The following is a 41,186-nucleotide window of genomic DNA, read 5'->3' as shown; positions in this document are numbered from 1 at the left end:
AGATGAGGCGCTTGCGCAGTTCGATCAAATGTTCGATCAGCGACATGCGGCCGTCGTCGAGCTCGTCGCTCATGGTGCGGGCGGAGTCCTATGCAAATCGGGCGGCACGTCCTTGTCCGGCCCGGGAATGTCGGCAAGGGCCGGTGACGCCGGTGGTTTGATCGCGGGATCGAGGATCGAATGCTCGCTTTCGGTCGGCAAGGCACCGATCGCCGATCCCTCGACGGTCGGCGGCGGCGGCGCGGCCTCCTGGGCCAGCGTGCCGCCGAGCGGTTCGGCCATGGCCGTGCGGATTTCGCCGCCGGCATCGACCGCCTCCCGCATGGCCTGCTTCAGATCGTCGACGCCGGCGGCCTTGGCCGCCTGCTCGCGGATCTCGTTCAGCTCGGAATCGCGGATCATGTCGTCGACGCTGTTCTGGAACTCCCGCGCCATCAGACGGGCGCGGCGAACCATGAAGCCGGCGGTCTTGAGCGCCTTCGGCAGGTCCTTGGGGCCGATCACGACCAGCGCGATGACGCCGATGACGGCGATCTCTGACCAGGCGAAATCAAACATGAGCGTGCAGCACTCGCTTCAATGGAGCGGGGAAAGGGTCGGCTCGATCGCCCCGGTGTCAGCGATCGTCATGAGGCCGCTGTCGGCGGACGCGGACCAGGCCATAGACCGCCACCGCCACGATCGCCACCGTCAGAACGACTTGCCAGATTCCGATGCCGATCACGCGTCGCTCCAACCACCCTTATCGAACGGCGCGGATGATGGCAGAAAGGCATGGCCCAGGCAACGCGGCGGGGCGCGCATCTGCCGTTCTTGCGATCACAGCGGGTCGTCGTCTTCACCGGCATAGCCGCCTTGATCAGCCCCAGGCTCGTCGGGTGCCGCCTCGCCCAGGGTCGAGGCCGGCCGGGCATCGAGCAGGCCGGCGGCACGCAGCTCGTCGACATTCGGCAGGTCGCGTAGCGAATCGAGGCCGAAATGCAGCAGGAAGCCGTCGGTCGTGACCCAGGTCGCCGGCCGGCCCGGCGTCTCGCGGCGCCCCTTCGGCTGTACCCAGCCGGCCTCCATCAGCAGATCCAGCGTGCCCTTGGCCAGCGTGACGCCGCGGATCTCCTCGACCTCGGCCCGCGTCACCGGCTGGTGATAGGCGATGATCGCCAATGTCTCGATCTGGGCGCGGGTCAGCTTGCGCGCCTGGACCGTTTCATGCGCCAGCAACCCGGCCAGGTCGGGCGCGGTACGGAACGTCCAGCCGCCGGCCGCGCGCACCAGGTTGATGCCACGGAAGCGGTAGTGCGCCCGCAGCGTCTCCAGCAGCTCTTCCAGCGCCAGCGCATCCGGCAGGCGCGCCACCAGTTCCGCGTCGCCCATCGGCCGGTCGGAAGCGAACAGCAACGCCTCGATCAGCCGCAGCGCGCGCTCGCGCTCGGCCTCCCGATCGGTCGGCTCGTGCGGCTCCGTCGCCTCGTCCCGGTCTTCGGCATCGATCATGGCGAGGGCCGCGCGCCGCGCACGAAGATCGGGCCGTAGATCTCTTCCTGGCGCAGCTCGATCTCGCCGGTCTTGGCCAGTTCCAGGCTGGCGACGAAGGTGGCGGCCAGCGCCGACCGGCCGAGCACGCCGGTGCGCAGCTGCGGCGGCAGGAAGGCGCCGAGCAGCCGCCACTCGACCGTATGCCCGATCATCTGCGACAGGCGGCGGATCGCGTCGTCGACCGAATAATATTCGGGCGCCCGGATATGCAGCACGGTCGTCTCGCCGCGCGAGCGATGGTCGCCATAGGATTTCAACAGTTCGTAGAGGCTGACCGCGTAGACCGGCCGGGTGATCGTCTTCAGGCCTTCGGGCGCGCCATGGGCGAAAATGTCGCGGCCGAGCAGCGGCCGGTCGACCAGCGCCTTGCCGGCCTGCTGCATCGCTTCGAGCCGCAGCAGGCGGAAATGCAGCGCCTCGGCCAGCTCCGCTACGGTCGGCTCGTCGTCCGGCGGCGGGTCGGGCAGCAGCATGCGCGATTTCAGGTAGGCGAGCCAGGCGGCCATCACCAGATAGTCGGCCGCCAGTTCCAGCCGCAGGCGGTGCGCTTCGGCGATGAAAGTCAGGTATTGCTCGGCCAGCGCCAGGATCGAGATCCGGGTCAGGTCGACCTTCTGCTCGCGCGCCAGCATCAGCAGCATGCCGATCGGCCCCTCGAAACCGTCGAGATCGACGACCAGTTCGGCATTCGATGCGGCGTCTTCCGAGGTCACGGCGGCGTTCACCCGAAGAGGTTGACCAAGATGGAACCGAGCCACTCGTACGGATATTCGATGACGGGCATCAGAAAATTGAAATCCATATGCAGGCGGTCGCCCAGCATAGGAATAAAGACGAGCAGCGCCAACAGGATCAGCAAGCCGACCTGCTCCAGCTTGGCATATTCACGCGCGAGCCTCGGCGGCAGCAGGCCGGTGACGATACGGCCACCGTCGAGCGGCGGAATGGGCAGCAGGTTGAAGATCGCGAGGGTCAGGTTGATCTGCGCCGAATTATGGAGGTTCTTCGCCACGAACAGCTGCGCCCATTGCGGCATCGTCGGGGTCAGGTGCGAGAACAGAAAGATCGAGATCGCGGCCAGCACGATGTTGGTCAGCGGGCCGGCGAAGGCCACGAAGATCATGTCGAGCCGCGGCCGCTTCAGCGCCCGGAAATTGACCGGGACCGGCTTCGCGTAGCCGAACAGGAAGCCGCCGCCGAAATAGGCGATGGCCGGCAGGATGATTGTACCGAACGGATCGATATGGCGTAGTGGATTGATCGACAGCCGGCCCGCGCGCTGTGCCGTGGTGTCGCCGCACAGCAGCGCCGCATATCCATGGGCCGCCTCGTGCAGGGTGATGGCGAACAGCACGGGCAGGACCCAGACGGTCAGGCCCTGCAGCGTCTGCATCAATTGGTTCAAAGGCATCAGTCCTTCAACAGCCCGTCCAGCGCCGCCAGGGCGGCGGCCCGATCGATCGGCTGCGGTTCCAGCCGGCGGCCGAGCGCGCCGGCGAGGCGCGCGGCAGCGGCCTCAGATATGGGGCCCGCGGCGGCGGCGACATCCCTCATCTCGGTCAGGTCGCCATTGCAATGCAGGGCCAGATCGCAGCCGGCGGCGATCGCGCGGCCCGCCCGGTCGCCCAGCGCGCCGTCGAGCGCCTGCATGCTGAGGTCGTCGCTCAACAGACAGCCCGTGAAGCCGACGGCGTCCCGGATCACACGGCCAATGACGTCCGGCGACCATGTCGCCACTCGATCGGCATCCCATGCCCGATAGACGACGTGAGCGGTCATCGCGAATGGCGCATCGGCCAGTGTCGCAAACGGCGGCAGGTCGCGGGCGCGCAATTCCGCGTCGCTGGCCTCCACGATCGGCAGATGCTTGTGGCTGTCGACCTGCGCCCGGCCATGACCGGGCAGATGCTTGATGACGGGCAGCACGCCGCCGGCCAGCAGGCCGTCCATGACGGCCCGGCCGAGCGCGGCGATGGTCGCGACATCGCCGCCCAGCGCGCGGTCGCCGATCACGTCATGGGCGCCCGGCGCGGGGTTGTCGAGCACCGGCGCGCAATCGACGTCGATGCCCAGATCGTGCAGTTCGGCCGCGATCAGCCGCGCATTCAGCCAGGCGGCCCGTAGCCCCGCGGCCGGATCGCGGCGATAGAGCTCGGCGAAGCGCCTGGCCGGTGGTGCGGTCCGCCAATGCGGCGGACGAAGCCGTTGCACCCGCCCGCCCTCCTGGTCGATCAGCACCGGGGCCGTCGGCCGTCCGACCGACGTCCGCAGATCGGCAACCAGGGCACGGACCTGGTCGGGATGCTCGCAATTCCGCTTGAACAGGATGAACCCGGCGGGATCGGTCTCGCGAAAGAATGCGCGCTCCTCCGCGGTCAGCGACAGGCCGGCGCAGCCGAAAATCGCGGCGGTGCGTCCCAAATGTGCTGCGGGGGCCGAGGCCGTCCGCTCAATGGACAACGATGCACCCGATCCCGAGCGGCTTCAGCTGGCCACACAGTTTGTCGGCCTGCGCCTTGTCGGCGATGGGTCCGGCCTGGATGCGATAGAACGTACCCTTGTCGCCCAGGTCGGCCTTGACCACGGTCGCCGACAGATTGCCCAACAGGTCGCCATGGGCCTTCTGCAGCCGGGCGAATTCGGCGCGTGCCGAAGCTTCGTCCTTGGTGGCCGCGATCTGCACGCGCAGCGGACCGGTGGCTGCCGCCGCTGTCGGCGGCGGGACCGGCCGGGCGGCCGCCTGGGGCGTGAGCGCCATCGGCTTGCCGGGTGCCGTCTGGGCCTGCGGCGGAGGTGCCGGCGGGATCTCGACGCCGGGTGCGGCCTTGGCGCCGGGCGGGGAGCTCATCATGCCGGTCGCGTTGGCCTGCTGCGAGGCCGCATTGGTCGCGACACCCGCGGCGGCGGTCGGCGGCGCCGCCTGCGGTGCTGCGACCGGCGCGATGTTCTGCACGGGCAACGGCTCGGGCGCGCTCGGCAGCGGCTTCGGCAATGGCTGCTCCGGCGGCGGCAGCAGGCGCTCGACCTTCGCGCCGTTAGGATCGTTCGGGTTATAGACCAGCTTGTCCTGGTCCGGTGTCGAGCCGCCGGCGTCGTCCGGCTTCTTCTTGGTCGGATCCTGGTCGGCGCGGATCAGCGGCACGGCGCCGCCTGTCTCGTTGCCGCCGGCCTGCTTGCCCTTGCTATAGGCGAAATAGATGGCGCCGGCGCAGGCGACCATCACGCACACCACCAGGATGTTGCGGAGCATGCCGCCGCGGCGCGGTTCGTCCTCGCCCGCGTAATAGGGACGCTCGGTCGGGTCGATCGACAGACCCTCGTCCTGGCGGCGCTGCTCGGGTTCGTCGGGAAACAGCCGTGGCGGCATCAGCGCAACTCCATCACGGGCGTGACGCCGAACACGTCGAGCCCCGAAGCGATCACGAAACCGACCGCCTGCACCAGGGCCAGACGCGCCAGCGTCGTCTTGGCATCGTCGGCCAGCACGAAGCGCAGGCCGGCATCGTCCTTGCCCTTGTTCCACAGGCTGTGGAACTGGGCGGCGATCTCATAGAGGGCGAACGCCAGGCGATGGGGCTCGTGCGCCTCGGCGGCGCTCTCGATCAGCCGCGGCCAGCCGGCCAGCAGGCGGATCAGTGCCACCTCGGAAGGATCGACCAGCGGCGCCAGGTCCGCCACGGCCAGAGCCGTGGTCGACAGGTCGGAGACCGTATCCTCGGATCTGGCGCGGCGCAGCACCGATTGGGCGCGGGCATGGGCGTACTGGACGTACCAGACCATGTTGTCGCGCGACTGATCGACCACCTTGGCGAAATCGAAATCGAGCGTCTGGTCGTTCTTCCGCGTCAGCATCATGAAGCGGACGATGTCCTTGCCGACCTCGTCGACCACCTCGCGCAGGGTCACGAACGTGCCGGACCGCTTCGACATCTTGACCGGCTCGCCATTGTCCAGCAGCTGGACGAGCTGGCAGATCTTGACGTCGAGCGCACCCTTGCCGTCGGTGATCGCGCTCACAGCGGCCTGCATGCGCTTGACGTACCCGCCATGGTCGGCACCCCAGACGTCGATCTGCCGGCTAAAGCCGCGCCGATACTTGTCCAGGTGATAGGCGATGTCGGCGGCGAAATAGGTCCAGGCGCCATCCGATTTCTTCAAGGGGCGATCGACGTCGTCGCCGAACCGGGTGGCGGCGAACAGGGTCTGCGGCCGCGGCTCCCAATCGTCCGGCGTCTTGCCCTTGGGCGGCTCCAGCACGCCGGTATAGATGAGGCCGGCCGCTTCGAGCGTCGCCAGCGTCCGGTCGACCGCACCCGATTCATGCAGCGCGCGTTCGGACGTGAACACGTCGTGCTTCACCCCGAGGCTGGCCAGATCATCCTTGATCATGACCAGCATGGCGTCGATCGCGAGCGACCGGACCGGCACGAGCCATTCCGCCTCGTCCTTGCCCAGCCACTTGTCGCCGTCGCGCGCCGCGATCGCCTGCCCCGCCGCCTTCAGATAGTCGCCCGGATAGAGGCCCGGCGGGATCTCGCCGATCTCCTCGCCCAGCGCCTCGCGATAGCGCAGGTAGGCCGAGCGGGCGAGCACGTCGACCTGGGCACCGGCGTCGTTGATGTAATATTCGCGGCAGACGTCGAAGCCCGCCTTGACCAGCAGGCTGGCCAGCGCGTCGCCGAACACGGCGCCGCGGGCGTGGCCGACATGCATCGGTCCGGTCGGGTTGGCCGAGACGTACTCGACGTTGACCTTGATGCCACGGCCGATCTCCGACGCGCCGTAGGCCGGGCCGGCGGCCAGCACGTCCTTGAGCCGCTCCTGCCAGAACCGGTCCGTGAGGCGCCAGTTGAGGAAGCCCGGACCGGCGATCGTCGCCTCGGTCACGGCCGGATGCGCGCGCAGCGCCTCGGCCAGCAGTTCGGCGACCGCGCGCGGCGGCATGCCCGCCTGTTTGGTCAGCACCATGGCCGCATTGGTCGACAGGTCGCCATGCGCCGCATCGCGCGGCGGCTCGACCACGAGCTTCGCGAGGTCGAGTCCCATCGGCAACCGACCGGCGGCGGCGAGCTTGCCGAGCGCATCGACGATCTCGGCATGGAAGTAGGAAAACACGTTCATCGAGGCGACGGACCCAATTCTGGACGCACGGGCCGGTCGGACCGGAACGGCCGAGCCGGAAGCGTGCCGAAACTGCCTCTTTCCTAGGGAAGAACGACCGTCCCGTCCATAGGGTCTGGGGCAGCGGGGCCTTGCATTTTCGACGCGGCCAAGCCCGAGAGGTTCGATCGCCCGCGCGATTCCGGTCCTCCCGACCGCGGCGTCCGCCTGTCACGATGAAGCCATGATCGAGACACCCCCTGCCCTCATTCCGCTGACGCTCGCCCGAACGACGCCGAACGAGCCCGGCCGCGCCTCGGCCCTGCTGGCGAAACACGGCAGCTTCTCGCTGCGCTATTACGTTCCGCCGATGCCGGATCTCCAGACGCCGCACGACCAGGATGAACTCTACGTGGTCGCCGCCGGCGCAGGCTGGTTCCGGCGCGCCGGCGAGCGTGTCGCCTGCGTTACCGGCGACGCGCTGTTCGTCGCCGCCGGCGTCGAGCACCGTTTCGAGGATTGCTCGCCGGGCTTCGCCGCCTGGGTCATGTTCTGGGGACCGGTCGGCGGCGAGGCGACCTGACGCGCGCCGGGATCAGATGATGCCGCCATTGGCGCGCAGTGTCTGGCCGTTGATCCAGCCGCCGTCAGGACCGACCAGCATCGCCACCGTCGCGGCGATATCTTCCGGCTGCCCCAGGCGCTCCAACGGGGCGAGCTTGGCCAGGCGATCGACCAGGTCCTGCGGCTTGCCCTTCAGGAACAGATCGGTCGCGGTCGGCCCAGGGGCGACGGCATTGACCGTGATGTCGCGGCCACGCAGTTCCTTGGCCAGGATGCTGGTCATGGCTTCGACCGCCGCCTTGGTTGCGGCATAGACGCCATAGGTCGGCTGCAGCAGCCCGACCACGCTCGACGAGAAATTGACGATCCTGCCGCCGTTGCGCAGCCGCCGGGCGGCCTCGCGGAGCGTGTTGAAGGTGCCTTTGAGGTTGACCGCGATCTGCCGGTCGAACGCCGCATCGTCGACCTCGGCCAGATTGCCGAGCGCCATGATACCGGCATTGTTGACCAGGACGTCGATGCCGCCGAACGCGGCCTCGGCCGTGTCGAACAGGCGACGGACGGCGGCCGGGTCGCCGACGTCGGCCTGGGCGGCGCGCGCATGGCCGCCGGCTGCCTCGATCTCCGCGACCAGAGCCTCGGCCGGCACGGCATCGCCCGAATAATTGACGACGACGGTGAAGCCGTCTTTGGCGAGGCGCGTCGCGACCGCCGCACCGATGCCGCGGGACGCGCCGGTGACGATGGCGACCTTGGCTCGCTGGTTCATGATTTCCTCCGTTGCTGTGGGCGTGGGAGGAATATGAGCTTTCGGACCGGCTGGATAATCAGGCCAAATTCGGCAACACTATTCGGAAATGCCGAATAGTGGAGGTCTCATGGACCGGTTCGACGCCATGCGCCTGTTTACCCGGATCGTCGAGCGCCGCAGCTTCACGCTGGCGGCCCAGGACCTGGGATTGCCCCGCTCGACGGTAACCGAAGTGGTACAGCAGCTGGAGGCGCGCCTCGGCGTGCGCCTGCTGCAGCGGACCACGCGGCAGGTCACCCCGACCTTGGACGGCGAGGCCTATCATCGGCGCTGCCTGGCGATCATCGCCGACGTCGAGGATGCCGAGGCCGCCTTCGGTGACGCCGTGCCGCGCGGCCTGTTGCGCGTCGACGTCCACGGCACCTTGGCGCGGCATTTCGTCCTGCCCGCCTTGCCGGCGTTCCTAGCGCGCTATCCGGAACTGGAGTTGCACCTGAGCGAGGGCGACCGGCTGGTCGATCTGGTGCGCGAAGGCATCGACTGCGTGCTGCGCGTCGGCGATCTGCAGGACAGCACCATGATCGCCCGCCGCGTCGCCGTGCTGGAGGAAGTGACCTGCGCCAGCCCGGACTATCTGGCGCGCCATGGCGTGCCGGCCACGCCGGACGATCTCGCCGACCATCGCATGATCGGCTTCGTCTCCTCGGCGACCGGCAGCTTTTTTCCGCTCGCCTTTCAGGTCGACGGCGTGATGCGCCGCCTCACCCTGCCCGCGACCCTCTCGGTCATGGGCGCCGAAACCAACGTGGTCGCGGCCAAGCTGGGCCTGGGGCTGATCCAGGTGCCGCGCTACCATGTCGAGGCGGACCTGGGCGCCGGCAGCTTGGTGGCCGTGCTGGAGGATTTCCCGTCCGCTCCCCTGCCGGTCTCGCTGCTGTATCCGCAAAGCCGCCAACTCTCGCCCCGCGTGCGGGTGTTCATCGACTGGCTGACCCAGGTCTTCGCGGGTCATGCCGCGGAACGGGCGGCACTTTAGGGCAAATTCGATCGAGTTTGAAGAACGGCAGTTGCGACCCAGCCCGAACCCGCCCCGGCCCGATGCTTCACCGTCAATCGTTGACCGACAGCACCATGATCGGATCGGCGATCTTGTCCGGCGCGATCTCCTCATCGAGCGGCAGCACGGCGGTGCCGATCGCGAAGAACTCGATCACATGGGTCTTCCAGCCATGGCTGCCCTCATGGATGTCGACGCCGACGACGCCTTCGGCCTTGGCGGCCGAGGCTTCGGCCTGCATGCGCTCGACCGCGATCTCGCGGGCCTCGTACATGGCCGATGTATAATTCTCCAGCTCGACATTGCTGCCGGCTGTGCCGATGCTGGCGAGCATGCCGCGGTGGGCCACGTGATAGACGCAGCTGCCCATCACCATCTCGACCGGGCGGTAGCCGGCATGGAGCAGCGACCAGAAATCTTGCCCGGACAGGTCCGAGGTGAACGGCCCGCCGTCATGGGCGCGGAAGCCGCGATGGCCGGCGCTATGCACCACCCCGGTGCCGATGGCAATGAACTCCAGCAGATGCTCGTCCCATTCCAGGCGCTTGATCGTCAGCTTGACGCCGACGATGCCGTCGGCACCCATCGCCGCGGCCTCGGCGCGCATGCGCGACATGGCCAGTTCACGCGCGTGGTACATCGCCTTCGACAGGACATCGAGTTCCTGGTTCTTGCTCCAACTGCCGTACTGGATGCCGACGTGATAGACGCAGGTGCCGACGCAGAGCCCGACCGGCTCGAACCCGGCCTTGCGCACCAGCAGGAACTCATTGACCGAGAAATCCGACGTGAAGACGCCGGAAGAACTGCCGGCATGGCGCAGGCCCTTGAGGCGCTCCTTGGCGTGGACCGGAATATCCTTCGACATGGGGCTAGATCCCTCCCTCTCGTTCGTTCGATGCATAGGATTGGTGGTGCGGCCGGGTGCCGGTCAACGGCGTCGCCCCGGCATGCATGTCCACCACCATCTGGATGTCGTGGGCGATCTGCACGTCGTCCCTGGCGTCGACCGTCGTGGCGATGACGATGTGCCGACCGAGGAAGCGCTTCGCCTTGCCATCCTCGCGCTCGAACAGCTGGCTGAAATTGACGTGAGCCAGCACGCCGTTGCCCTGGCTCTTGGCGCTGCGCCGCATCTCGGCATGGGCGTCCCTGCGGATCATCTCCCAGAAATTGCTGAGGATCTTGGTCTCCTGATTGCCCAGCCACGCCTGGTTGGTGGCGCCGCGCCAGTCGGTCAGCCAATGATATTTGGCCCCGATGGCGATACCGGTCGGAACCACGTCGGCTTCGAGCAGCTTGACGAATTCCAGTGCCGGCACCGTGGCGACGATCGGGTGGTCGCTCGGCCGCAGGCCCTCGACCCGGACGGCGGTACCGATCAGCGTGAAATCGGTGCTGTTCTCGACGCCGAGCGGGATGGTGCGCATCTTCACGTCGAGCACCGCATTGGCGCCGGCCGCCTTTGCCTCCTCACGCAAGCGCCGCAGCGCCATCTCCCAGCCCTGGGCATGGCCTTCGGTCCAGGACCAGCCATGGTGCAGCCAGCAGGTCGCCGAGACGGAGGCGACCGGCTTCAGCCCATGCGAGCGCGCGATCAGCAATTCCGCGGGGCTCAGGGTCGCCGTCCAGGGCAGCGTGCCGTTTCGAGACCCTTCGAGCCGGGCCCGCGTCGCGGTCGGGACCCGGCCGTGCTGCAGGCTGTCGACGATATCCGCCCGGCGCAGTTCGTTCTCCGCCTGCACCGCGGCCGAACCCGGGTCGGCCCTGCGGAAGAGATTGAAGAAGCTCATGTCAGCCCGCCATGAAGCCGGAGAGGGATTGGCTCAATGCTTTGGCATGCTCGCTTGCCGCCTGGGTCTCCGCCGCGAGGCGGGCGAACCAGTCGCCCGGGTCGATCCGCTTGGTACTGAGCGTGATGCCGCGCACGACCATGGCGACACTGGCGTTGAGATGGCCGCCGGCGATCTCCAGCAGATAGCGGCTTTCGCCGAGTTCGACGGTGACGCCCGTCACCTTCGCCGCCCGGAACAGGCCGCGACTCTCGTGGATGGTCACCAGTTCGGGCATCGCCTCCTTCAAGCGCAAGGCGAAGGCCTTGAGGTTGCTTTCGGCATCCGCCTTGAAACGCCGCAGCCAGGCTGCCTGCATGTCGAAATCGATGTTCCGGCTGGCCTCGCTCATAGCTGGACCGCGTGCTGGTTGACGCCTTGCATGCCGATCACCAGGCGGTCGCGAATCGCCGAAAGCTTCGCCTCGCGATCTCGGTCGCCGGCCGCGACATCGCGCTCGATGTCGATCACCTCATGCATGGACTTGATCGCCTCGTCGGCGACCTGGGCCAGCACGTCGATGTTGCGCTGGTCGCCGCCCAGGCTGCGCGCCGCCGAGGTGGCGGCGTCATGGGCTCCCCTGGACGCCAGTAGGGTGATCTGCCGCGCCGCCTCGTCGAGCTTTTCCGACTCCGCCGCCGCATGGCGTATGTCGACCTGCACCACCGCCTGGGACGCCACCGCCATCAGGCGCGGGATGACGACGAGCATGCCGTTGGAGATCTTCATCAGCCGGGTCTCGGCCGCCTGCTTGTTCTGGCCGATGATCGGGATCAGCAGGGCCGAGCCAACCAGGTTCTCGCGCATCTCCGCGATCTTGCCGCGGAAGTTGGCGAGCGCGCTGCGGACCTCCAGCACGTCGGCGGCATCGGCCGGATCACCGGTGGCGACGGCATTGAGCCGCAGCGCCTCCAACTCCTCCTGCCCTCGGTCGAGTGCCAGCTGCCCGGCGGCGATCTCGATCTTCAGTCCATGCAGACTGCGCCGGATCGCCAGCGCCTGCTGGTCCAGCAGTTCGATCGACACCGCGAGATCGGCCTTGGTCTTCCGCGCCTTGGCCTGCTCGCCATCCATCAGGTCGAGAAATTTCTTCCGGTTCTCCTGAAAGCCCTTGAAGGCGGTATGGGCATCGGCCGCGACGCCGAGCAGCTTTGAGAGCAGCCCTTTGCGCGGCGCCATGTGGCCCTCCGCGGATTCTGCCTGAAGATCCTCGATGCGCAGGATCTTGACGCCGTCGATCACCGTCGCCGCGATGCGGCCGACCTCGCCGGCATCGCCGAGCCGGACACCGTCGAGCAGCATTCGCGACGATTGGGCGATCTCGGCCAGCACGCCGTCGCCATGAGACAGCAGGCTGGCGGTCTTCCGGAAATCGACCTTGGCGGCGGATTGCTGGGCGGCGGCCAGATCGTCGGCACTCAGGTTCGCGACTTCGACCAGGCGTTCCAGCGCCGGTTCCGGCTGCAGCCGCGGGTCGGCCGAGGTCACCGCGTGGGCGGATGGCGACTGGGGCACCAGCACCTGACCGGTCGGCGGCGGGGCCGGATCATCGAACAAGGATAGGTCGAGCGGCGCATCCGGCTTGGTCTCGGGCATCTTGGCCTCTCCGTTCAGGACGGCCACACCATAGCGCAACCTGTGACGGTGAAAACCGTCAAATTGCGGCACCTGCCGGGGCAATCGTCGTCAAGAAAAGTGCGAGGCCTCTCCGTGGCGGTACCGAATTCCGTGCCGGCAAACCATCGTCAAGACGCCTGACTGGGAGGTCTCCGCACCCGTCCCCGGCTCTACGCGCCGAGCCCGCCCGCGATGATCTTGGCCATCCGAATGGCCGCATGGTCGGTCAATGACGCGACGGTATCCATCATCTCGCGCACCCAGACCGTGCGGTTGCGCGATAGCGGGTGGGTCGGGTCGCGGCCGCGGTTGAGCAGTTCGAGCACCGCATGGTCGCGGATCGCCAGTTCCGCATCTTCTGTCGTCGCCTCGCGGCGCAGCAGCATGCCGGCGATGCCGTCCAGCAGCATGTCGATGGTCCGGCTGGCGATCAGCATGGTCTCGGCCCGTCGTTCGCCGCGGTAGATCTTGCTGCGCGTGATGCCCTCGATCCGGTCGAGCTGGGGCTTGTGCGTGGAGCCGTCGAGCAGGGGCGGGATCGGCGCGCCGGCCAGCATCTGGTCGTGCAGGTCGCGCCAGACCTCGAGCGTATCGGTGATGAGCGTCGAGATCGCCCGGGCGCGCAGGTAGGTCAGCTTGCGCTCGACGCCGACCAGGCTGGCATATTCGGCCGCCTGGCTGTCGGCGAGCGGCGCCAGCAGCTCCTCCGCCTCGACGAACGGCAGGGCGCCGATCTGGACCGCATCCTCGATATCGACGATGCGATAGCAGATATCGTCGGCGGCCTCGGTCAGGTGGGCCAGCGGATGGCGGCACCAGATGCCCGGCTCGCGCTCGATCAGGCCGGTCGCCTCCGCGACCTCGCGGAACAGGTCGAGTTCGGTGGCAAAGATGCCGTATTTCATGGGGTGCGGTCGGCGTTCCGGCGGCAGCACGCCGGACCAGGGATATTTCGAGAAGGCGGCCAGCGTGGCGCAGGTCAGCTGCAGCCCGCCGTTCGGCTGCCAGCCTTCGAGGCGGGTGAGCAGGCGGAAGCCGAAGGCATTGCCTTCGAAGCGGGTCAACTCCCAGGCCCATTCCGGCGGCAGGCCGGCCAGCACCTCGGCCGCGATCGGGCTGCTGGTCCACCAAGCCGAGATCGACTGTTCGCCCTGGTGGCTGAATGGGGTCTGGCCCACGTCGTGGCTGATCGCGGCACCCGAGACGATGTGGCCGACGTCGGCAGCGCTGATGCCCTGGACCAACCCGCGCTGGATCAGGTACTGCCCGGCGATCTGGCCCAGGCTACGCCCGACGCGCGACACCTCCAGCGAATGGGTCAGGCGGTTGCGCACATAGTCGCCTGGCTGGTCGGAATGCAGCGACGGGCCATGGACCTGCATCTTCGACTGCAGGCGCCGGAACGCGCTGCAGAACACGAAACGGTCGACGTCGATCTCGAACGGGGAGCGGTGATCGTCGGTCCGGCGCGGTCCGCTCTGCCCCAGCCGCCGGGTCGACAACAGCTCCTGCCAGCGCATCATATTCCTTGGTCCATCCCCATCCGGTTGCCGGCTCGACCCTAGCCCCAAGCAGCCCTGCGCGTCGAGCGCTTGGGTTTTGGCGCAAGGCGCCTTACATAGTGGAGCGAGATAAACCTCAATCCCGCGTGGCGGGTGGAGATTTCGACGATGGCCGAAAGCGGCGTGGCCGGGACCCGGCAGCTTCTGATCAGCGAAACCGCGGCGCGGCGCATTCAAAAGGTCGCGACGGGCGGTGGTGCGGACGCCTTCCTGCGCGTCGGCGTGTCGGGCGGCGGCTGCTCGGGCTTTCAATATAACTTCGAGCTCTCGACCGAGCGTCAGGCCGACGACCACGAATTCCAGCGCGATGGGGCCAAGGTGGTGATCGACGACACGTCGCTCGACCTGCTGGCCGGCGCCGAACTGGATTTCGTCGAGGATCTGTCGGGGGCCCAGTTCCAGATGCGCAATCCGAACGCCAGCTCGTCATGCGGCTGCGGCATGTCCTTTTCGATCTGATCCGGACCCGGCGGTTGCCGTCGTCGCTCGGGCGCGGGGCGGAACCACCGGCATGACCGGGCGATGGACCTGGCGGGCTAGCCTGCTCGCCGCGATGGCGGTGGCCACCCCTGCCCTTGCCGCCGACCCCGTCGAACTGACCCAGGCCATCAAGGCGCTCGACGCCGGCAACGTCTCGGCCGGGCTGCCGGTGGTGCAGCGCTACGCGCTCGCGGGCAATAACACGGCGGAAAACGAGCTGGGCTGGGTCTATGAGACCGGCCACGGCGTGCCGCTCGATTATACCGAAGCCGCGAAATGGTATCGCCTGTCGGCCTTGAACGGCGGTGCTTCGGATCAGAACAATCTGGGCCGCCTCTACGAGTCGGGCCTGGGCGTGCCGCGCAGCTATGCCGAGGCCGAGAAATGGTTCGGCCTGTCGGCCCTGCAGGGCTTCGCCATGGGGCAATACGACCTGGCATTCCTGCATGACCGCGGGCTGGGCACCGTGCCGCCGTTCGCCCAGACCGTGGCGCTGTACAAGCAGGCGGCCGACCAGGGACTGGCCATCGCGCAGTATCAGTACGCATTGTGCGTCCAGAATGGCCATGTCACGGGCGCCGGCGATGCGGTGGCGCTCGACTACCTGGCACGGGCGGCCAACCGGGGCTATCCCCCCGCGCTCGACGCTTTGGGACGGTTTCACGAGCGGGGCCGCGGGCTGCCGCGCAACTATCTCCTGGCGTTCGAGCTCTACCATCGGGCGGCCGAAGCCGGGGACGGCAACGGCATGACGCATCTGGCCGCCCTCTACGAACAGGGCCAGGGCGTGCCGCGCAACTATCCCGAGGCGCTGCGCTGGTATCGCCGCGCGGTCGACCGCAACATCCCGCAAGCGGCCTATCGCCTGGGCCTGATCGCCGCGCAGGGCCTGGCCGACGGCATCCGCAACGATGGCGAAGCCGTCAAATGGATCCGCATGGCCGCCGATGCCGGCAACCTGGCCGAGGCGCAGAATTACCTGGGCTTCCTCTATGACCAGGGCCGGGGTGTGACGGCCGACCCGGTCGAGGCCGTCCGCTGGTTTCGCCGTGCCGCGGCGCAGAGCTTCGCGATCGCCATGGCGAATCTCGCCCGTGCCTACCAGCTCGGTCGCGGCGTGCCGGCCGATCCGGCAGAGGCGCATCGTTGGCAATCCCTCGCCGGTTCCCATGGCTATCACCCGCCTGCCGCGGCCGCCGCCACCGGACCGGAAGCGCCAGCGTCGCCGGTAGCCGATCTTCTGTCCGACCAGGCGGCGCCAGGAACCAACGCGAGCGTGTGTTTCGGTACCCAACCGGGCGCCACCCATATCGCGGGCTGTCGCTGAGGGTGCGCTTGACAGCGCCTCCCGCCCACGATCCTGTTGGCCTTAGCCCTCGCTGTCCGGAGCTCCGCCGTTGAAGATCGCCACCTGGAACGTCAATTCGCTGAAGGCACGCCTGCCGAACGTACTGGCCTGGCTGGCCGAAGCGCAGCCCGACGTGGTCTGCCTGCAGGAGATCAAGTGCCAGACCCCGGATTTCCCGCGGCTCGAAATCGAGGGCGCCGGATACGAGGCGCATGTGCTGGGGCAGAAGAGCTACAACGGCGTCGCCCTGCTGTCGCGCCACCCGGTCGAGGACGTCATGTTCGGCTTGCCGGGCGACCCGACCGACGAGCAGGCGCGCTATGTCGAGGGCACGGTTCAGGACCTGCGCATCGCGTCGCTGTACCTGCCGAACGGCAATCCGGTCGGGACCGAGAAATATCCCTACAAGCTCGGCTGGATGGACCGGCTCCATGCCCATGCCGCGGCCCTGCTCGCGACCGAGCAGCCGTTCGTGCTGGCCGGCGACTACAACATCTGTCCGACCGACGATGACGTGTATGACCCGGTCGGCTGGCGCGAGGATGCGCTGTGCCGCCCGGAGAGCCGCGCCAAATTCCGTGCGCTGCTGAATCTGGGGCTGACCGAGGCGTACCGGGTATTCCACGACGAGCCGCATCGCTATTCGTTCTGGGACTACCAGGCCGGCCGCTGGTATCGCGACGAGGGGCTGCGGATCGATCATTTCCTGCTGTCGCCACGGGCGAGCGACCGGGCGATAGGCTGCGAGATCGACAAGCATCCGCGCGGCCAGGAAAAAGCGTCCGACCACACGCCGGTCGTCCTGGAGATCGGCTGACCGGTCAGCCGATCGCGCGCAGGCCCTCACGCCGGATCTTGTCCGCGTCGTCCGGATTGCCGGCCAGCTCGGTCATGCGGACCGCCCAATACATCTGCTGCTCCGCCTCCTGGCGGGCCGGTACCGGAGCGCCCTTGCCCCCGACGGCGGCAAACAGCTTGTCGGCCTTCTGGCGAACCTCGCCGACGATGCCACCCAGCGCCCCGGTGACGGCGCGGTCGAGGCCGATCTGGCTGGCGAAGGTCTGGCATTTCCGCAGCGCCAGGATGCTGTTTTCCGTCTTGATCAGCGAGTCGAGCGGCGCGCCGGGACCGATGGCGATCGCGGCCGCCACCGTGCCCTGTGCGGTGCCCACGACCTGGGTCACCGTCTTCTCCGCGGTCTTGCGCATCTCGCTCAGCTGTCGGCGCGCCTTCGGATCGTTCTTCAGCGCCTTTTCGGCCGCGACCACGCCATTGACGAGCGTCCGCGCGCCATCCGCGAGACCGACCAGGTTTTCCCGGTCTGTGGCGATCAACTGCTCGGCCTGGTCGTTGATCTCGGTCATGAGCAGCCGCGACAGGCGCGAATAGACCGCCGGCTTGTCGGCCCCCGACAGCCCGAGGGTCATGCCCATGATGCTTTCCAGAAAACTGGCCCGCTTCGCCATGCGCACCATGACGAGCAGCACCATCACATAGGTCTTCTGGGCATCGCCGGCAGCCCCGTCGGCGATGATCCGCCGGATCAGGCCCATCTGCTCGTCGCCCAGCCCGCGGATCGGCCGGGGCGGCAGGTCCGCCTTCAGCTTGTCGACCGCTTCGGCGACATGCAGCAGCGCCGAGATTTCGAGCAGTTCGTCGAGCAGTCCGGCAGCGGCACCGAGCATGGCCCTGGCGCCGGCCGGGTCGGCGAGGAGGCTGGCGAGGACGGCAGCCGCCCACGGCCAGAGCCGCTTGGCAATCACCACCTGGCCCTCATGGTCGCCGGCCTTGACGCGGCGCAGGGCGTCTTCCAATTGCTTGCGCATCGACGCATCGCCGGTTTTCACCACATATCGCCAGACCAGAGCGGGCAGATGACGTGGCAGCAGGCCGTTGTCCGGCGAGGTGGTGTCCCCGACCAGCAGATCTTCGAGCGGCAGGTAGAACAGCCGTTGCAGATTGGGCTTGCGGCCCGGGCGCAGCTTGGCGAGACGCGGCCGGACATGGTCCAGGATCTGCTGCACGCCCGGCTGCTCGTGCACCTCTTCCAGAAGTTTGGCGACCTCGCGGAACTTCGCTTCGGAAATGTGCTCCAGCGGCCGTTCCAGATCGAGGACGGCGGCGACGGTCTGGTTGATCCCAACAGTCTTGTCGAGGTCGTTCATTCTGTCGCCTTTGCCTTGATCTGCTCGATCCGGGAAACGAGTTCGACGTCGTACTTTCCGGTGCGCCAGTCGACATGGGCCTGCAAGCGCCTGCGCTGGAAAGCCTCGTGCCGCTTGGCCACGTCATCGCCATCCTCCTCGCTCTCGTTGCGCGGGATGAGCGGCAGGATCCGCATGAGGTTGGCGACGCCGTCGCGCTGCGCATCGACCGGCTCGTCGGCCAGGCTCAGCCAAAGCTCGATGATGAATTCCCAGCCGTCGAGCAGCCACGAGAGGCGGCTCGCCAGATGATTGGCGAGCGGACCTTGGGTCGGCCAATCGCGCACCACCGCGCCGATGTCGTTGACCGCAGCGTCGAGCTTTCGGAACATCTTGCCGGCCATGTCGAGCGTCAGGTCAGCGGCACCGGCGGCGAAGCCCGCGAAATCGGCCATTTCCGAGAGGTCCTGCTCGGCCCACTCCGCGATCGACTGCCGAAATTCGCCTAACCCCTGCAGCATCTGCCTAAGACGCGCTTCCTGCCGCGAAATCGCGAGGCCGACCGGGGCCAGCATGCGGCTCAGCTCACCGATGCGATAATAGATCTGGTCGGTGTCGATGCCGTAGTCTTCGGCCGCTTTGGCCAGCATGGCCTTGGTCTTGACCCGCCATTCGTCGCTCTCGGGATTGGTCTGCATCAGCTCCTGGCTGGTCATCCCCGACGAGGTCAGCAGCGCCAGGATCAGCAGGATATGGGTCTCGTCGACCTTTTTCTGGTCCTCATCCATCGCCTTCCTGGCGGCCTCGGCCGCTGCCGGCCCGGCCAGCCCGGTCAAGGCCACCTTGAACGCGGCCGCGCGCATCTGGTCGGGCGATGTCGCCTTGGTCGCCAGGATCTCCTCATGCAGGGCCCGGTCGTGGGTCGACATGCCGCCGATCTCCTGCACCGCGCTCCAAGGCACGACATAGGACCCTTCGGTGCCGCCGAAGCTCGGCAGCAACAGGACCAGCCCCTGGCGCTCGTCCGGGCGGACGCGGCTCAGAATGAACATGGGCGTCGTGAAAGGCGCCGCGGTTCCCCGCTCCTCGAAGGTCGATGGAAGATACAGGGTGTTCTGTTTCAATCGGCCTCTCGCATCAAGGGCGGCACGCCAGCCGTCCGCATCGACGAGGACCTAGCATGTCCGTTCCGGCGCGGCCGAGACAAGGGGCTTTACCGGTTGCGGCGCGGACATCTTTCCCGATTTCAGCGCTCGACGGGCACCGGGGGCGGATAAAGGTGGGTCTCGCCGCGAAAATCGGTCACCAGCCATTGCCCGGCCCCGGTCCGTTCGAGGAAACCGGGCGCGATCGGCGCCTTGCCGTGGCCACCCGGGATATCCAGCACGTAGGTCGGCTGGCACAAGCCGGATATCGCGCCGCGCAATGCGCGCATCAGCGCCTGCCCTTCGTCGATCGTCGTGCGGAACTGCGCCGTCCCGGGCGCCAAATCGCCATGGTGCAGGTAGTAAGGCTTGATCCGCAACGCGACCAGCCGCCGGAACAGCTGGGTCAGAGCAGCAACATCGTCGTTCACGCCTTTCAGCAGCACGGTCTGGCCGAGCAGCGGGATGCCGGCCCGGCTGAGGCGCCGGCAAGCCGCTGCTTGCGCGTCACCCAGTTCGCGGGCGTGGTTGGCATGCACCGCGACCCATAGCGCCTTGTCGGTCGCCAGCGCCGCGATCAGCGCGGCATCGATGCGCCCTGGATCGACGATAGGCACCCGGCTGTGGAACCGGACGACCTCGACATGGGGAATGGCCGACAATGCCTGGACCAGTTCACCGAGGCGACGCGGCGACAGCATCAGCGGGTCGCCGCCGGTGATGACGACTTCCCAGATCTCCGGATGCGCGGCGATGTAGCCGACCGCTTGCGCGAATTCAGCCGGCGTCAACGCCTCGCCGCCTGGACCGACCATCTCGCGCCGAAAGCAGAAGCGGCAATAGACCGGACAGGCGTGGGATGGTTTCAGCAATACCCGGTCGGGGTAGCGATGGACGATGCCCTTGACCGGCGAATGGCGATGGTCGCCGATCGGGTCGGCCAGTTCTTCCGGTCGATGATCGAGTTCGGCCGCATCCGGAACGAACTGGCGGGCTATCGGGTCGTTCGGATCGGCCGGATCGATCAGGTCGGCCATCGCTGGCGTGATCGCCACCGCGTAGCGCGCCGCGACCCGTTCCAGAACCGCCAAGCGGTCGGGCGGCACGAGCCCGGCCCCGACCAGCTCGTCGGGACGGCGCAGCGGCCGGTTGCTGCCGGTCGGGAGGATCGCGGGATCGGACATGATCGCCATGTCCATAAGCCAGCGGCTCATGGCCGACAAGCGTCGGCCGGGCATTGGAGGCATCCGCATCCTGATTTTTGAAAGATGCGAGCCTTGTCGTCTCGCCCGGCAACTTGTACGATGTCTTATGTTTAACGCGAGCAGCCTCGGCACGAGGCGCCGCCCTCTCGCCAGGAGTCGACCCATGCCCTCCCTGATGTCGCCGGAAGAACTGAAGGCGACCATCCCGACCGGCCTCCTGTCGTTCCCGGTGACCGATTTCGACGCCGCAGGCGATTTCGATGCCAAATCCTATGCCGCGCGGCTCGAGTGGCTGTCTGCCTACAAGGTCTCCGCCCTGTTCGCGGCCGGCGGTACCGGAGAATTCTTCTCGCTGACCCTGCCGGAATACAGCGCCGTCATCACCAGTGCCGTCGAGGCCTGCCGCGGCAAGACGCCGATCATCGCCGGCGCCGGCTACGGCACGCGGACCGCGATCGAGTATGCCCGCGAGGCGGAGCGGATCGGTGCCGCCGGCCTGCTGCTGCTGCCGCATTACCTGACCGAGGCGAGCCAGGATGGCTTGCGCGCCCACATCACCGCGGTGTGCCGGTCGACCAAGCTCGGCGTCATCGTCTACAACCGCGCCACCTGCAAGCTGACCGCCGACACGATGGTTCGCCTGGTCGAAGATTGCCCGAACCTGATCGGCTTCAAGGATGGCGTCGGCGAGATCGAGGCGATGGTCTCGATCTGGAACACCATCGGCGACCGGCTGACTTATCTGGGCGGCCTGCCGACTGCCGAAGTCTATGCCCAGGCCTACAAGGCGATGGGCGTGCCGACCTACTCCTCGGCCGTGTTCAATTTCATTCCCAGGACCGCGCTCGAGTTCCACCAGGCGGTCATGACGGACGACCATGCCACCTGCGGCCGGCTGCTGCGGGATTTCTTCTTCCCTTATCTCGCCATCCGCAATCGGCAACAGGGTTACGCCGTAAGCATCATCAAGGCCGGCGCCACCCTGGTCGGCCACCCGGGCGGCCCGGTCCGTCCGCCCCTGTCCGATCTCAAGCCGGCCGAGTGCGACGCGCTGGCCGAACTCATCGCCAAGCTGGGCCCGCAATAAGACTCACGGCCAGGACGGCACGTCCGAGCCGAGCGGGACGGTCGGCCGCCGCCACCCCGCCGGCGTTTCGGCAAGCTGGGCGGCGTGACGGATCGCCCGGATCTCGCCGAACGGTGATGCGCCCGTCTCGCTGAAACTCTCGATCTCCGCCGGTGACGGCTCGGGAATGGCGAAGCCATGGTCGAGCCGGCCCTGCTGCCAGATCCAGCGTCCGGTCTGGGCGAGCGAGACCCGCACCAGCCAGCTGCCGCCCTCGCGCGCCTGGCGCAACCGCGCCGCCATGGCGCCCAACGCCATCAGATAGCCGGCGGCGTGATCGAGCGCCTGGCAGGGCAGTTCCTTCGGCCCGTCCATACCCGCCGCCCCTTCCGCGTGATTGAAGCCGCTGACGGTCTGGACGAGCGAATCGAACCCCCGTCGTGCCGCCCACGGACCGGCGTGGCCATAGGCGGACAGCGAGACATAGACGATGCCCGGACGGCGGTCGGCCGCCGCCTCCGGGCCGAAACCCCGATCTGCGGTGGCGCCGGGCCTGAAGCCGTCGATAAAGACGTCGGCCGTATCGAGCAGCCGTCCCAGATCCGCGCGCCCCGCCGAAGTCGCGAGATCCGCATAAGCGGACAGCTTGCCGCGTCCGGTATCCTTGACCAGCCAGTCGATGAACGGCAGGCCGGGCGCCGAGATCAGCATGACGTCGGCGCCATAGGCGGCCAGGGCGCGCCCTGCGACCGGGCCGGCGATGATCCGCGTCAGATCGAGTACGCGCAGTCCCGACAGCGGCCGCGCGCCGGTGGGCAGCGGTCGGGGCGATGCCTCGCCGATCCGCTCGATCGTTAGGACCGGGAGGGTCCGGAGCGCCCTCGCCTGCTCATGGCCGGCCCATTCCTCCGGCGTCCGCAGCGCCGCGACCACTCCACCACGCTCCATCGCGGCCTGTTCGAACGCGATGGATTCCCAAGGATCGAGTGCTGCCTGTACAGCCTCGCGGGTCGGCGCGCACTGCAGCAGGTCGAGGACCACCTGCCGATGATGCGGGAAATTCGTGTGCAGCCGGACAGGACGCCCGTCGCCGCCCCGGTAGAGGCCGGCGATCGGATCCCAGAGGCTTGCCGGCCCGGCGCCGGCGACCTGCAGATAGCGCTCGCTGCGAAACTCGATCGCGGCGTGGCGGGCGTCGACCGAGACCGTCTGCCAGCGTCCGGTCCGGGCCTGCCAGAGCGCTGCCGCGGCCAGGCCGGCGGCGGCGATGGCAGCCTGGGCGACCGATCCGATGCGGAATGACGACGGCAAGCCCGTGTCGCCGGTCAGGATCACATGGTCGAGCGCGGCCGGATCGCCACCTGCCGCTTGCCAAAGGGTGGCCAGGGCAGCCCGCCCCGCCTCGGTCGTTTCCGCCATGGCATCCTCCGCGCCCAAAACCAACGGCAGGCTGCGGAGCGCATCGGCCTCGGTCAATCTTGAATCGACCGATCAATCTATCGGTCAGTCGCGTCCGGAACCCGCGAGCATCGACGGAGCGGCGCCCCTACTGTCGCGCCATAGACAGGGAGACGACCATGAACGACACGATGCATCGGGAATTCGTCCGAAAATTTGCCGCCGCCTGGGCCTCACGGGACGGTGAAGCCTTTCTGGCGCTCTGGCATCCAGAAGGCCTGCTGCATTCCCCGCTGTTCGATCGACCGATCGCTGGCGCCGAGATCGGTCGGCTTAACGACCTGCAAAAACAGACCGCTCCCGATCTTGTCTGGCAATTGCTCGATTGGATGGCGGGGGACGACGTCGTCGTCATCGAATGGCAGAGCACCCGCATCATCGCCGGCGCCCGGCTCGATTGGCGCGGTGTCGACAGGTTCCGCCTGCGCGACGGCAGGATCGTCGAGGAACGCGTCTACATGGATACGGGGCCGCTGCGCGCCGCCCGTGCCGGCATTCCACTGGAGCCGATCCTGCAGCTGTGATCAGACCGGCGGCTTGTAGCGCCCGTCGATCACGGTCCAGCCACCATCGGCATAGAGCGTCGTGCCGGTGACATAGCTGGCGGCGTCGGACGCCAGGAACACGATCGGCCCTGCCATTTCCGACGTCTCGCCCCAGCGCCCGAGCGCAGTGCGCGAGGCATAGGCCTCCTTCCAGGCCGGATTGTCGCGGATCACGGCGTTGATCGGCGTGGCGATGATGCTGGGGGCCAGCGCATTGACCCTCACGTTATGCTCGGCCATCTCGCTGGCCAGCCCCTTGACCAGCAGGGTGATCGCCGCCTTGGTCGAGCCGTAGATGCTCTGGCCCGGCTCGACATTCATGCCGCGCATCGACGACATCAGGATCATGGAGCCGGAGCGCTGGGCGGTCATGACCTTGGCCACGGCCCGGGCGACGCGGAACGTGCCCTTGAGGTTGAGGTCGACGACCCGGTCGAACTCCTCGTCCGTATAGTCGGCGAGCCGCTTGCGGATGTTGATCGCGGGCATGTCGAGCAGGATGTCGATCCGCCCCTCCTGCGCCTGGACGGTGGCGACCAGGCGATCGACGCTGGCGGTATCGCGCACGTCGACCAGGTGACCGCTCGCGGTGCCGCCGCGCTTCGCGATCAACGCCACGGTGGCTTCCGCCTTGGCGATATCGACATCGGCGACGGCGACCCGCGCCCCATGGGCAGCGAGCGCCAACGCGCTCGCCTCGCCGATCCCGGAGCCGCCGCCGACTACCAGCGCCACGCGCCCGGACAGGTCGAAGAGCGCGCGATAGTCGGGATGCTGGGACATGTCGGTCTCCTGTCGGCCATTTCTTTGTACGACAACAGACATATGTTACGATCCGCTTTGCGGCAAGCGTCAGGTGAAGGCTTGCCACCCGGCCCGCCTGCTGCCCATAACAGCCGTCCATCACCGGCGACAACGCCAGAGGACCCGCCAGCCCCATGCCCCCCCTGTTCGGCCGCTCCATCGAGCATCGTCAGCGCGACAGCCTCACGACCCAGGTGTTGCGGGACCTCTCCGGCCGCATTGAGAAGGGCGAGTTGAAGCCAGGCGACCGGCTGCCGACCGAACGGGAATTGATGGCCCTCTATGGCGTCAGCCGGACGGTCGTACGCGAGGCGGTGTCGAGCCTGCGCTCGTCAGGCCGCATCGCGACCCAGCAGGGCCGCGGCGCCTGGGTGCTCGATCCGCCGTCGTCCCTAGGGTTTCGACTGGAGGACGCCGACCTCAACACGGTCCAGGACGTGCTGCAGGTGATGGAGATCCGCATCGCGCTCGAATCCGAGGCCGCCGCCCTCGCCGCCGCACGGCGCACCGCCGAACAGCTGGTCTCGCTTCGCCACGCGTTCGGGGCGCTGGAGGCCAGTATCAGCAAGCCCGACAGTTCCGCCGAGCATGACGTGCGCTTCCATCTCGAGATCGCCCGGGCGACGGGCAACCATTATTTCACCGAACTCTATGGCGGCCTGGCACCTCGACTGGTGCCGCGTGCCCGGCTCGACCTGTTCAAGAACGATCCGGACGGGAAGGTCGCCTATCTGCAGCGCATTCAGCAGGAACATGCCCAGATCCAGCAGGCGATCGCCCGCGGCGATTCCGAGGCCGCCCGTGCGGCCATGCGCCTGCACCTGACCAACAGCCGGGAGCGGCTGCGCGCGGCGCTGGATCGGCGCGGCACAGAGCCTGCGGCGGGCTGAGTCGGCTGCGACGGCAAACGGGCCGGCAAGCCGACCCGTTTGCCGTCGATCGCTGGTCGCACGCCTTATTTGGCGGACCGGGCCAGCCGTTCGATCTCTTCGCGCACTAGCCGCTCGACCAGGCCCGGCAGGTGATCGTCCAGCCATTCCTGCAGTTGCGGCCGCAGCAGTTCCTTCACGAGTTCTTCGAGCGTGACCGCACCGTCACCCAAATAGACGTCGCCACTGCGGCGGTCGCGGGCGCGGCTGTGCATGGCGGCAAAAGCGGCGCTCGATGCCGCCGCGGTCGCGCGCGATACCAATCCTTCGGTCGGCTCGTCCGGCGGCATTTCGAACCGGCGCGGCTGGAACGGCTCCGGCGGTTCGTAGGCCGGTTCGGGCTCCGGCTCGTCCTCGACGACCTCGGTCAGTTCCAGTACGTCTTCCTGGAACGCCATCGGCGGCGCCCGCTCCGGCTCGGGTTCCTGGATCAGCGGTGGAGGTGGCGGGGGTGACGACGGCGCTTCGGCCTCTTCTTCCGCCGGCTTCCCGGTATCATTGTCCTCGGCGATGATCCGACGGATCGATGCGAGGATTTCCTCCATCGAGGGTTCTTGTTGACCTTTGGCCTCGGACATCAGCGCTCACACCTGTGAGGAAAGCAGAGATTGACTGTAACGTTCGGCGGGGCAAACGCAAAGAGCAGCGTACCCCATCCGGGAATTTGGCCGACCGGCACTATTCGGCGGTCCCGAAGCCGATCCATTTGTCGCGAACCGCGTCGTAATTCTTGTCCGGCTCGTAGAGCGCCACCGGCAAGGCCAGGTTCTTCGCGGTCAACGCGCCGACCGCCGAGGCGAGCGACAGTTCGGCCACGATCTCGTCATGCTGCGACGAGACCAGATTGACCCGCGACTGCAGCAGCACCTGTTCGGCGTTCAGGATATCGAGCACCGTGCGCTGGCCGACCGCCGCTTCCTGCTGAGTGCCGTCGAGCGAGATCTCGTTGGCGCGGATCGCGGCCTGCAGCGACTTGATCGTCGCCCGGTCCGACGTGATCTGCTCCCAGAAGGTCGTCGCCGCCTGGATCGCGACACGGCGGGCGTCGTCGACCTGGCTCTTGCGCTGGGCCACCGTCTGTTGGGCCTGGCGCGACTGGGAATAGACGGCTCCCCCCTCGTAGAGCGGCATGGTAACCTGGGCCACGACCTGGGCCTCGTCGGCATGCAGGCCGCTGACCGAGCCGGAATTGTCCTTCGAATGCTGGAAGGACGCCGTCAACGCGACCTGCGGCAGCAGTTGCCCGCGCACCACGTTGATATTGTCCTCGCCGGCCTGTTGCGCGAATTGGGCCGCGATGACGTTCGGATTGCCGGTCGCGGCCAGATTGACCGCCGCGTCGCGCGTCGTCGGCAGCGGCGGCAGTCCGGTCGGGGCCGAGAGCTTGCCCGGCGCCACGCCGACGTCATGTTCGAACGTGGCGCGATCGACCTGCAGCGTGCCTTCAGCCGATTGGCGGGTCGCGATCGCCTGCGCATAGGATGCCTCGGCCTGGGCCACGTCGGTACGGGTCACCTCGCCGACCCGGAACTGGTCCTGGGTCTGTTCGAGCTGCTTTTTCAGCACCTGCTCGTTGTTGATGTCCAGATCGACCGTCGCCTGGTCGCGCACGACATTCATGTAGTCCGTGGAAACGGCCAGCAGAATGGTCTCTTCTTCCGCGACCAGACGGGCTCGTTCGGCCTGGACCAGGTTCACGGCTTCGGCGGTCTGGGCCACCGTGCGGCCGCCGCGGTAGATCGGCTGCGAGATGGATACGCCATAGGTCTGGGGATGGCTGTTGGAACTGCCCGAGTCGCTGGACTGCTGGCTGACCGAACTATCGACGTGGGTATAGCCCTGCGACGCCGATAGCTGGACCGTCGGGCGCCAGTTCGCCAAGGCCTGCGGCACGTTCTCGTCCGTCGCCCGGAGGTTGGCCCGCTCCGCCAGCAGCTGCGGATTGCTCTGGTAGGCCTGGACCAGCGCATCCTGCAGCGACTGCGCCGCGGCGGGGCGCGACCAGAGCCCGGCGGCAAGGCTCAAGGCAATCGCGGAGACGGCGCCAAAGCGGCGGACGCGGAGCGCCGGGCTCTTCGACGGGGTCGGCATCAATAAACTCCCATGGTCGGTTCGATCTGGCGCGCCCACGCATCGATCCCGCCCTCGAGATTGATCGCGTTCGCCACGCCATTCTGACGCAGCCAGGACATCGCCTGGTAGCTTCGCATGCCGTGATGACACACCACGACGACAGGGTGATCGGTCGGAACCTCTGCGACCCGCGCCGGCAGAGTCATGAGCGGGATCGCGAGCGCATCCGGAAAGCGGGCGCGATCGAGTTCCCAAGGCTCCCGGACGTCGAGGATCGTGAGCGTCTCGCCCGCACGGCGGCGGCGGTCGAGCTCCGCGACCGTCACGGCATCGGGTTGATCGGTCATGGCGGCGATCAGAACACGAAAGCGGGCGCCGGCTCGAAGCCCGGCAGTTCGGCGATGGCGGCGTCGAACAGCACGCGGCGCGAGAAACCACCGGGAACGCGCTCGATCAGCACCGCCTGCCCGACCCTGCCGTCGCCGGCCTTGACCACGCCGACCAGGCGGCCGCCGTCGGTCAGCTGCTGGAGCAGCGCCTCCGGGACGTCGGCCACGGCGCCGCCCAGCAGGATGGCGTCGTAGGGCGCCTGGGCCTTGTGGCCGTGGGTCGGGTCGGCAACGACCGTCGTGACGTTGCCGGCACCGCATGCCACGAAGGCAGCCCGCCCCACATCGGCCAGGGCCGCATCGGGCTCGACCGCGAAAACGATGAGTGCCAGGCGGCCGAGGATGGCCGCGTCATAGCCGGTGCCGCTGGCCACGACCAGCACCCGGTCGCTGGGTTGCACAGTGGCCGCCTGCACCAGGCGCGCCAGCACCATCGGTTCCATCAGGAAGCGATTGCGGGCGACCGGCAGGTCTTCGTCGATATAGGCGGCGCCCCGCAGGGCTTCGGGCACGAACAGCTCGCGCGGGACGTCGATGAAGGCGCTCAGCACCGCCGGATCGGTCACCTTGTTCGGTCGAATCTGGCTATCGACCATATTCATGCGAACCTTGGCGTAATCGGTCATGTCAGGAACTGCGCTCGGCGCCAGAACGGCGACTTGGTGATCATCGGGGAGAACGGCCGCATCCGCCCATCGCGGGGGCAGCGCAGCATCGTGCTAGCGAAGGTATAAAGCCGGACGGAACGGAAAACAATGCGATCCCCGCCATTGCGTCCGATCCGCGGCATGCGCGCAGGCCGCCCCTTCGCCGGGACCCGCTTGACCGGATCGAAGTTTGAAGCCTATATCGTCGCCTCTCGCGGTGGCCGGATGGCAGAGTGGCTATGCAGAGGACTGCAAATCCTCGTATCCGAGTTCGATTCTCGGTCCGGCCTCCACCTTTTCCGCGGCGATCTGAGCGGAACGATCGGAAAAAGCGCGACTCTCCACGGAGAACTGATCCGGCACGAGAGTCGGCACGGCATGTTTCCCGATACACTCTCTTGAACGCCAGCCGAACGAGATCTTGGTTTCTGGAAGATGGCCTTGAGCGCGACCTGATCGGGTCACGATGACCCGGCGTGCTCTTGTGTCAGATCACAGCTCGGGCGAGATGCTGGTCGTGCGCTTCAAGACGTAGATATGCGCCGGCTTGACGTCGGTTCTCATATATATGGGACGCCCGAGCGGCAGACGCCCGGGCGATGCGATCGAGGCTCCGTCGGCTCTTGTCTCTGTTAGCGAAATCGAGTCGTCCGATTCGCACGGTCATGCGCAACCGAATGCACCGATTTGCGTTCGCTTGACGCAATGGGTTTCGAGAGAAATGCTGTACCAACGAGCCATGCGTCGCGAACGCGGCGTGCATGATAGAAAAAAATCTTGGTGCCACGCGGGGAGGTCGCTATAACCCGCGGGCGCTCAACGGCGCACCGACCGTTCCGGGGTAGCTCAGCGGTAGAGCAATCGGCTGTTAACCGATCGGTCGTCGGTTCGAATCCGACCCCCGGAGCCATCGTCGGCGGTGCCCTCTTTTCACGGAGGCAACACCTGCCCGCACTTTGCGCTTTTTCCGCACAGCATCGGTCCACGACCAGCCCGGCCATCTCATGGCCGGGCCGTCGCCTCGCCCTGCTCGCGATCGCGACGGCGTCTCTCGCCGCCTGCGATACCAAATCCCAGGCTCCGCCCTCGGTGGCATCGCCCGAACCGACGGCCGAAGCGACGCTTGCGCCGCCGCTGCCCCGGATTCCAGTGCCCCGGCGCAAGCCCAATCCACCTTCTTTGATGCCCAGTGCAACCATTGGGGCTCCCGAACCGTTGCACCCTGAGCCGACTGCGTCTGAGTCGGCTCCGTCGCCGACCGACGTCAGTCCGCCGCCGCCCGTCACGCTCGATGGGCTGGAGGCGGCCGACGTCCAGAAGCGGTTGGGGCCACCCCAGGTACAGGCGGAGTCGCCGCCCGCGGTCGTCTGGCGTTATGCCGCCGACGATTGCGCGGTGGATGTCTATCTCTATAAAGACCTTAAAAGCGGCGCATTGCGCGCCCTGTTCGTCGATGTAAAGGGCGATGACCGATCCGATCAGCGACGTGAAGTCTGTCTCCAGCGCCTTGCCGAGCGTCATGCCGCCGATGCGCCTCCTCCTCGTTGACGACGATGATTTGTTCCGCGAGTCCCTGGGCCTCAATCTCGAGGACGAAGGGTTCAGCGTGACGAGTTTCTCGAACGGGCCGGACACGCTCGCCTTTTTCGCCAATGGCGGATCGGCCGACGTGCTGCTGCTCGACTGGCGCATGCCGGGCATGGACGGCCTGGCCGTGCTGCGCGAGATCCGCCGGCGCGTCATCGCCATCCCCGTGATCTTCCTGACCGCCCTCAGCGACGATATCTACGAGGAAGCGGCGCTCGAGGGCGGTGCGGTCGATTTCATCGACAAGTCGCGGCGCCTGTCGATCATCCTGAAGCGGGTGAAATTGATTGCCGAAGGCGTGCGGCCGATCGTTTCGGATCAGGAACCATCGCCGCAAAGCACGGTCGACTATGGGGAACTGACCTTGCGCGGCGACACGAGCCGCGCGCTGTGGCGCGGCGAGACGGTCGAACTGACATTGACCGAGTTCAACATCGTGCAGCTGCTGGCCGGCCGTGCCGGCGAGGACGTGCACTATCGCGACATCTACGATCTGGTCCACGGCAAGGATTTCGTCGCGGGCTATGGTGCCGAAGGCTATCGCGCGAACGTGCGGACCTTCATCAAGCGTATCCGCAAGAAATTCCGCGAGGTCGATGCGGAATTCGACGGCATCGGAAATTATGCCGGCTTCGGCTATCGCTGGATCGGCAATGATTGAGGCCAAAGAACCGATGGCGGCTTGGCCTAGGTCCGATGAATCCCAGAAGCCAGGGCGACGATTGCGACCGCATCTGAGAGTCGTCACCAAGGCCGCACTACTCGGCGCCATCTTCCTGATCGTGCCGGTGCTGCTTTATGCCCAATTCCTCTCGGCCGACCAGGAGAAGCGCGCGCTGGTGACGGCCAGCGTCCGGGAACAGGGCCACACCGTCGCGGCGGCGCTCAGCCCGGTGCTGACCCAGCCGGGTCCCGCCAACCTGCCGGCGATCGGCCGCGAGCTGTCCCGGTTCGCCAATCCGCTGACCACGATCAAGCTGATGTTCCGCCCCGCGTCGAGCGGCGTCAGCGGGTTTTATTACGTGGCGACGTCGGCACCCGAACCGTCGGACGAACTCGATGCCGAACGCGCAAGCCTCGCCCAGCAGGGCGTGCTAGGCCGGCTCGACGAGAGCTGCACCGGCGACGTGCCGGTCGAACAGCGCTACACCGCGCCCGACGGCCATGACGAGGTGGTGAACTCGCTGATCCCGGTCCAGTCGCCGGCCGGCTGCTGGGCGCTGGTGACATCGCTCTCGGCCTCGTCGGTACCGGGCCTGTCGCTCGGCCGTCCCTATTACGATTCGCCCGAGATCCGCTTCGCCGGCGCCATCTACCTGCTGATGGCCCTGCTGACCTTCACCACGTTCTGGAGCATCTGGCGCGGCCTCGGCCGGTTCGCCGAGCGGGCGCGCCAGATCCGGGAGCGCGAGGCCCAGGGTGCCAGCTTCCTGGTACGCAATACCGTCCCGGAACTGGCGGCCGTCGCCGAGGAGTTCGACCGGATGGTCGACATGCTGCAGGATTCGGCCCGCGACATCCGCCGCGCCGCCGAGGACAATGCCCATGCTTTCAAGACGCCGATCGCCATCATCCGCCAGTCGCTGGAACCGGTGGTGCGCGGCGTGCCCGAGGATAACGCCCGCGGCCATCGGGCGATCGGGCTGATCGAACGGTCGCTCGACAAGCTGGATGGCCTCGTCGCCTCGTCGCGACGGCTGGACGAGGCGACGGCGGACCTGCTCGACATGCCGCGGGTCGAACTCGATCTCGCCCGGCTGCTGGAGCGGGTGTTGGGTGCCCATAGCGATCTCTTTCACGAACGCGGCCTGATCCTTGAAGCCAGCCTCGATGCCCATGTCCCGGTGCGGGCCAACGTCGAGATGCTGGAAACCGTGTTCGAGAACATCGTCGAGAACGCGACCTCATTCTCCAAGACCGGCGACCGGATCGAGGTCCGCCTCGCCATCGTCGGCGACTGGGCGGACCTGTCGATCGCCGATTCCGGTCCCGGCGTCTCGCCGCAGGATCTGCCGCGCATCTTCGATCGCTATTTTTCCTCACGGCCGGATCTGCCGGAAAACGGCGACCAGAGCGTTCATTTCGGCGTCGGCCTGTGGATCGTGCGCCGCAACGTCGAAGCGCTGGGCGGCCGGGTAACAGCGGAAAATCGCCAACCCACCGGCCTGCTGGTCCGCATCCGCCTGCCGATCCGCCGGGCGCTCGCGCAGAAATAGTCGCGTCAAATCCAGGAGCCTGCCTGATGGATGAAACCGGCAGCCTTGCCGACCAGGGGCTTGATCTGGTCGGCCACGAGCGGCGCCATGACGGTTTCCTGAAGCTCGACCTCTACCGGCTCCGGCAGTGCCGGTTCGACGGCACCCGGACGCCGGTGCTGGAGCGCGAGGTGGTCGTCGCTGCCCAGTGTGTCGGCGTCCTGCTGTATGATCCGATCCGCGATGCCGTCGTGCTGGTCGAGCAGGTGCGACTGCCTGCGGCGCTCATGGGCCATGGCGCCATCCAGGCCGAGGTCGTGGCCGGTCGCATCGAACCCGGCGAAACACCGTTGTCGACGGTCCATCGCGAGGTGAGCGAAGAGACCGGCTGCGCCATCCTGGGCGACCCGGAGCGCATCGCCGTCGCCCTCACCTCGCCCGGCTACAATACCGAACGGCTGCACCTATATTGCGCGATCGTCGATGCACGGAAGGCCAGCGGCTTCCACGGGCTCGCCGCCGAACACGAGGACATCCGCGTCCGGGTGTTGCCCTATGCGGAGTTCGTGGCCTGGCAAACCGATGGGCGGATCGCGAACCTGTTCACGCTCCATGCCGGCCTTTGGCTGGCGCTCCATCGCGCGCGGTTGCGCGGCTCTTGAAGCCGCGGTGCCGGCTGACTAGGGTTGCGCGACCGCTTCGACCGATGACGAGAAAAGAGCTGCCATGACCGCCGGCACCCAATTGTTGTTTCGCGACGACGCCTACCTGCAGAGCACACCGGCGACGGTCACCGCGGTCGACGGACTGCAGGTGCAGCTGGACCGAACGATCTTCTATCCGCTTGGCGGCGGACAGCCGGGCGATCGCGGCACGCTCACGACCGCCGACGGCCAGGTGCTGAAGATCGTCGATACCCGCAAGGGCGAAGTGCCGGACAGCGTGCTTCACCTGCTGGAAGAGGGCGCCGTTGCTCCCGCCATCGGCAGCCAGGTGACCGCGACGCTCGACTGGGAGCATCGCCATCGGCTGATGCGGATGCACACCTGCATGCACCTGCTGTGCGCGGTCGTGCCCGGCTCGGTCACCGGCGGCCAGATCTCCGACGGCAAGGCGCGGTTGGATTTCGACGTGCCGGGCGACAGCCTGGACAAGGACGAGATCACGACAAAGCTCAACGCCCTGATCCAGGGCGGCCATGCGGTCGAGACGCGCTGGATCAGCGACGAGGAACTTGCGGCGAAGCCCGAGTTGGTCCGCACCATGTCGGTCAAGCCGCCGACCGGCGCCGGACGCATCCGCCTGCTCGACATCGTCGGGATCGACCTGCAGCCGTGCGGCGGGACCCATATTCGCAATACCGCCGAGATCGGGCCGGTCGCGGTGACCAAGATCGAGAATAAAGGCCGGCAGAACCGGCGCATCAACATCGCCTTCGCCGGCTGACCAGGAGACAGCATGCCCTACGCTCACCCCGAGACGCTGGTCTCGACCGACTGGCTGGCCCAGCGGCTCGGCGCACCCGACATCCGCGTCGTGGACGCCAGTTTCAAGATGCCGGGCGTCACGCCGACGACCCGCGAGGACTATGATGCCGGCCATATCCCGGGCACCGTGTTCTTCGACATCGACGAGATCGCCGACACCGACAGCCCGCTGCCGCACATGCTGCCGTCGCCCGAGAAATTCGCGGCCCGCGTGCGCAAGCTGGGCCTGGGCGACGGCAACCGCATCGTGCTGTACGGCAGCGGCCTGAACGGGGCCGCCCGCGTCTGGTGGACGTTCCGCGCGTTCGGCCACAGCGACATCGCAATCCTCGATGGCGGCTTCAAGAAGTGGCAGGCCGAGGGCCGGCCGGTCGACGACCTGCCGCCGCCGCCGCGCGACCGCCATTTCACCGCCCGCTTCAACAGCCTGCTCGTGCGCGACAAGGCGCAGATGCTGGCGAATATCGAAGGCCGACAGGCCCAGGTCGTGGATGCGCGGGCGAAGGGCCGGTTCGAAGGCACGGCACCGGAACCACGCGCCGGCCTGCGCTCCGGCCATATCCCGGGCAGCCTCAACCTCGATCATCTGGATCTGGTCGATGCCGCGACCGGCTTGTTGAAGCCGGCCGAGGCGATCAAGGCCGCGTTCGAGGGCGCCGGCGTCGATCTCCGTCGCCCGATCGTGACGACCTGCGGTTCCGGCGTGACCGCGAGCGTGCTGGCGCTGGGCCTGCATCTGATCGGCCATCGCGACGTCGCGGTCTATGACGGGTCCTGGTCGGAATGGGGCCTGCCCGGCGACCATCCGGTCGAGACCGGCCCGGCACGCCGCTGAACCGGACGGGCCGATGACGACCAACCCGCTGACCCTCCTCGCCCGGATCGGCCCACGGCGCGGGCTGCCCGGGCTGTGGGGCCTGTGGTTTCCGGCACTGTTGGTGCTCTACACCGAGACCTCGGTGCGGCTGTTCGGTCTGCCGCACGAATGGTGGCTCGTCGCCCTCGCGGCCCTGGCGGCCTATCTCAGCGCCGTTGCGATTCGCCGGCTGGCGATGAGCAGGCTTTAGCAAGCCATCAGCAAGACAACGCGTTCCGGATTGCCGTCTCGACGGGAGAACGGTCGCCATCCTCCAGCCCCAACCGGAACGGCGCGGCGGGAAGAAGCGGCGGCTGGGCCATGAAACGGGGCCGGGTGCCGCGATGGGGCTGGGCGGCATGGACCAGGAACGGGTGGCACAGATAGACCGTGCCCGCCGACCCGGTCGCCAATGCGATGGGCCGTCCTGCGGCCTCTTCGAAGCCGTGGCCCGCGAGGTCTCGCAACGAGAGCCCCGCCGCCCCGGCAGGCGCGAGCCGTCGTGCGATGTCGAGGTGCGAGCCGACGCGGATGCGGGTCGGCGCATCGCGCTCATCGACGTCGGAAAACAGGAACAGCATCAGCAAGGCCCGCCCCGTCGACAGGACATTGGTTCGCCAGGACATGAAATCCGGGCTGTCGAACGCGAAGCTCGCGTCGATATGCCATCCCGTATCGCCTGGATCGGCCGATAACGGAAACCGGATGGGAAACGTGCCCAGGCTCGTGCGCGGAAGCCATCTCCGCTCTCCGACCAACTGATCGAACGCCTCGCGCAGAACCGGCGTGTTCGCGGCTTTCCGGAACGGTTCCTCGCCACAGTCGCCGATGCGGACGACCGGCTGGGTCCATGTCGCCGGATTGCCGGGATCGCAACCGCTCTTTCGCCAGAGAATGGCGCGCGCCTCGTCCGCGGTCTCGCGGGGAAAGGCACCGTCGAGCCGCACATAGCCATCTTCGATGAAGGCGCGGATCTGGACGGGATCGAGCGATCGCGGTTGCATGGGCGCCGAAGGGATTCAGGCGTTCTCGGTCGACCCGAACACCACGCCCTTCTTCTCGACCCCGACGGCCGCCAGGACGACGATGACGATCGCGACGACACCGGTGACGAGCGCGAGCGGGATCGCGTAATTCTCGTCGTATTTCGTCGCCAGCCAGACCTGGAACGTCGCGTTCACCGCCGCGAACAGATTGCCCAATTGATACATGAGGCCAGGAAAGGTCCCGCGCACCGCGTCCGGCGACAATTCGTTCAGGTGGGTCGGGATGATGCCCCAAGCCCCCTGCACCGAGATCTGCATCAGGAAAGCGCCCAGCCCCAGCAGGATGGGCGTCTGGGCGAAGGCCCAGAGCGGCAGCACCGGCAGGGCCAGGAGGGCAGCGAAAATGATCGCCTTGCGCCGGCCCAGCCGCTCCGACCAGGCGCCGAACATCACACCACCGACGATGGCGCCGACATTGCCGACGATCGTCAGCAACGAGACCGTGCCATTGTCGAAATGATGGGTCACGCGCAGGAACTGCGGGTAGAGATCCTGTGTCCCGTGGCTGAAGAAATTGAACGCCGTCATCAGCACGATGACATAGGCCGCGAGCTTCCAATGGCCGCGCATCGCCGCCATGAAGCTGAGCTTGGTCTTGACGTGCTCGCCCTTTTTCCAAACCGGCGATTCCTCGACGAACATCCGGATATAGATGACGAGAAGCGCCGGGACGACGCCGACGATGAACATGCCGCGCCAGCCGATGATCTCGAACAGCAGCCAGTTGACGACGGATGCAAGCAGGAACCCGCAGGCATAGCCCTCCTGAAGGATGCCGGAGACGGCGCCGCGCGCCCGCTCCGGAATGCTCTCGAACGTCAGCGACGCGCCGATGCCCCATTCGCCGCCCATGGCGATGCCGAACAGAGCGCGCAGGATCAGGAAGATCGTCAGGTTGGGTGCGAAGGCCGAGCCGATCTCGAGGATGGCGAACAGCAGGATGTCGACCATCAGCACCGGCCTGCGGCCGAACCGGTCGGCGAGTCGGCCGAAGATGAAGGCGCCCAAGGGCCGGCAGGCCAACGTCAGGGTGATGGCGAAGGCGACCTCGGTCACCTCGACGCTGAAATCCTTGGCGATGGCGCCCAGGGTGAAGGACATCAGGAAGAAGTCGAAAGCATCCAGCGTCCAGCCGAGGAAGCTCGCGATGAAAGCGTTGCGCTGGCTGGGGGTCAGGGTTTTGAGTTCCGATAGAACCAGCATGCCCCTATCCTCCTGTTTCCCCTTTGGCCGCACTCAGCAAACCTCAATCCGCTCCGGCGCGGGCTGCTACCGAATGTCGCAGCCTGCCCGGACCAGGCCAGCCTTCAGCGGGCTGGCGGCGCATACATCAGACCGCCCTTGGTCCATAGTTCGTTCAGGCCACGGTCGAGTTGCAGGGCACTACCCTTGCCGACGGTGCGCTCGAAGATCTCGCCGTAATTGCCGACCGCCTTGATCGCGTTGTAGGCCCATTTCTCATCGAGCCCGAGCGCCTTGCCATTGCCTTCGGTCACGCCCAGCAGCCGCTTGATGTCGGGATCCTGGCTCTTCAGCATCTCGTCGACATTGGCCTGGGTGATGCCTTTTTCCTCGGCCTGGATCAGCGCGAAAGTGGTCCAGCGCATGACGGTATAGAACTGATCGTCGCCCTGGCGTGCCATGAAGGCCAGCGGCTCCTTGGAAATCACTTCCGGCAGGATGACGTAATCCTCTGGGTTCTTGGTCTTGATCTTGGCGCCGACCAGGGTCGAGGCATCGGTCGTGTAGGCGTCGCACCGGCCGCCGAAGAATGCGCTTTCCAGCGCATCCATCTGCTCGATCGTCACCGGTTTGTACGCGATGTTCCGGGCGCGGAAATAGTCGGCGATATTCAATTCGCTGGTCGTGCCCGGCTGCACGCAGATCGTGGCACCGCCCAGGTCCTTGGCGCTTTTGACGCCGCTCGCCTTTTTCACCATGAAGCCCTGGCCGTCGTAAAAGATGGTCGGGCCGAACAGCACGCCCAGCGAGCCCTCGCGCCCGAGCGTCCAGGTCGAATTCAGCGCCAGCAGGTCGACCTCACCCGATTGCAGCGCGGTGAACCGCTGTGGGGCCGAGAGTGGGACGAACTTCACCTTGTCGGCCGATCCCAGCACGGCCGCTGCCATGCCTTTGCACAGTTCGACGTCGAGCCCGGAATAATGGCCCTGGCTGTCGGCGAACGCGAAGCCGGCGGTGGCGCCCGAGATGCCGCAGGTCAGCGCGCCCTTGCTCTTGATGGTGTCGAGCGTCGGGCCGGCCGACGCCGGTGCGGCGATGCCGAACGAGAGGCCGATCGCGAACGCGGCCGAGGCGAATGCGCGGGTCGTCATGGAAATACTCCAGCAAAGCGCAGCAGAAACGAAACCGCCGGCCACGGGGTCATCTTCCCGGGCCGGCGGCGGTCGAATGGCAACCGGGATCAGTGGTGCAGGATCTGGCCGAGGAAGGCACGCGTGCGCTCGCTCTTGGGCGCCGCGAAGAATTCTTCCGGCGCCGAGGTCTCGACGACTTCGCCGCGGTCCATGAAGACCATCGTATCGGCGACCGTGCGCGCAAAGCCCATCTCATGGGTCACGCAGATCATGGTCATGCCTTCGTTGGCGAGCCCGACCATGACGTCCAGCACTTCCTTGACCATTTCCGGATCGAGCGCCGATGTCGGTTCGTCGAACAGCATGATGTTCGGCTTCATGCACAGCGAGCGGGCGATCGCCACGCGCTGTTGCTGACCGCCGGACAATTGGCCCGGGTACTTGTTCGCCTGCTCGGGAATCCGGACCCGGTTCAGGTAGTACATCGCGGTCTCCTGCGCTTCCTTCTTCGGGACCTTGCGGACCCAGATCGGTGCGAGCGTCAGGTTCTCCAGCACGGTCAGATGCGGGAACAGGTTGAACTGCTGGAACACCATGCCGACTTCGCGCCGGATCGCCTCGATGTTCTTGAGGTTCGCCGTCAGCTCGATGCCGTCGACGATGATCTGGCCCTTCTGGTGCTCTTCCAGCCGGTTGATGCAGCGGATCGCGGTCGACTTGCCCGAGCCCGACGGGCCGCAGACCACGACGCGCTCGCCCTTGCGGACCTGCAGGTTGACGTTCTTCAGCACGTGGAACTCGCCGTACCACTTGTTGACGTCCCGCATCTCGATGATCGGCGCCCCGAGTTTGGGGGCAACGGCGGCTTCAGACATTGCTTTCAACTCCTAGCGGCGCTTGCCCTTGTTGAGACGGCGTTCGAGCCATTGGCTGTAACGCGACATGGCAAAGCAGGCGGCGAAATAGATGACACCGAGGAACAGGTAGGCTTCGCTGGTCAGGCCGCGCCAGTTCGGATCGATCAGCGCCACCTGGGTGGTCTGCATCAGATCGAGCAGGCTGATGATCGAGACGAGCGAGGTGTTCTTGAAATTGCCGATCAGATTGCCGACCAGCGGCGGGATCACGATCGTGATCGCCTGCGGCAGGACGATCGACTTGGTCTTGCGCCAGTAGCTGAGCCCCAGCGCATCGGCCGCCTCGAACTGGCCCTTGGGCAACGCCATCAAGCCGGCGCGCACGTCTTCCGCCTGATAGGCCGCGAGGAACAGCGTGATGGCGATCAGCGCGCGCAGCTGCTTGTCGACCGTGAAGCCGGGCGGAAGGAACAGCGGCAGCATCAGGCTGGCCATGAACAGTACGGTGATGAGCGGCACGCCGCGCATGATCTCGATCGATGCCGTGCAGAAGATCTTGATGATCGGCAGGTTCGATCGCCGCCCCAGCGCCAGCAGGACCGCGAGCGGGAAGCCCAGGATCATGCTGAGCAGAGACAGGATCAACGTGAGCGGCAGGCCGCTCCACAGATCGCTCGGCACATAATCGAGACCGAGGACGCCGCCGTACATCAAGATGGCCGACACCAGGATGGCGGCGAGCCACGCATAGGCGGTTTCGCGACGCCACAGTTTCGGCACGAAGGAGGCGCCGGTCAGGACGAACAGCAGCACCGTCACCAGCGCCGGCCGCCATTGCGAATCGTAGGGGAAGCGGCCGAACAGGATGAAGCGCCATTTCTCGGCGACGAACGCCCAGCAGGCGCCGGTACCTTCGGCCTGGCAGGCGCGCATGTTGGGTGCCACCCAGACCGCGTCGATGATGCCCCATTTGACGAGGGCCGACACGAGCCAGAGCACCAGACCGCCGACCACGACGGTGATGATGCTGTTGCCGACCGAATTGAACAGGTTGGCCCGGATCCAGGGCACGAAGCGTCGGACCCAGTTCGGGCCGGCCGCCGGAAGCATGGTCGTCGTGGCCATGGTTCAGCGCCCCTTGAGCGCGATGCGCGCATTGTAGATATTCATCAACAGCGATATCGACAGGCTGATGGCGAGATAGGTCGCCATGATGATGCCGATGCCCTCGATCGCCTGGCCGGTCTGGTTCATCTGCGTGTTGGCGACGAACACCAGATCGGGAAAGCCGATCGCGACCGCCAGGGTCGAATTCTTGGTGAGGTTCAGGTACTGGCTCGTCATCGGCGGGATGATGATCCGCAACGCCTGGGGCAGCACGATCAGGCGCAGGATCAGGCCGCCGCGCAGTCCGAGCGCCCCCGCAGCCTCGCTCTGCCCGAGGTTGACCGCCAGGATGCCGCTGCGCACGATCTCGGCGATGTAAGAGGCGGTATAGACCACGAGGCCGATCAGCAGCGCGGTCAGTTCCGGCGAGAAACTGGCGCCGCCGGCGAAGTTGAAGCCCTGGAGCGACGGCAGGTCGAGCTTCATATGGGCGCCGGTCGCCAGGAAGACGATCAGCGGCAGGCCGATGATCAGGCCGAGGCCGGCACCGACGATCGGGAACGGCTTGCCGGTCGTCTCCTGGCGCTTGCGGCCCCACCAATCGAGCGCGATGGTCGCGATGATGCCGACGAAGAACGCGATCCACATGAACTTGTGGGTCGGATTGGCCTCGGGCGTCGGGAACATCAGGCCGCGGTTCGAGATGAATACGCCCGGCAGCGGATGCCAGGCATCGCGCGGACCAGGGGCGGTGACGTGCAGCAGCGCGTACCAGAAGAACAATTGCAGCAGCAGCGGCAGGTTGCGCCACAGCTCGACATAGGTCTGGGCCATCCGACTCAGCAGCCAATTCTTCGATAGGCGCGCGATGCCGATCAGCGTGCCGAGGATGGTCGCGAGCACGACGCCGAGACCGGCGACCTCGAACGTGTTCAGCAAGCCGACGACGAACGCGTCCCGATAGGTATCGGACGGTTCGTATTGCACCAGCTTTTCGGAAATATCGAAGCCGGCCTCCCGGTCGAGGAACCCGAAGCCGCTGGCGATGTGCTGGCGCTCCAGGTTCTCGAAGGCGTTATGCGCCAGGTAATAGATGCTGCCGACGACCGCGACGATCAGCGCGATCTGCCAAAACACCCCGCGGACCGTCGGGTTGTTCCAAATCCTGGAGTCGCTCGACCGTGTGGTCGAACCCTTGTCTGCAATACTGGAAACTGCCATCAGCGCACCGCCCCGTCACGGCCAACGAACTGCATCGCGACGATGCAAGATGAGGAGCTCGCCCCGCCGTCGATCGGGCGATCGACGGCGGGGGAAAGCCATGGGCGACGAGCGATCAGCGCGCCGGCGGCGCGTACATCAGACCGCCGGTCGTCCACAAGTCGTTGAGACCGCGCTCGAGCTTGAGCGGGCTGCCCTTGCCCACGTTGCGCTCGAAGATCTCGCCGTAATTGCCGACGGACTTGATGATGTTGTAGGCCCACTTC

43 protein-coding genes, 2 tRNA genes and 1 pseudogene are annotated in these 41,186 nt (G+C 66.9%); 17 read left to right on the top strand and 29 right to left on the bottom strand.

Annotated elements, in window-relative coordinates:
• Positions 1-69 precede the first annotated feature (69 nt).
• From tatB to argS, 7 genes are all read right to left on the bottom strand, one after another.
• Positions 70-558: a Sec-independent protein translocase protein TatB gene (gene tatB / locus VGV37_RS26645; protein ID WP_326882838.1), complete on the bottom strand. Its 489-nt coding sequence runs from the start codon at positions 556-558 to the stop codon at positions 70-72.
• 261 nt (positions 559-819) lie between these two features.
• On the bottom strand, positions 820-1,491 hold the full coding sequence (gene scpB, locus VGV37_RS26640) for an SMC-Scp complex subunit ScpB (RefSeq protein ID WP_326882837.1): 672 nt from the start codon (positions 1,489-1,491) through the stop codon (positions 820-822).
• Positions 1,488-2,246, bottom strand: coding sequence for a ScpA family protein (locus VGV37_RS26635; RefSeq protein ID WP_326882836.1), 759 nt, complete (start codon positions 2,244-2,246; stop codon positions 1,488-1,490). The genes scpB and VGV37_RS26635 overlap by 4 nt, the downstream gene beginning before the upstream one ends.
• An 8-nt stretch (positions 2,247-2,254) precedes the next feature.
• Entirely contained in the window at positions 2,255-2,944 is a 690-nt protein-coding gene (locus VGV37_RS26630) for a site-2 protease family protein (RefSeq protein WP_326882835.1), read from the bottom strand.
• The gene (gene nagZ / locus VGV37_RS26625; protein ID WP_326882834.1) at positions 2,944-3,954 is read right to left on the bottom strand and encodes a beta-N-acetylhexosaminidase; all 1,011 of its coding nucleotides are present in this window, start codon (positions 3,952-3,954) and stop codon (positions 2,944-2,946) included. The genes VGV37_RS26630 and nagZ overlap by 1 nt, the downstream gene beginning before the upstream one ends.
• Before the next feature lie 28 nt (positions 3,955-3,982).
• Positions 3,983-4,900, bottom strand: coding sequence for an SPOR domain-containing protein (locus VGV37_RS26620; protein WP_326882833.1), 918 nt, complete (start codon positions 4,898-4,900; stop codon positions 3,983-3,985).
• Positions 4,900-6,654 carry an arginine--tRNA ligase gene (gene argS / locus VGV37_RS26615; protein WP_326882832.1) on the bottom strand — a complete coding sequence of 585 codons (1,755 nt, stop codon included), beginning with the start codon at positions 6,652-6,654 and terminating at the stop codon, positions 4,900-4,902. Before argS ends, VGV37_RS26620 begins: the two co-directional genes overlap by 1 nt.
• A 223-nt stretch (positions 6,655-6,877) precedes the next feature.
• Here argS and VGV37_RS26610 point away from each other — a divergent pair, with 223 nt between their 5' ends.
• Complete coding sequence (locus tag VGV37_RS26610) at positions 6,878-7,216, top strand: cupin domain-containing protein (RefSeq protein ID WP_326882831.1); 339 nt, start codon at positions 6,878-6,880, stop codon at positions 7,214-7,216.
• A gap of 12 nt (positions 7,217-7,228) precedes the next feature.
• On the opposite strand, the gene VGV37_RS26605 is transcribed toward VGV37_RS26610, so the two are convergent.
• Positions 7,229-7,966 carry an SDR family oxidoreductase gene (locus tag VGV37_RS26605; RefSeq protein ID WP_326882830.1) on the bottom strand — a complete coding sequence of 246 codons (738 nt, stop codon included), beginning with the start codon at positions 7,964-7,966 and terminating at the stop codon, positions 7,229-7,231.
• A gap of 109 nt (positions 7,967-8,075) precedes the next feature.
• Here VGV37_RS26605 and VGV37_RS26600 point away from each other — a divergent pair, with 109 nt between their 5' ends.
• A complete protein-coding gene (locus VGV37_RS26600; protein WP_326882829.1) occupies positions 8,076-8,984 on the top strand; it encodes a LysR family transcriptional regulator in 909 nt (302 codons plus the stop codon).
• Between the two features lie 73 nt (positions 8,985-9,057).
• Here VGV37_RS26600 and VGV37_RS26595 read toward each other — a convergent pair whose 3' ends face one another.
• From VGV37_RS26595 to dgt, 5 genes are all read right to left on the bottom strand, one after another.
• Positions 9,058-9,873 (bottom strand): heavy metal-binding domain-containing protein, encoded by an 816-nt coding sequence (locus tag VGV37_RS26595; RefSeq protein WP_326882828.1) that lies wholly within the window; start codon positions 9,871-9,873, stop codon positions 9,058-9,060.
• A gap of 4 nt (positions 9,874-9,877) precedes the next feature.
• The gene (locus VGV37_RS26590; protein WP_326882827.1) at positions 9,878-10,798 is read right to left on the bottom strand and encodes a heavy metal-binding domain-containing protein; all 921 of its coding nucleotides are present in this window, start codon (positions 10,796-10,798) and stop codon (positions 9,878-9,880) included.
• Between the two features lies 1 nt (position 10,799).
• Positions 10,800-11,189: a hypothetical protein gene (locus VGV37_RS26585; protein ID WP_326882826.1), complete on the bottom strand. Its 390-nt coding sequence runs from the start codon at positions 11,187-11,189 to the stop codon at positions 10,800-10,802.
• Complete coding sequence (locus VGV37_RS26580; RefSeq protein ID WP_326882825.1) at positions 11,186-12,433, bottom strand: toxic anion resistance protein; 1,248 nt, start codon at positions 12,431-12,433, stop codon at positions 11,186-11,188. Before VGV37_RS26580 ends, VGV37_RS26585 begins: the two co-directional genes overlap by 4 nt.
• Positions 12,434-12,624: 191 nt before the next feature.
• Positions 12,625-13,977: a dGTP triphosphohydrolase gene (gene dgt, locus VGV37_RS26575; protein WP_326882824.1), complete on the bottom strand. Its 1,353-nt coding sequence runs from the start codon at positions 13,975-13,977 to the stop codon at positions 12,625-12,627.
• A gap of 147 nt (positions 13,978-14,124) precedes the next feature.
• Here dgt and VGV37_RS26570 point away from each other — a divergent pair, with 147 nt between their 5' ends.
• From VGV37_RS26570 to VGV37_RS26560, 3 genes are all read left to right on the top strand, one after another.
• Complete coding sequence (locus tag VGV37_RS26570; RefSeq protein ID WP_326882823.1) at positions 14,125-14,475, top strand: HesB/IscA family protein; 351 nt, start codon at positions 14,125-14,127, stop codon at positions 14,473-14,475.
• Positions 14,476-14,527: 52 nt separating this feature from the next.
• Entirely contained in the window at positions 14,528-15,823 is a 1,296-nt protein-coding gene (locus tag VGV37_RS26565) for a tetratricopeptide repeat protein (protein WP_326882822.1), read from the top strand.
• Positions 15,824-15,893: 70 nt separating this feature from the next.
• Positions 15,894-16,661, top strand: a complete 768-nt coding sequence (locus VGV37_RS26560) for an exodeoxyribonuclease III (protein ID WP_326882821.1) — start codon at positions 15,894-15,896, stop codon at positions 16,659-16,661.
• A gap of 4 nt (positions 16,662-16,665) precedes the next feature.
• On the opposite strand, the gene VGV37_RS26555 is transcribed toward VGV37_RS26560, so the two are convergent.
• The 3 genes from VGV37_RS26555 to VGV37_RS26545 all read right to left on the bottom strand — a co-directional run bounded on the left by VGV37_RS26555 (position 16,666) and on the right by VGV37_RS26545 (position 20,317).
• Positions 16,666-18,009, bottom strand: a complete 1,344-nt coding sequence (locus VGV37_RS26555; RefSeq protein WP_326882820.1) for a hypothetical protein — start codon at positions 18,007-18,009, stop codon at positions 16,666-16,668.
• The gene (locus tag VGV37_RS26550; protein WP_326882818.1) at positions 18,006-19,112 is read right to left on the bottom strand and encodes a hypothetical protein; all 1,107 of its coding nucleotides are present in this window, start codon (positions 19,110-19,112) and stop codon (positions 18,006-18,008) included. Before VGV37_RS26550 ends, VGV37_RS26555 begins: the two co-directional genes overlap by 4 nt.
• 122 nt (positions 19,113-19,234) lie before the next feature.
• Positions 19,235-20,317, bottom strand: a complete 1,083-nt coding sequence (locus VGV37_RS26545) for a lysine-2,3-aminomutase-like protein (RefSeq protein WP_326882839.1) — start codon at positions 20,315-20,317, stop codon at positions 19,235-19,237.
• 184 nt (positions 20,318-20,501) lie between these two features.
• On the opposite strand from VGV37_RS26545, the gene kdgD reads away from it, so the two are divergent.
• Positions 20,502-21,425, top strand: a complete 924-nt coding sequence (gene kdgD / locus VGV37_RS26540) for a 5-dehydro-4-deoxyglucarate dehydratase (RefSeq protein ID WP_326882817.1) — start codon at positions 20,502-20,504, stop codon at positions 21,423-21,425.
• 3 nt (positions 21,426-21,428) lie between these two features.
• Here kdgD and VGV37_RS26535 read toward each other — a convergent pair whose 3' ends face one another.
• Positions 21,429-22,823 carry a CoA transferase gene (locus tag VGV37_RS26535; protein ID WP_326882816.1) on the bottom strand — a complete coding sequence of 465 codons (1,395 nt, stop codon included), beginning with the start codon at positions 22,821-22,823 and terminating at the stop codon, positions 21,429-21,431.
• 158 nt (positions 22,824-22,981) lie between these two features.
• Between VGV37_RS26535 and VGV37_RS26530 the strand changes: the two genes are divergently transcribed.
• Complete coding sequence (locus tag VGV37_RS26530; RefSeq protein ID WP_326882815.1) at positions 22,982-23,386, top strand: nuclear transport factor 2 family protein; 405 nt, start codon at positions 22,982-22,984, stop codon at positions 23,384-23,386.
• Here VGV37_RS26530 and VGV37_RS26525 read toward each other — a convergent pair whose 3' ends face one another.
• Positions 23,387-24,190, bottom strand: coding sequence for an SDR family NAD(P)-dependent oxidoreductase (locus tag VGV37_RS26525; RefSeq protein ID WP_326882814.1), 804 nt, complete (start codon positions 24,188-24,190; stop codon positions 23,387-23,389).
• Positions 24,191-24,345: 155 nt separating this feature from the next.
• On the opposite strand from VGV37_RS26525, the gene VGV37_RS26520 reads away from it, so the two are divergent.
• Entirely contained in the window at positions 24,346-25,101 is a 756-nt protein-coding gene (locus tag VGV37_RS26520) for a FadR/GntR family transcriptional regulator (protein WP_326882813.1), read from the top strand.
• Positions 25,102-25,166: 65 nt separating this feature from the next.
• Here VGV37_RS26520 and VGV37_RS26515 read toward each other — a convergent pair whose 3' ends face one another.
• The 4 genes from VGV37_RS26515 to VGV37_RS26500 all read right to left on the bottom strand — a co-directional run bounded on the left by VGV37_RS26515 (position 25,167) and on the right by VGV37_RS26500 (position 28,228).
• The gene (locus tag VGV37_RS26515; RefSeq protein ID WP_326882812.1) at positions 25,167-25,685 is read right to left on the bottom strand and encodes a DUF2497 domain-containing protein; all 519 of its coding nucleotides are present in this window, start codon (positions 25,683-25,685) and stop codon (positions 25,167-25,169) included.
• A 133-nt stretch (positions 25,686-25,818) separates the two neighbouring features.
• On the bottom strand, positions 25,819-27,231 hold the full coding sequence (locus VGV37_RS26510; protein WP_326882811.1) for a TolC family outer membrane protein: 1,413 nt from the start codon (positions 27,229-27,231) through the stop codon (positions 25,819-25,821).
• Entirely contained in the window at positions 27,231-27,560 is a 330-nt protein-coding gene (locus tag VGV37_RS26505; RefSeq protein WP_326882809.1) for a rhodanese-like domain-containing protein, read from the bottom strand. The genes VGV37_RS26510 and VGV37_RS26505 overlap by 1 nt, the downstream gene beginning before the upstream one ends.
• Positions 27,561-27,568: 8 nt before the next feature.
• The gene (locus tag VGV37_RS26500) at positions 27,569-28,228 is read right to left on the bottom strand and encodes a protein-L-isoaspartate O-methyltransferase (protein ID WP_326882808.1); all 660 of its coding nucleotides are present in this window, start codon (positions 28,226-28,228) and stop codon (positions 27,569-27,571) included.
• A 240-nt stretch (positions 28,229-28,468) separates the two neighbouring features.
• On the opposite strand from VGV37_RS26500, the gene VGV37_RS26495 reads away from it, so the two are divergent.
• The 9 genes from VGV37_RS26495 (at position 28,469) to VGV37_RS26455 (ending at position 34,585) form a co-directional block, all read left to right on the top strand.
• Positions 28,469-28,542, top strand: a tRNA-Cys gene (locus VGV37_RS26495).
• Between the two features lie 542 nt (positions 28,543-29,084).
• A tRNA-Asn gene (locus tag VGV37_RS26490) sits at positions 29,085-29,159 on the top strand.
• A 179-nt stretch (positions 29,160-29,338) separates the two neighbouring features.
• The gene (locus VGV37_RS26485; protein WP_326882807.1) at positions 29,339-29,797 is read left to right on the top strand and encodes a hypothetical protein; all 459 of its coding nucleotides are present in this window, start codon (positions 29,339-29,341) and stop codon (positions 29,795-29,797) included.
• A 10-nt stretch (positions 29,798-29,807) separates the two neighbouring features.
• A complete protein-coding gene (locus VGV37_RS26480) occupies positions 29,808-30,497 on the top strand; it encodes a response regulator transcription factor (protein ID WP_326882806.1) in 690 nt (229 codons plus the stop codon).
• A 61-nt stretch (positions 30,498-30,558) separates the two neighbouring features.
• Positions 30,559-32,052, top strand: coding sequence for a HAMP domain-containing sensor histidine kinase (locus VGV37_RS26475; RefSeq protein WP_326882805.1), 1,494 nt, complete (start codon positions 30,559-30,561; stop codon positions 32,050-32,052).
• 26 nt (positions 32,053-32,078) lie between these two features.
• The gene (locus VGV37_RS26470; RefSeq protein WP_326882804.1) at positions 32,079-32,693 is read left to right on the top strand and encodes an NUDIX domain-containing protein; all 615 of its coding nucleotides are present in this window, start codon (positions 32,079-32,081) and stop codon (positions 32,691-32,693) included.
• 64 nt (positions 32,694-32,757) lie between these two features.
• The gene (locus VGV37_RS26465; RefSeq protein WP_326882803.1) at positions 32,758-33,477 is read left to right on the top strand and encodes an alanyl-tRNA editing protein; all 720 of its coding nucleotides are present in this window, start codon (positions 32,758-32,760) and stop codon (positions 33,475-33,477) included.
• A 12-nt stretch (positions 33,478-33,489) separates the two neighbouring features.
• Positions 33,490-34,353: a 3-mercaptopyruvate sulfurtransferase gene (gene sseA, locus VGV37_RS26460; protein ID WP_326882802.1), complete on the top strand. Its 864-nt coding sequence runs from the start codon at positions 33,490-33,492 to the stop codon at positions 34,351-34,353.
• A 13-nt stretch (positions 34,354-34,366) separates the two neighbouring features.
• Positions 34,367-34,585 carry a hypothetical protein gene (locus VGV37_RS26455; protein WP_326882801.1) on the top strand — a complete coding sequence of 73 codons (219 nt, stop codon included), beginning with the start codon at positions 34,367-34,369 and terminating at the stop codon, positions 34,583-34,585.
• Between the two features lie 7 nt (positions 34,586-34,592).
• Here the strand turns inward: VGV37_RS26455 and VGV37_RS26450 are convergent, their stop codons facing one another.
• The 7 genes and pseudogenes from VGV37_RS26450 to VGV37_RS26420 form a co-directional block, all read right to left on the bottom strand.
• Positions 34,593-35,378: a phytanoyl-CoA dioxygenase family protein gene (locus tag VGV37_RS26450; protein ID WP_326882800.1), complete on the bottom strand. Its 786-nt coding sequence runs from the start codon at positions 35,376-35,378 to the stop codon at positions 34,593-34,595.
• Between the two features lie 15 nt (positions 35,379-35,393).
• Entirely contained in the window at positions 35,394-36,623 is a 1,230-nt protein-coding gene (locus VGV37_RS26445) for an MFS transporter (protein ID WP_326882799.1), read from the bottom strand.
• Between the two features lie 104 nt (positions 36,624-36,727).
• Positions 36,728-37,753 (bottom strand): amino acid ABC transporter substrate-binding protein, encoded by a 1,026-nt coding sequence (locus tag VGV37_RS26440; RefSeq protein ID WP_326882798.1) that lies wholly within the window; start codon positions 37,751-37,753, stop codon positions 36,728-36,730.
• Between the two features lie 89 nt (positions 37,754-37,842).
• Positions 37,843-38,610: an amino acid ABC transporter ATP-binding protein gene (locus VGV37_RS26435; RefSeq protein ID WP_326882797.1), complete on the bottom strand. Its 768-nt coding sequence runs from the start codon at positions 38,608-38,610 to the stop codon at positions 37,843-37,845.
• A 12-nt stretch (positions 38,611-38,622) separates the two neighbouring features.
• Positions 38,623-39,717: an amino acid ABC transporter permease gene (locus VGV37_RS26430; RefSeq protein ID WP_326882796.1), complete on the bottom strand. Its 1,095-nt coding sequence runs from the start codon at positions 39,715-39,717 to the stop codon at positions 38,623-38,625.
• A gap of 3 nt (positions 39,718-39,720) precedes the next feature.
• The gene (locus tag VGV37_RS26425) at positions 39,721-40,920 is read right to left on the bottom strand and encodes an amino acid ABC transporter permease (RefSeq protein ID WP_326882795.1); all 1,200 of its coding nucleotides are present in this window, start codon (positions 40,918-40,920) and stop codon (positions 39,721-39,723) included.
• Positions 40,921-41,035: 115 nt separating this feature from the next.
• Positions 41,036-41,186, bottom strand: a pseudogene (locus VGV37_RS26420) (amino acid ABC transporter substrate-binding protein); the annotation flags it as partial.

The organism is Aliidongia sp. (assembly GCF_035943795.1).
GTDB lineage: Bacteria > Pseudomonadota > Alphaproteobacteria > ATCC43930 > CGMCC-115725 > Aliidongia.
This window is presented reverse-complemented; position numbering and strand designations above follow the sequence as displayed.

Bases quoted from the DNA above. Each gene is read 5' to 3' on its own strand.
- VGV37_RS26620 (WP_326882833.1), bottom strand. From the start codon at position 4,900: ATGCCGCCACGGCTGTTTCCCGACGAACCCGAGCAGCGCCGCCAGGAC.
- VGV37_RS26600 (WP_326882829.1), top strand. From the start codon at position 8,076: ATGGACCGGTTCGACGCCATGCGCCTGTTTACCCGGATCGTCGAGCGC.
- VGV37_RS26555 (WP_326882820.1), bottom strand. From the start codon at position 18,009: ATGAACGACCTCGACAAGACTGTTGGGATCAACCAGACCGTCGCCGCC.
- VGV37_RS26630 (WP_326882835.1), bottom strand. From the start codon at position 2,944: ATGCCTTTGAACCAATTGATGCAGACGCTGCAGGGCCTGACCGTCTGG.
- VGV37_RS26610 (WP_326882831.1), top strand. From the start codon at position 6,878: ATGATCGAGACACCCCCTGCCCTCATTCCGCTGACGCTCGCCCGAACG.
- VGV37_RS26530 (WP_326882815.1), top strand. From the start codon at position 22,982: ATGAACGACACGATGCATCGGGAATTCGTCCGAAAATTTGCCGCCGCC.
- VGV37_RS26535 (WP_326882816.1), bottom strand. From the start codon at position 22,823: ATGGCGGAAACGACCGAGGCGGGGCGGGCTGCCCTGGCCACCCTTTGG.
- VGV37_RS26605 (WP_326882830.1), bottom strand. From the start codon at position 7,966: ATGAACCAGCGAGCCAAGGTCGCCATCGTCACCGGCGCGTCCCGCGGC.
- VGV37_RS26505 (WP_326882809.1), bottom strand. From the start codon at position 27,560: ATGACCGATCAACCCGATGCCGTGACGGTCGCGGAGCTCGACCGCCGC.
- VGV37_RS26425 (WP_326882795.1), bottom strand. From the start codon at position 40,920: ATGGCAGTTTCCAGTATTGCAGACAAGGGTTCGACCACACGGTCGAGC.
- VGV37_RS26590 (WP_326882827.1), bottom strand. From the start codon at position 10,798: ATGAGCTTCTTCAATCTCTTCCGCAGGGCCGACCCGGGTTCGGCCGCG.
- VGV37_RS26435 (WP_326882797.1), bottom strand. From the start codon at position 38,610: ATGTCTGAAGCCGCCGTTGCCCCCAAACTCGGGGCGCCGATCATCGAG.
- VGV37_RS26565 (WP_326882822.1), top strand. From the start codon at position 14,528: ATGACCGGGCGATGGACCTGGCGGGCTAGCCTGCTCGCCGCGATGGCG.
- VGV37_RS26595 (WP_326882828.1), bottom strand. From the start codon at position 9,873: ATGTCGAAGGATATTCCGGTCCACGCCAAGGAGCGCCTCAAGGGCCTG.
- VGV37_RS26585 (WP_326882826.1), bottom strand. From the start codon at position 11,189: ATGAGCGAGGCCAGCCGGAACATCGATTTCGACATGCAGGCAGCCTGG.
- VGV37_RS26430 (WP_326882796.1), bottom strand. From the start codon at position 39,717: ATGGCCACGACGACCATGCTTCCGGCGGCCGGCCCGAACTGGGTCCGA.
- kdgD (WP_326882817.1), top strand. From the start codon at position 20,502: ATGCCCTCCCTGATGTCGCCGGAAGAACTGAAGGCGACCATCCCGACC.
- tatB (WP_326882838.1), bottom strand. From the start codon at position 558: ATGTTTGATTTCGCCTGGTCAGAGATCGCCGTCATCGGCGTCATCGCG.
- VGV37_RS26520 (WP_326882813.1), top strand. From the start codon at position 24,346: ATGCCCCCCCTGTTCGGCCGCTCCATCGAGCATCGTCAGCGCGACAGC.
- VGV37_RS26525 (WP_326882814.1), bottom strand. From the start codon at position 24,190: ATGTCCCAGCATCCCGACTATCGCGCGCTCTTCGACCTGTCCGGGCGC.
- VGV37_RS26515 (WP_326882812.1), bottom strand. From the start codon at position 25,685: ATGGAGGAAATCCTCGCATCGATCCGTCGGATCATCGCCGAGGACAAT.
- VGV37_RS26445 (WP_326882799.1), bottom strand. From the start codon at position 36,623: ATGCTGGTTCTATCGGAACTCAAAACCCTGACCCCCAGCCAGCGCAAC.
- VGV37_RS26580 (WP_326882825.1), bottom strand. From the start codon at position 12,433: ATGCCCGAGACCAAGCCGGATGCGCCGCTCGACCTATCCTTGTTCGAT.
- VGV37_RS26455 (WP_326882801.1), top strand. From the start codon at position 34,367: ATGACGACCAACCCGCTGACCCTCCTCGCCCGGATCGGCCCACGGCGC.
- argS (WP_326882832.1), bottom strand. From the start codon at position 6,654: ATGAACGTGTTTTCCTACTTCCATGCCGAGATCGTCGATGCGCTCGGC.
- dgt (WP_326882824.1), bottom strand. From the start codon at position 13,977: ATGATGCGCTGGCAGGAGCTGTTGTCGACCCGGCGGCTGGGGCAGAGC.
- VGV37_RS26465 (WP_326882803.1), top strand. From the start codon at position 32,758: ATGACCGCCGGCACCCAATTGTTGTTTCGCGACGACGCCTACCTGCAG.
- scpB (WP_326882837.1), bottom strand. From the start codon at position 1,491: ATGATCGATGCCGAAGACCGGGACGAGGCGACGGAGCCGCACGAGCCG.
- VGV37_RS26545 (WP_326882839.1), bottom strand. From the start codon at position 20,317: ATGTCCGATCCCGCGATCCTCCCGACCGGCAGCAACCGGCCGCTGCGC.
- sseA (WP_326882802.1), top strand. From the start codon at position 33,490: ATGCCCTACGCTCACCCCGAGACGCTGGTCTCGACCGACTGGCTGGCC.
- VGV37_RS26450 (WP_326882800.1), bottom strand. From the start codon at position 35,378: ATGCAACCGCGATCGCTCGATCCCGTCCAGATCCGCGCCTTCATCGAA.
- VGV37_RS26500 (WP_326882808.1), bottom strand. From the start codon at position 28,228: ATGACCGATTACGCCAAGGTTCGCATGAATATGGTCGATAGCCAGATT.
- VGV37_RS26510 (WP_326882811.1), bottom strand. From the start codon at position 27,231: ATGCCGACCCCGTCGAAGAGCCCGGCGCTCCGCGTCCGCCGCTTTGGC.
- VGV37_RS26470 (WP_326882804.1), top strand. From the start codon at position 32,079: ATGGATGAAACCGGCAGCCTTGCCGACCAGGGGCTTGATCTGGTCGGC.
- VGV37_RS26570 (WP_326882823.1), top strand. From the start codon at position 14,125: ATGGCCGAAAGCGGCGTGGCCGGGACCCGGCAGCTTCTGATCAGCGAA.
- VGV37_RS26440 (WP_326882798.1), bottom strand. From the start codon at position 37,753: ATGACGACCCGCGCATTCGCCTCGGCCGCGTTCGCGATCGGCCTCTCG.